Below are 57,671 nucleotides of genomic sequence, written 5' to 3' on the forward strand. Positions count from 1 at the left end.
GATTTTCGCCATTGATCAGATCGTAAAAATCGGACTGAGTTCCCTCAAGTGATCTACTATTTTGAATTCTTATTTAGGGTGGCGGCAACCATCACCCGGTTTAATGTCTAATCTACCTATTTTAGTCTTACCATATTTCCATAGCTCACGGGCAGATTGCTCATAAATATCTGGCCTATCCTTCTGTAAGCAATAAAAAAATGCCGCTGGGCCACATAAACTAGCCCATCCTTGCCTTGGATAAGTTTTTCTTGCAATTCTACCCTGAATTTCCGATTCAAATTTATTTTTTTCAAACGGATCTTTTTCATGACCAATTGGATATTCTTTAGCAATAAAGGGTCTTTCAGGAATAGTGATCTTTAATTCAATAGTATTATCCCCGTCGCTGACTGGCTTTGTTTCAGCCGTACTTTCAAAATAACACGCATTTTCCCGTTTGTTATCGGAACAGGCTTTACCTGCGACGAATTCACCAAGGGTATACATTTTTTAGCCTTATTCTGGTCGGCTACCCAGTTAGCTGATTATTTGGTGAGGACAACAGGCTGTCGAGCGCCGTTTTATGCTTCGGAGTAAGCTGGGTATTCAGTGCTGTAAATACTTGTTTGTCGCCACTGGCCATCGCTTCTGCACAGGTGCGATCCAACACTTCCATACCGGAAATAATAATGCAGTTTTGCTGAAGATAGTCCAAAAGTTCTTCAGCCAGCAGGATACCTTTATCGGTACGTGTCGCGAGCGGGATAAGATGACCGATACAATCCTGCTGGATCTGTTTTGTAAACGTTCTCAGATTAATATAACGGTATAGTTCCGTTAAATGCTCCCTCCAGGTGGTATCACGCCCCAAAGCATAATCCTGCCAGAATTCATCCGACAAATTGAGCCTGCTGGCGATGCTTTTCAATAATGAAACGGGGTGTGGTGAATTTATATCCGGAATAAAACCGATGCTTCTCAAACAAAAAAGAAGAACAGCAAACCCCATTTTATTTTCAGATTTTCTGTGTGCATTAATCAGAGCAACATCCTGCTCACTGAAATATGTCATACGGGTCAGGGTCAGTTCATCTTCAGGTAAAGCCAGCAATGATTATCTTTCTGTCGGCGAAAGAACCTGTTTCCTTGACATATAGTTTTTTATAGTGATTATTAGTTAATTTACTAGAGCACGAAATGTATGCCGCTTAAGGGTACACTCAGGCACCATAGATAGAATGTGACGGCATCGTATTAATGAAATAACATCATTGACTTCGATGTGTCAGGGGGTAAGCTCTTGGTGTTGGTAGAACCCGTAGATGAAATCGGATAGAAGTCCTCTTGCTGAGTATTCTCAAAGATCATTGTTTATCTCTACTGCAGAAAAGAAACATTCTGGTTTGCTTGGCCATGAATCTTGTTTTTCATGGGCAGAAATATACCAGCATTTTTAGCTGCGAGCTATCTGGGACAGGCATTGGTAGGGTTGGTTATGTGTGATAACACTGGTGAGATGATTCGACTGATGCGCCTCATCTATATTATAGAGCGCTTTTGTAAGAGGCGATGATTGAGCGTTACGCTCATCTACATGCAAGTGGGGTTATTACAAATGCTGTAACTACCTCATTTGCTTGCTCGATTAAATGCACCCTTCAATCGCCGGTAAACCATCCTAAAAGTTTGCATCCCGTTCAGCGGGATACTCATCAGCGTCGAATTATAAACTGGAGAAACCATGGCTAATCCCTACCGCGAACTTCTCACAACCCCCGGCGCCATGGGGTTAGTGATCGCGAGTTCCATTGTCCGTCTGCCACAGGCAATGATCGGCATCGGCATCATTACCATGTTGGTGCAGCAGACGGGTCTTTATTGGCTGGCTGGCTCAATCGCCGGCACATTTGCTCTGACGAATGCGCTTATCGGCCCGCAGATATCGAAACTCGTTGATCAGCGGGGCCAGAGTCGAGTTCTGCCCTTTATGACCGCCTTCAGCATTGGTATGCTGCTGGCGCTGATAATTGCTGTCTATATGAGTGCTCCGACTCTACTGCTTTTTATTCTTGCGGCATTGGTGGGCACGATGCCAAGCATGCCCGCTATGATAAGAGCACGCTGGACGCAGCTTTTCCGTGGCAAGCCGCAATTACACACGGCCTTTTCCCTGGACACTGTTCTAACTGAACTCGCTTTTATAATCGGCCCACCACTCACTATTGGCCTGAGCACCAGTTTTTTCGCCGAAGCCGGACCTCTTGTTGCCGTGTTGCTTCTGATCATCGGCGTGACAGTATTTCTTCTGCAGCGGGAGACCGAACCGAAGGTCGTCGTAGGCATCAGGAGGAACGCAAGCTCGACCTTACTTATCCCCGGCGTTCGTACCATCGTTCTGGCGCTCCTGGCGATGGGTGTGATTGGCGGATCAATTGATGTGGCTGTGGTTGCCTTCGCCAACGCACAAGGCTGGCTAGCGTCTGCTAGTTTCATCCTGGCAGCCTATGCGCTCGGCTCAATGATCGCGGGCCTGACGTTCGGCGCATTAAGGATTTCCTTACCGATTGAAAAGCAGTTCTTCATTGGGGTACTGGTAACTTCAGTCACAGCTGTATTACCTATTTTCTCACCGGATGTCTACATCCTTTCTGGGATGCTCTTTATGGCAGGAGTGTCATTTGCACCAACGATGATCATCGTCATGAATCTTGGTACGATCATTGTTCCACCGTCCAGGATCACCGAAGGACTCACGTGGATGACGACTGGCATCAGCATCGGCGTAGCGCTTGGTAGCGTACTTGCGGGCATGGTGATCGACATCTATGGCGCGCGGGCAGGGTTCGGTGTAACCATTGTCGCGGGGTTGGTCATGGTGGTTATCGTGCTTTTGGGGCTGCGTACACTTCGTGCCACGTCAGCGGTTTGCGCCGAGCCGACCTTCCTGTAATCACCCCGAACCAAGCCGCCCGCGCTGGTAGCGGGCAGCGCTTTTCGATCGTAAGCGTCCGGCAAACCCGATATTTACGCTGAATTAAAGGATTACCCTCATCATCAGTACAACGATAGCGAGCATGTGCCGTGAATCCTTCACCGGAGCTTCTTCAACCTATTGGAGAAACCTCCACACGCAAACCTGCTGCTCGCCATCCTGGGAATCCATCCCCAAGGCGTAGGGCTTTGAATCCTTTAGATCGCAGTAATGAGACCGCCTGAATAGAGAGCACGCAATATCGCCCACCACAATAAGCGAGGATATCCTGATTGCGAGGCAGTTCTCCAAGATGGTGTACGAGCGCTTCTGTTGGAATGTTGATGGCTCCCGGAATGTGTCCTACGGCGTAATCCTCTTCCGAGCGCACGTCCAGTAGTAGTACCCCTTCCTCCTGTCTGCGGAGCAGCTCTTCAACAGAGACACCTTCTAAGTGCTCCGGATGATGGACGCTGTCGGAGACAACACGCTGCATCTCGGTTTGCTGATAAGCAAGATAGTCTCGTAACGCGGCCAGTATATTCGCAACTGGGCCGTCACCAATCCGATACAGGACATGCTTGCCTTCGCGACGGGTTTGGACGAATCCTGCACGTCGCAATTGCTGCAAATGTTGTGAAGTATTGGTGATGGAGAGGCCGGATATCTCCGCCAAATGCTCTACCGAGCTTTCGTGCCGAAAGATTGCCTCAACCAAGGTCAATCGATGTGAGTGTCCAAGTGTCTTGGCGAAATCCGCCATTTCGTTAAGAGCATGAGAGGTACGATTAATCGTCTTCATAAAGTAAAAGCTTCAAATATCAACATTTGCGACATAGATAACATAATTAGTCTACTTATGCCATTGATCCATTTATTGCTGGAATGATAGATTCATGAACTAACCACAGGCTGAGCAAGAGAAGCGGGATTCGGATCAGGCATGTGCGACAAACCGGAGTGTCCCTCAATAGTACGAATCATCGCTATCGGCGCACGAAGATCGGCAAACACCATCACACCATAAACCTCTGCGAGGAACTCCAATGATCACCCATCATGCACCGATCAGCGGGATTGCCGCCTACCGCGATAAGTACGTCTTAACAGCTGGCTACGATAACCAGGTCATCCTGTGGGATGCTAACACCCAACGTCCGCTCGCCCGTGCGATGCACGATCACCTTGCGAATCAGGGCGTATTCTCACCCGATGGTGCTTACGCCGTTACCTCATCATCAGATTATAGTGCCCGGCTCTGGACTGTACCCGACCTACGGTTGGTCGCCGTGTTCGCCGATCATGAGGACGATGTAGAAATGAGCGTATTTCATCCGGATAAGCCTCTGGTCGCAACCGCTTCACGCGATCATCACGTCCGGGTGTACGATTTCAGTGGCAAGCTGCTGCACACGTTCAAAGGCCATTCAGCTGACGTCATCTCGGTTGAATGGATGCATAATGCCGACGAACTTGTCTCGTCAAGCGACGATGGTACGATCAAGCGTTGGTCACTTGAGAAAAACTGCCTCGTCGCTGACATCGATCTCGGTGGCATCGAGACCGACACTATCGCTATCGCAGCAGACGGACGCATCTTCGCTGGCAACGACGAAGGAGAGATAATTTCAATCGGTACTGACGGCTTGCAGGTGACGTTCAGGGCGCATGATGCGGGTGTGAAGCGTCTCGTGCTCGACCACAACCGGGGACTTCTAGTGTCACTGTCATACGACCGCACAATGCGGCTATGGCAAGTGAGTTCATTCGGACAGTTGGAAGAGCTCGTTAGCGCGTCGCTGCCGCCTGAAGTATGGCCGCGTTCATGCTCCTTCAAAGGTGACGATCACATTGTGTTCGCCACTTTCCAATCAGGCTATCGTCTGTACAACTGGAAAACCGATGACTGGGATTTGACTGAGCTAGCGCCGACACACGTCGTCAATGCAGCCGCGTCAGTCGACGGCCAACAATGGGCGATTGGTGATGCAGGCATTGTGTGGATCGACCAGCGTGAGCACGCACGCATGGGCAGTCTGTGCAACTTTCTCACGCCCGTAGGTGACGTGATCCTGACAGGTGGGCAACTCGGCAAAGTGTTTGATGCGCGTACGGGTCGTGAGTTGTACCAGCATCGCTCTCCACTAAACTGTGGCGTATCGTTCAAGCGCAATGGCATCGACCATGCGGTGATCGGTGCGTACACGGGCGAAGGTATTGTGCTGCGTATCGAGGGCTCGCAGGTAACGCACGTCGCTGACCTGCCATTACATGGTAACGCCGTTAAAAGTGTCGCCATCTCTGGTGATCGGCTTTTCTCCATTGCGGCTGATGCGTCAGCGGCTTGGTATCGCGTGTCGACACTTGAGCAGGTGTGCACGCTTAAGCGTGCACACGAGAAGATCGCGAATGGCTGTACAGGCCTTAATGACGGCTATTTTGCTTCGGTGAGCCGTGATCTGAAATTGCGGATATGGTCACCAAATCACCAGGCGGATATCATCGCGACTCCCCACACGCACTCGATCAAATGTGTTGCCGCAGGAGTTGACGGTCGCTATGTCGCGACTGGCAGCTATAACGGCCGGGTTGCTATTTACGACCGTATCAATAACCTCTGGGTGATCAATGTGCAGGTGACGACTGCGGGCGTGTCGTCCCTCAGCTACGATCCGATCACACATGTGTTTCTTGCGAGCTCATATGACGGCAATGTCTATCACATCCCGCTGGAGCACATATGAGCAGTAACACCGAACCACATTACATTGATACTCAGCGGACAATCATCCCCGTTGACGTTCCAAGCACGTCACCACGCGATTATGAAGAGGTGTTACGCTCGGATTTTGTGTCGAGTTATAACGAAGGGCGCGACGTCTGGACCGAAGAGACCGCAATGCAGCAGACAAGTGCGATCTTGCATGCTCACCTCGGTCGCTCTTCCGATATCCTAGACGTTGGTGCAGGTCGCGGACGTGATACTGAGTTCTTACTCGCACAAGGTCATCGGGTCACTGCAGTTGACCTCGTCGAACTTCCCGAGTGGGCACAACTGATGCAGAACTGGGGCAACCAAGTGCGATTCCGCATAACGCCAGTGACTGAGCTCGAAGATGAGAACCTTTTTGATGGTGTGCTCGACAATGGCTGCCTACATCACCAACATCCAGATGCATACATTGAGTATCTCAGGCGCATCCACGACCTTTTACGCCCAGCCGGGCTCTTCACAATATCAGTGTTTGAGTCGAAAGAACCGGGTCGGCTGTACGCAAATAAAATGCGGCGGCTTTATCGCGAGTTCACAGATTCTGAGCTTACCGAGTTGCTGCGCGTCGCGCATTTTACTCTTGTCAGTGTGCACCGTGTACCGCGCCCAACAGCCGGACTGAACTATTTGGTTCTGACAGTTAGAAAATCTGGTTCCTACTAAGGCGAGGCTATACCCATGAAACCTATGCTCGCCGGCAACCCTAACCATCTCAGTGACCGTGCAGCGATGGCGCTGCCCGAAAATCTCTTCGTTGCGCGCATGCCCACGACGGTGTTTTCAATGCATCTCGATCTATTGCAACTTGAGCCGGCAGAGTGGATCGCAATCGCACAGAATCCGTCCACATCATTTGAACGCCGTTATGCAGCGGGTACATTGCTCAGCTTTTCGGGCGATCCACGTATCCGTCCGCTTGATCCAGAAATGTGTGACGTACCCGGCGCAAGCGTTTGGCTCGGCACTGCACCGGAGCAGGTTCCACAGGTCGTTGCCGAATGGCAGCGTGTCGGCGTAATCGAGGAATGGATAGCTAAGGAATGCCCATGCTACAACGTGGAAATCAAGGCATTCCGGATTATGCGTTATCCAGTCACCAATCTCGAATATCGGCTCTTTCTTGAGCAGACGAGAGCGCCATGGTTTCCGACGTCTTGGTTCTTAGGTGTCTATCCGGGCGAACGGGCAAATCATCCCGTCTGGTCTGTCCCTCCGGAAGCAGCAGAAGCGTATGCAGATTGGCTGAGCGAAGCTACAGGTCGGCGTTTTCGGTTGCCTAGAGAAGCCGAATGGGAGTACGCAGCTTCTGGAGGCACTGGTTCCGAATATCCGTGGGGTAACGAGTTCGATCCTTACGCAGCCAATACGGTCGAAGCCGGGCCTTTGTCGACAACGCCTGTCGGTATCTTTCCTCTTGGTCGTAGCACATTTGGCATCGACGATCTCGCCGGCAATGTCGAGGAATATGTCGCCGATGATTACTCCCCCTACCCTGGTGGCGATGTGATTAACGATGACCTCGCAAGCACTCAGGGTAGCTATCGGATCGCACGTGGTGGCAGCTTCACGCGCTTTGGTGATCTGGCACGCTGTGCACGTCGTCACGGCCGCTACCAGCGTGACATCTACGCGATGGGTTTTCGGCTGGTAGAGTCGCTTTGAGCCGGGTCAGGATTGTGATTCGACCGCGTTCTGGCTGTAGTGTGAGGTGTGCCGGTTTCCCAAAAACCATATTACTTAACGAGGGACTTCAATGAGCGAGCTAGCCACTGAGACAATCTATGAGTCGACAAACGATAAAGTTGCACTGACTTCAGTCATCGACTTGGTGAAATTGTCCGATCAATACCGGCAATCGGCAGTCCTGCACTATGCCGTTGCCGAAAAGCTATTTGATTTAACGCAGGAAAGCTGCACATCGGCCAAGGTTGCCAGAAATTTCGGCATGGTCGAGGGTAAGGTGTCAATCCTGTTAAACGCGCTTGTTGCTCTCGGACTTCTAAGGAAGGACGGCAACGAGTTTTTGAACACTGAGTTGACTACGCGATACTTGACAAGTACGAGTTCCGACTACATAGGCGCGATTGTTGAGCATCAGCATCTGCAATGGGAGAACTGGCCCCGGCTTGGAGAAATTCTGCGCAGCGAAAAGCCACTCAATTTCCAACAGGAAAGTCGTTTCATGCGCGATGAGCGTGCTCGCGACGCGTTTAATGACGCGATGGTACGTCTGAGCCAGCCCATGCGTGATGTCGTGAGCGGCCTCAGTGTCTTTGCGAACGCGAATACGTCGATCGACCTTGCAGGTGGACACGGTACCTACATCGCGGAGGCGTTACACCGTCATCCACAGCTAACAGGCCAGATATGGGATCTACCAACGACCCGCGACTCTGCGCAGAAAACGATTGAAGCATACGGCCTCAATGGGCGGCTCGAGTTTTGTGAGAAAAACCTGCTTGACGCTCTCAACTTTGAGAAAGCAGCCGCCGACGTCGTTATGTTGAACGATTGCCTTCACTACTTTGATGAAACAGAGGCGCTTGCAGTGATCCGTTACGCATCCTGTCTTGTGAAGCCAGGGGGTGCACTCTTGATCCTCACAATGACAATGGATGAAAATCTTGTCACGCCCCCGCTATCTGCTGACTTCTCGCTCCACATGATGGTTAACACCAATCACGGCGAGCTACATCCGACGCAGTGGATAGCTCGTGCTGTACATGGAAATGGCTTGTCTATCAGCGAACACGCAATTGGCCGCTACACACTTCTCATCGGTCAACGCCCTGCTAGTGAGGTATAACTATGCTGACCTTCGAACTGATTAATCTTGATATTAATCCCACAGACGCGGAACAGGTCACTCGTACGTTATCCGAACAATGCACAGCGGCCGGCTACCGATTGAATATGGCAGAAGCAGACAATACAACGCCGGATGGGATATTTGTGCTTTCGCGTGGTGCGCCGATTGCGATAAACAGCAAGCGACTGGCTGAAGTTGGGCGGATTGCTGTCGCGCAGATCGGTATCGATCCGGAAAATACCGGCGATGAAGCATCTGCGGTATGGCACGAATATCCTCAGAGCATGTTCTGCTATCCTCTCTCGCTTGAGATGAAATCTGTGGACGCGTCAGCCGATGTCGCACGCGACTGGCTCGCAGGCTTCGCTACGTTTACTGCCTGCATCAAGATGTGGCGACGCTTACGCGACAAACCTGAAGATGGCCGGCCGCGCGAGCTACGTGTGAACCATATCAACATCCTCGCACAGGATCTCGACAAATCTGTCGATTTCTACCATCGGATCTTAGGCGCTTCCTATTGCTACAACCTAGGTCCAAAGAAGGTTGTGATGGAGCTAAACGGCTTCGATTTCTTTATCGAACAAACAGATACTGTTACCTACCCACCCGGCTACCATTTTGGCGTGCGCACAAACCCCGAAGGGGTCAAGTCAATCGCAGCAATAGTAGGGGCGGACGGCGATATCAAGATCGTAAAGGGCAACGGCCCAACTCTTGGCTATCATTCGGGGCCGGATCGTGTGCGTACCGCTTTCTACTTTGAAGATCCGGACGGTCTTGTAATCGAGATCTATTCTCCGGAAATTGAAATGCTTGAGAGCAACCCGCATCTCATCTCACAGCATTTTTCGCAGGCCTGATGACCATTATTCAACCTATCAACAGACGAGGTAGTCCATGAGTTCTAACAATGCCCCCTCTTGGGGGGAACTGCTTTCCGGACGCAACGGCTTGCTTTCAATCGCGCTTGCAGGGGGAGTCGCGCTACATGCGATCAATATCTATATCGCGACGACAATCCTACCGTCCGTCGTACGAGACATTGGTGGGCTTGAGTACTATGCATGGAACACCACACTGTTCATGGTCGCGTCGATTATTGGCGCGCCATTGTCCAAAAACGTGCTAAGCCGTTTCGGACCGCGTGCTGCTTATCTTGTCGCTCTCATTGTGTTCTGTGGGGGGACACTCGTGTGCGCAAGTGCAAAGGACATGTTGTGGATGCTTGTTGGACGATTTGTGCAGGGCTTCGGCGGTGGCATCCTGTTTGCACTCAGCTACGCACTCATCCGTATCGTATTCGATGGGCGGTTGTGGCCCCGCGCGATGGCGATGGTGTCCGGTATGTGGGGTATCGCAACGCTCTGCGGCCCTGCAATCGGCGGTATCTTTGCACACTCAGACACTTGGCGTCTTGCATTTATCGCTCTTTTGCCTGTTGCCGCCGTGCTTGCTGTGATCGTACTCGTCCAGCTGCCAGCCTATGAGAAATCTAGTGCACAGACGGAACGGGCCGCAATTGGCAAGATTCTGCTGCTCGGTGTATCGGTACTTATCATATCGATCGCCAGCCTGTCGAAGGAGATCTTTGCAAACATCTCCGGTGTCGCAGCTGGCCTCGTGATCGTCGTGTTGATTGCGCGCGTTGATCGTAAGTCGAAAATTAAACTGCTGCCGACCGGCGCTTACGATATACGCGCGTCTCTTGGTGCAATTTATGCGTGCATGAGCCTGCTTGTAATCGGTATGACGAGCGAGATATTCGTACCGTATTTTCTGCAAACCATCCACGGTTATCAGCCGTTAATCGCGGGCTATGCGACTGCACTGATGGCGGCAGGTTGGACGGTTGGCTCACTATTCAGTTCCGGGCGCAGCGCACAGACTGCGCAGGCGCTTGTGCGGCGTGGCCCAATTCTTGTTGTGCTTGCGCTCATCGTGCTCGCCATCATCATGCCATCGCAGCACCTGCTCGGCCCGGTTTCTAGCCTTACGTTGATGTGCGTGGCGCTCGCAGCGGTTGGGGCCGGTATTGGTGCCGCCTGGCCGCATCTGCTCACACAGGTGTTTACAAACGCGCCTGCTGGCCAGGAAGATCTTGCGTCGACGTCGATCACGACCGTGCAACTGTATGCGACAGCCATTGGTTCTGCATTTGCAGGCATCGTAGCGAATCTTGCCGGATTCTCTGACCCAGGCGGTTTGGCTGGCGCTCAAAGTTCCGCTATGTGGCTGTTCGCAGTCTTTGCAGTTGCTCCGGTGCTCGCTACGTTTGTCGTACGCCGTGTACGCCTCACATAAACGCGCCGAACGTCTGCCCACAAGAACCAATTAATGAGGACTCATCATGGACCCGGTAACCGGAATCGCTCTATTTAAGGCTCTGCATGCGTTCGGGATCGCCGGATGGGCGACAATAGGCATGATCAATAATGTGCAGTCATTCACAGTGACGACGGGTACAGTAGGTCGCATGATGAGCATGACGCTGCTCAAACAGGAACCACCCGTGAATACTCCGTTGCTGCGTCGTGCAACAACATCACGGGCGATACATAGCGCTGCGCTTGCTGTCATTGTGGTATTGCAGGCACTTACCGCTATTGTCATGTGGAGCGGCGGCTATTTGCTACTGACAACGGCTGCATCACACCCGGACACGCTATTATGGCTCAACGTGGGTATTACCTGCTTTGCTACGTGCGCATTCGTACTGTTACTGGGTGGATTGTGGTATGGCTACTGGATACGCCAAGAAGGCCTGCAACTTACACACATCGCTATCGTCATCTGGTCGATAGCCGCATTTTTGCTGTTCCATCTCAGTATGACATCCGAGTTGATAGGAGACATTCGATGATAAATTCCCTTCCTCTTCACGACGGTGATTGCTTCGTGCAGGTTAATGATGACGTTGCCGCTAAGCTCGATGGGTTTGAACTGCGACTTCTCGCAAGCCGCGTTGTCGCGATCCGTGACAATCAATTCTTCGATCTACAAAACCTGATTGCGGGGGGAGGAGCCATTACACGAAACGGCAATCCATACGACCTACGACGCCAAAATCTCGCGGTGCTGTATTACGATCTCAGCCGTCATGGCGAACTTGAATTGCGTGAGTCTGATGCTGACGGTGCTCGCCTTGCCGTGCTCACGCCGAAAATTACCGTTGCGGCCTCGTCATCACCTATCCAAGCAGTACGGTTATCGCCCAGCGATCGCCTCGCGTTCCTGCCGTTCGAAGAGACGCGCAACGTGCCGAATATAGCAGCCGACGCGATCCATAATATATCTACACAACTTACACTGTCGCACTGGCCAGCGAACCGGACTCCCGCACGCTACAAAGCGAATCTGTCGACTGAGAGCGTACTGCGCTTTGTGCCTGACATGTCAGAGTATCCTGATGTGCGGCATGTGACGACCGACCACTTTGATCTAGACGGGCTCGCATCTGTCTACGCACTGATCGCGCCTGAGCACGCGCAGAGTCATGGACAACTTCTCGTCGACGTCGCACGGTTCGGTGATTTCTCGTGTGGCCATAGCACGAAGGCGCGCCGACTCGCATTCGCGCTGAACACAATCACTGAGCAAGCATTGCACGCCGCGGGAACGGTACCAAACGAAAGTGTGCGCATTACGGCACTTTTCCGCACGCTGCTACCGGCATTGCGTGACTTGCTGGATGCTTCTGTGATCCGCGATGCGCTTTGGCGTGACGCCGAGCAGCATCACATGGAAACGGAAGCGCTACTCGACAGTCCGAACGTGACGGTTGAGCAGTATCCTGAGATTGATCTTGCGGTATTCCGTCTGCCTACTTCTAGTGTGCCATATGTGCGCGTACCGCAACGTTACTTCGGGCTTTCGTCTATTTCCTTCCACAATCGCACGCCATTATCGACGATCGCGCTCGTCACGCAGGACGATGTGGTCGTCCATCAGCGCTATGAAGGATGGGTGGAGTTACATTCCGCTGCGCCACAGCCACGCCGTGATCTATCGATTTTAGCGCGGGCGTTACAGTCAGCCGAAACGGAAGATTGCCGCTGGCACTACGACGGTGTGCAACACATTATGCCACGGCTTGGACGCGACGGCGCACCGCTGAGTAGCTTGTCGGTAGAGACGATCGTATGCGAACTGAAACGCTTCCTCGCGATTGCACCGGCCGCTTGGTCGCCCAGTGTAGGCTGCGCCAAAGTAGTGGGGGGTTGACCTCGCTAAAAACGTTTTTCAGGTTTGTGTCTGGCTGGACGATGGTTCTTTGCCTGGAACAAAAAAATATGTTCCAGTCAAAACCATTGAACAGCAAGATATCAATGCGCTGGAAAAACGCCATGTTGAGGGACGATTTATCCAGTGCGCCTTATATCTCCGTCCTTCAGAGGCTGTCAAGTTCGTCAATATTTACCTTAATCTACAAACCGAATCATTAATTCACTTAAAGACAACAATCATAAAAAATATAAATATATAAACACCAATAAATTCGTAATATTTATAATAATAAGAGAGGTGAATGAAAAAACATTTCATTAACACTTAGATAATAAAATTGTAAAATAAATTTTACCCTACCAATTTTTAAAATCACATAAAAATATCTACCAATTAGCACTACCAATCGAACATTTATCATTAATATTGCATAAATCATGAAAGTAAAATCGAGCCGAATACCGAGTTAAACATAATCATTTTTATGAAAAAAACAGTAGGTGTGGCAGTATGGTAATAATTTATTTAATATAGGCTGCGCGAAACGCATACATTAACAAGTTTTATGCACTTATCTAACCAGAGAAAATCCATGAAAATGACATCTAAGCTATTAATCAGTTTGGCCTGTGTCGCCATGCTTGCCGGCTGTGCTCGTACTGCCCCGATATTAACGCCACAAACAACAATCATGACAAAAAATTCACTGCCAACAGTGAAGAAAGCCATTTTGGAAGCGGGGCAAAAACGTAAATGGGTAATGAATGACGTTTCTCCGGGCATTATCGATGGTCTTCTCAAAAACCGCAGCCACGATGTTAAAATACGCATTACCTATACTGATAAAAACTATACTATCCACTATGTCAGTAGCCAGAATTTGAAAGCACATGACGGAAACATTCACCGTAATTACAATCGCTGGATCAATAGCCTAGATAACGATATTCAATTACGTCTGGCAGCTATGGCTAATCAATAAACACTTATTTTACAGCCTATCCCCTGAATTTAACCCTCATGATCGATAGGCTTTAACTCTATTTCATTAGAGTTTCACTGACGTATCGGATATCTGGAATATGACCCAACCCCATAACTATGACAAAGATGAATGCAGTGCACTTGAAGCGATTACTGAAGCTCAACGTATTGCTTTTGCTCCTATGCTGTTTCAGACAGCCGTCAACCTACGCGATTTCGGTATTTTATCTTTTTTGGATAAAAATCATAAACAAGGGGCAACTAAAGACGAGATCTGTAACGATTCAGAATTAGATAGCTATGGTGTGGGTATTTTGCTGGATATGGGATTAAGTGGCAGAATTATTCTTAAGCGCGATGAGCGCTATTTCCTAAGCAAAATTGGTCACTATTTATTGCATGACAAAATGACTCGCGTCAATATGGACTTCACCCAAGACGTCTGTTACCAAGGCCTGTTTCACCTGAAAGAATCACTGCAAAAAAATAAGCCGGCTGGTTTGAAAGTATTTGGTGAGTGGCCAACGATTTACCCTGCACTCAGTCAATTACCAGAGCCTGCCAAAACAAGCTGGTTCTCATTTGATCATTTTTATTCTGATTCCGCTTTCAATGCGGCTTTAAAAACTATTTTCGCTCTGAATCCCAAATTGATTTATGACGTTGGGGGAAATACAGGAAAATGGGCATTGCGTTGTTGCCAATATGACAGTAGAGTCAGCATCACTATTCTGGATTTACCCCAGCAAATTGAATTGGCTGAAAAAAATATACTCAGCCAAGGTATGGCCGACCGTATTTCCGGCTATCCTGTCGATATGTTATCAGATTGCGAACTCCCCAAAGAGGCGGATATCTGGTGGATGAGCCAGTTCCTTGACTGCTTTTCTGAAACTCAGATTATTGGCATTCTACGCAAAATTTCAGCGGCAATGAAACCAGATGCCCGGGTTTGCATCATGGAATTATTCTGGGATTGTCAGCCTTTTGAAGCGGCAGCGTATAGCCTTAATGCCACTTCACTTTATTTTACCTGTCTGGCAAACGGCAATAGTCGTTTTTACAGCATTGAGGATTTTACTCAATTCCTCCATAAAGCTGGATTTATAGTAGAAAGTCAGATTGATCAGTTAGGGCTTGGGCATACATTACTGATCTGCAAAAAGCAGTAACGAATGGTATTTCATGAAGTTGACATTGGATATTACAGATTGGCAAGCTATTGCGCCGGGGCTTTCTACTCCAGAGGAGTGGAAAGATTGGTCTATTGGCTCACCCGCAACGATTGATGGCTCACGTTCATTGGCAAAATGTACACAATTACCCATGATGACAGCCCGCCGCCTGAGTTCTGGCAGCCGTCTTGCCGTGGATTGTGGTCTCAGTATTCTGCGCCGAAATGAAATAGACGCGGTCGTCTATACCAGCCGTCATGGTGAATTGGAGCGTAATTATCAGATCTTGGTGAATCTGGCACAGGAAGAATGTGTTTCTCCAACCAATTTTGCCATGTCAGTTCATAATTCTTCGGTTGGCAATTTAACCATTGTCGCCAAAGCACCTTTGGTCTCTTCTTCTATTTCAGCAGGCGTCGATAGCTTTCAACAAGGACTGCTAGAAGTACTGACGTTGTTCCATGCGGGTTATGGCAAAGTGCTGCTCGTCGATTTTGATGGCTATCTCCCCAGTTTTTATCACGATGTGATAGGTGCGAAGACACCCACTTATCCGTTTGCGGTTGCTTTGCTTCTGCAACAGGGGAAAAGTCTGCATTGCGAAAAACAGCCTTCATCGAATACTGAACCCGAGCTTCCCCAGAGCCTCCAGTTTCTCCACGGTTGGTTGAGTCACACACAGGGATTTACCGTTACCGGGGATCACTGCCAATGGCAATGGAATCGCTGACATGGAGCAGAAAACGGCAATTAACATGATTGAACGCATTAATTGGGTTTGGCGCCTGACTATGACAGGGGTTTGTTTTGCCTTGTTTGGTATCGGCGGCTTATTACTTTCGCTCATCTGGTTTAATTTGTTACTGGTTTTTCAACGCAATGCCGATAAACGCTGCCGCCTGGCGCGGCACAGCATTTCTGCCTGTTTTCGGCTGTTTTTTTTTCTGACAAGAAAAGTAGGCGTGCTCGATTATCATTTCGATGGCATTGAAAAAATTCGCACGGATAAAGGCTGCCTGATTGTCGCTAATCACCCAACATTGCTGGATTATGTCCTTCTGGCATCAACCTTACCGGATGTGGATTGCATCGTGAAATCTGCGCTGTTGCGCAATCCTTTTGTCAGTGGTGTGATCCGGTCTGCAAATTACCTCATTAATAGCGAAGCAGAGAGTTTACTGCCCATATGCCGTGAACGTTTAACTGCGGGTCATAATATTTTGATTTTTCCGGAAGGAACCCGCACAATTCCTGACCATCCCATCACACTCCAACGTGGCGCTGCTAATATTGCCGTACGGTGTGGATGTGATTTACGGATCGTTCATATCATATGCAGCCAGAAAATGCTGGATAAAAAGAGTAAGTGGTATCAAATTCCACCGAAAAAACCCATTTACACCATCACCGTCGGTGAACAGCTCACCCATGAAAATTTTGCTGTCGATGCTGAGAGCGGGCAAGCCGTCGCCGCCCGTCAACTCAATCGTCAGTTGACCCATTTATTAACACCCTCAAATCACTAGCTGCTGGATACGATAATGCAAGAATTACAAACTGAAATAAAAGAAATCATTATAGATACCTTGAATCTGGAAGATATCACTCCAGCCGATATTGAAACCGAAGCACCCCTGTTTGGGGAGGGTCTGGGGTTGGATTCCATTGATGCGCTGGAACTGGGTTTAGCCATCAAAAATCGCTATGGCATCGTCTTATCCGCTGAAAGCGAAGAAGTACGCCAGCACTTTCATTCAGTAGCTACACTGGCAGCCTATATTCAGTTACAGCAAGCATAAGAGCCGAATTATCCATGGAAAAACAACAAATTTTTCAAGAAGTCTCACAACTTCTGGTCAAACTGTTTGAACTATCCCCTGAGCAGATCACACCTGATGCCCGTCTCTATGAGGATCTGGAACTCGATAGCATTGATGCCGTTGATATGGTCGTTCACTTGCAAAAGAAAACAGGTAAAAAAATCAAACCTGAATCGTTCAAATCCGTACGCACTGTACAAGATGTTGTTGAGGCCGTTGAGCAATTACTGAACGAACAATAATCATCATAGTCAAAACAAACAGCAAGCCCTGAGGTAGTTCATTGAATCGTTTGATTTTATTGTTTCGCATCGCCAATACCGTGCTATTAATCGTCTGGCCTTTTCTGGTATGGGCGATGATCAGCTACGGGCAGTTTCATGCCATGCTGGTGGTCATCATTCTATTTTTTGTCCTGCGCTTGCTGTTGATCCGGGCATCTTCCCACAATCAATCGCCAACCGGATGGGATACTGGCTGGATCTTATCCATTGCCGGAATTATCTTGGGATTAGCCAGTTTCTTTCTACGCAGCCACCAACTGTTGATGTATTACCCTGTGGTGGTAAATAGTGTTTTGCTCACCTTATTCGGCAGTTCACTGCGTTATGGCCCTCCGGTTGTGGAAAGGATGGCGCGTCTGAAAGAAGCGGATTTACCGCCTGAAGGGGTTGCCTACACACGTAAAGTAACCCAAATCTGGTGTCTGTTTTTCATTTTCAACGGCACGGTCGCGCTGGGTACGTGCTTGTACAACGATATGAAGCTGTGGGCATTGTGGAACGGCATGGTGAGTTATCTATTAATTGGCCTGCTTATCGCCATTGAATGGCTGGTACGCCAACAGGTGAAAAAACGATGAAAACACACGCCATATCGCAATGGCTATCGAGGGATGATTGCCCTGATAGCCCTATCAGCTGGCAAGGCAACGACAGCATTACTCTGCGCACTCTCCGTCATGATGTCATGGCACTCTACCTGCGTATGGCAGAAAGCACAGCGACCCGCTGGGCACTGTGTTTTGAAGACAGCTACCATTTTTGTGTCGGCCTGCTGGCAACACTGCATGCTGGCAAGATCCCCGTGATCCCGGGGCATTGCCGTGAGGCACAGCTACAAGAGCAACAATCGCTGTTTGATGGTGTATTGACTGATTTGCCCCTGACCTTATCATGCCCTTGCTGGCAGCTATTCCCGAATGAAGGGAAGATTGATTTACCTGAAACCGTACTGCCCGGAATCGCGCCCGATGCGGTTTTAGTACTGTTTACTTCTGGCTCAACAGGTGTTCCCAAACAGGTAATCAAATCCGTGTCAGTCATGGATCAAGAAACTCAATGGCTGGCTTCCCTGTGGGGAAAAATACTGCAATCCTGTCTCATCAGAGCCTCGGTCAGCCACCAGCATTTATATGGGCTGACTTTCCGCATCTGGCTCCCCATGTCACTTGGCCTGCCATTTGAGCGCACGATGGTGGAATTTCCTGAACAACTGACCAACAATCCACGCTGTGCCTTGATCAGTAGCCCGGCATTTCTTCAGCAATTGGATCAAAATCTCCCTGCCCCAGATTGCTCTTTTGTCGTTTCAGCAGGAGGCCCTTTGCATTTTTCGGATGCAGAGCAGGTCATGCAGTGGTTGAACATTACTCCCCATGAAATTTACGGCTGTACCGAAACGGGGATTATGGCTTGGCGCGCACGCAAAACGGATGATGCCGTTTGGACGACATTTTCTGGCGTTTCCTTTGAAAAAGAGGATGAAATGGGGATGCGTGTCTATTCTCCCCTGCTCTCTGATCCTGATGGCATGGCGTTGGATGATCGGCTCTCCTTTGATGCTCAAGGTAACTTCACCTTAATGGGGCGTCGGGACCGAACAGTAAAAATCGGTGAAAAACGCATTTCCCTATCCGACATTGAGCGTCGATTACGTGAAGTGGATGGGATCGCGGATACCGCCGTATTGACCGTCAAACGCGGTAAACGTTGTCACATTGGGGCAGTTGTAGTTTTGGATGATGAAACCTATGCCCATTACCAGCAACAGGGGATCACACGGTTTTCCCGATATTGGCGCAGACAATTAAAACTTTGGCTGGAGCCGGTTGCATTACCCCGTTACTGGCGGGTGGTTAAAACCATTCCCCTGAATGCCCAAAGCAAGCGCTCATGGCCTGCATTACAGGAGCTATTTAATGAAGCCCGTTGAAATTTACCGTGAGCAACCCGCTCCGAATGAGGCCATTGTACACCTCTATTTAGATCCGGCCCTGGATTGGTTCCGTGGGCATTTTCCTATTCAGCCGATCTTGCCGGGCGTCGCTCAAATCGATTGGGTTATGCATTATGCCCAAACCCTGCTGGCTCCGGGTTGGTCTTTTTCTTCGATTGAGATGGTGAAATTCCAACTGCCCCTGCAACCGGGGAATCGACTGCAATTGAACATGATATGGACTGAAGAAAAAAACCTTCTGATCTTCCATTATGGCGTGGAAAATCCGAACAGCGGTGAACTTCATCCAGCCAGCCAAGGGAAAATCAAGCTATGTCGTTAAATGCACACGCCATTACGCCATGCGTGATCATTCCCTGTTATAACCACGGCAGCACAATGCCCACCGTGCTGGCAAGGCTTGCCCCTTTCAAGCTCCACTGTTTTATTGTGGATGATGGCAGTGCCGCCGACACCCGGCACAGTCTTGAAGCATTAGTAAAAACAACGCCAGATGTGACCCTAATCCGCCTTGAGCGCAATCAGGGCAAGGGCGGCGCGGTGATGGCAGGTCTAAAGGCCGCAGCAAATGCAGGATATAGCCATGCCTTACAGCTTGATGCCGATGGGCAACATTGCATCGAAGATATTCCCAAGTTTCTGGATAAAGCCCAACAGCATCCAGCCAGCCTAATTTCCGGCAGCCCGATGTATGATGCCTCTGTGCCAAAATCCCGGCTTTACGGGCGCTACATGACCCATTTCTGGGTCTGGGTAGAAACCCTTTCTTTCTCAATAAAAGACAGCATGTGTGGCTTTCGTGTTTATCCCTTAGCCCCCACGCTGCAATTATTGTCCCAAAAAGAGATTGGCCGCCGGATGGATTTTGATATCGAAATCATGGTTCGGCTTTACTGGCAAGGGACGGAAAGTGAATTTGTGCCAACCAAGGTCACCTATCCCGAAAATGGTCTGTCCCACTTCGATGCCTTACGCGATAACCTCAGCATTTCTTGGATGCATACCTGGCTATTTTTTGGCATGTTACCGCGCATTCCTTCCTTGTTGTGGCGTAACCGCCGCCATTGGTCGGACATTCAGGAACGTAAGGGGCTGCATGGCATGAAGTTCATGCTGGCCGTGTACCGGCTACTGGGACGACGCCCCTTTGAGTGGCTACTCTATCCCGTCGTCGGTTATTTCTGGGCGACAGGTGGTGCGCAGCGTCAGGCATCGAGACAGTATCTTGAACGGCTGAAACAGACCTTACATCACCAGAAGATCCCCCTTCCCCACGGCCTTAATAGTTATCGCCACTACCTGCGTTTTGGTGGCGCCATGCTGGATAAGATTGCAAGTTGGCGTGGCGATTTGAAATGGGGCAAAGATGTCGAATTTGCCGAAGGTTCAGAAGCGGTACTCCTGAATGGGAACACGGGCGGTAAACTGCTTTTGGTTTCACATCTGGGAGATATTGAAGTCTGCCGCGCCTTAGCACAACATGCTGGCAAGCAAACCATTAATGCGCTGGTGTTTACTGAACATGCCCAGCGTTTTAAGCAGATTATTGAAGAAGTTTCCCCTCAGGCAGGCATTAATTTATTGCCTGTCACCGATGTCGGGGCAGATACCGCTATTATGCTGAAAGAGAAAATTGATGCAGGTGAATGGGTGGCGATTGTCGGTGATCGCGTTGCCATCAATCCCTCCCGTACCCATACACCGCGTGTGGTATGGAGCCAGTTTCTTGGGCATCCGGCCCCTTTTCCACAAGGGCCATTTATCCTCGCATCGGTTTTGCGCTGCCCGGTGCTGCTCATGTTTGCCCTTCGCCAAAGCGATCAGTTCGAAAACAGTCAGCTAAAAATTCATTGCGAACCTTTCGCCGATCCGCTGAAGCTTCCCCGTAACCAAAGAGAGCAGGCATTACAGCAGGCAGTGGATCACTATGCCTCCCGCCTGGAACATTACGCCCTACAATCTCCGCTGGATTGGTTTAATTTTTTTGATTTTTGGCAACTGCCCGCCGATATGAAGGGTAAGGAATAAAAATGCTAACAGATCCCCGTTTTACCGCTGAAGTCGAATTAACCGTGCCATTCCATGATTCTGATCCCATGGGGGTCGTATGGCACGGCAATTATTTCCGCTATTTTGAAATTGCTCGTGAAGCACTACTGAACCAATTCAATTACGGCTATCGCCAGATGCGTGAATCAGGTTATGTCTGGCCAATCGTAGACACCCGCGTTAAATATCGAGATTCTCTGCAATTTGAACAGAAAATTCGGGTCAGAGCGACCATTGAGGAATTTGAGAACCGCCTGAAAATTGCGTATCAAATTTTTGATGCAGTAAGCGGCAGGAAAACCACAACCGGTTACACCATTCAAGTGGCGGTAGAAGAAAATACCCAGAAAATGGGTTTTGTCAGCCCAGATATCTTATTTGAACGCATGGGAGTCAGACCTTGAAAAAACGCGGGTCAATACTGCTATTGCTGGCAGCTAATTTATTCAATTTAGCCCATAACGTGGCACAGGCCACCACCCTTGACGAGTTGCAACAACGTTTTGCAAACCAACCTGTGGTTCGAGCTAAATTCACGCAAGAGCGCCAGATTGACGGCATGCCTCAACCTCTGCACTCCAGTGGTGAAATGCTAGTTTCACCACATAAAGGGCTATGGTGGCACCAGCAAAAACCGTTTCCTCTGACGATGCTGCTGGACGATAGCCGAATGGTGCAGGTTATGCCGAGGCAAGCCCCCCAAGTCATCACCGCTGAATCCAATCCACAGATGTTTCAGTTTAATCACTTGATGCGAGCACTGTTTCAAGCTGACCGTGCTGTGCTTGAAGAAAACTTTAAAACTGACTTCAAAGATCTGGGACAGGAAAAATGGCAATTGATACTGACCCCCAAGACCTCGCCGTTGGACAAACTGTTTACCGCCATTACGCTGCAAGGTCAGGCAAATCTGGATTCCATTCTGCTGACCGATCGCCAAGGCGATCGCACCGAACTGTTTTTTACCCAACACCGACTGACGCCGAAGACACTGAGTCATGACGAAAAACAACACTTCAAATTCTGAACCACGCCTGCTACCGATATTCTGGTTGCTGATATGCGGTATCCTGCTGGTGTCGCTGGTCGTGCTCTTGCCGCAATCAAGACTATCGACCAGTGTACTGGCATTATTACCGGCACAAAGTGCGGGAGATATGCCACCCGCATTGAAAGATGAGTTTATGCAACGCCTCGATCGCCAATTGGTATGGATGGTCAGCCCAGGACAAAAAGAGGATGCAGCTCCGGCTCAATTCTGGCTGGAACAGTTACAAAAAGCGCCTTTTCTGGCGGCGGTCAAAGGACCAATGGCTCAAGACCAACAACAGGCATGGGGGCGTTTTTACTATGAGCATCGCAATGCCATGCTTGATCCTGCTACGCGTGACAGGCTGCAAGAAAACGGCAACCGTCAGGCTGACTGGATATTGTCTCAAGTCTATTCCGCATTTTCAGGCGTCAGTGGGCAAGAGCTAAACAATGATCCCTTGATGCTGGTGAGAGGCTCACAATTGGCACTCCAGCAAACCTCCAGCCGGCTGCGACTCCAAAACGGCTGGCTGGTCGCCAAAGATGAAACGGGAAGAAACTGGTATCTGCTGCATGGAGAACTCAAAAGCTCCTCTTTCGATATGCAGCAGGGGCATGATGCAGTGATTGAACTGGCTGAGTTGCAGCAATCCCTAAAGAACGTTTTCCCTGATGCCGAAGTTATTTCACGGGGAACGCTGTTTTACAGCGATTATGCCAGCCAGCAGGCGAAGCATGACATTTCAACGCTAGGCAGTGCGACTGTACTCGGCGTACTGTTATTGATTTATGGCGTTTTCCGTTCTCTGAAACCATTGCTGCTGTGCGTTCTGTCCGTCAGCATAGGCGCTTTGGCCGGAACCGTGCTGACATTGGCCATATTCGGTGAACTGCATTTTATGACGCTGGTGATGAGTATCAGCATTATCGGCATTTCTGCTGACTATGCGATTTATTACCTGACCGAGCGGATGGTTCATGGACAGGAAACAACGCCGTGGCAAAGTATGCAGAAAGTCTTGCCTGCTTTACTGATGGCACTGGCAACGGCGGTCATTGCTTACCTGATCATGATGTTCGCCCCTTTCCCCGGTTTACGCCAACTGGCCGTGTTCGCTGCCGCGGGTTTAACCGCCTCTTGCCTGACCGTTGTCTGCTGGTATCCCAGACTGGCCAAAAATCTGCCAGTACGCCCGATCCCCGCCATGATCACACTCATGCGCTGGCTGGCATTGTGGCGACGCCAACGCCTGTTTTACATCGGATTACCTGTTTTTCTGGCACTTTTCGCCCTGCTGGGAATTTCCCGCTTACAGGTGAATGATGACATTGCTCAGTTACAGGCGCTACCACAGGATATTCATCAACAGGAAAAACGTATCGCAGAACTGACCAGACAGAGAAGTGATCAAAAATGGTTCGTGATCTACGGCGAGAGTGCAGAACAAACATTACAGCGCCTCGAATCATTCATTCCCAAACTGGATGCCGAAAAACAGCATGGCACGTTCAAGAATTACCAGCGCCTGCCATTGTCTTCCCTTGCACAGCAACAACGGGATCTGGCGCTTATCCAAACAGCCACGCCCAATATCATGGCACGCCTGACAGATACAGGCCTGCCGGCGAAACAACCCGACCTCCATCCGATGACCGTCACCCCTGACGAATGGCAAAACAGTATCATTAGCGAAGGCTGGCGTCTGATGTGGACAACGCTGCCAGACGGCCAAAGTGGGGTATTGCTGCCTGTGAATGGCGTTAAGGACAGTGTGCGGATGCGTCAATTGGCTGAACAACAGAACGGTGTCAGTTGGGTAGACCGTAAACTGGCATTCGATGAGATGTTTCAGTTTTATCGCACCATGCTTGGCTGGCTGCTGGCAGGTTCAGTGATCATTATCACGGTAAGTTATATCATGCGGCTTGGCCTGCGACGTGGCCTGATCAGTGTGTTGCCGTCATTGCTGTCTCTCGGATGTGGGCTGGCTACCCTTGGCTTCAGTGGTCATAGCATTAACCTCTTCTCCATCCTCGCGTTGGTACTAGTACTTGGCATTGGTATCAACTATACGCTGTTTTTCAGCAATCCTCGTGGCACACCACTGACTTCACTATTAGCCATTAGCGTAGCTATGTGCACTTCGCTACTCACACTGGGCATGCTGGTATTCAGCAGCACTCAGGCAATCAGTAGCTTTGGCATTGTGTTATGCAGCGGGATATTCACGGCCTTTCTGCTGTCACCGTTGGCGATGCCTGAACGGCAAAAAAGGAATAAAAAATCATGATTCGGTTATTCATCCTGTCACTGGTTTGTCTGCTGGCAGCCTGCTCTAACTTCCCCCAGAACGGCTCGCCCAGTGCATGGTTGAAACCGGGAGTCCGTGTGTCTCTGCCCGCGCCGGCTATCACGCCTGCCATTCATGAACAACAGTTGCTGACCGCAACAGTGAAAGGGAAAGCGCAGTCGTTGATTGTGCTGCTCAATGCCGATGAACAAAAACTCTCTCTGGCCGGATTATCCTCACTGGGTATCCGCCTGTTTAAGCTGGATTACGACCATAATGGCATTCACGCCGAGCAATCCATCGTTGTACCGGAGATCCCACCCGCGAATCAGGTTTTAGCCGATATCATGCTCAGTTACTGGCCGATTTCGTCTTGGCAACCGAAACTGCCTACTGGCTGGACACTAAGCGATACCGTCAATCGCCGCCAGTTGAAGGATAACCACGGGCAAGTGATCACAGAAATTCATTACGATACTCAAAACGAGCAACGACGCCCGATCCGTGTCCAACAATTTATTTTTGGTTATGAAATCGCCATTCAGCATCTGGAAGAGTAAAACATGATTTATATTGCTGCCGTGGGTATGCTCAATGCCTTGGGTAATAATGCAGACGACATTGCCCAGAATCTGGTGCTCGGAAAATCGCCCGGGATGTATGCGCGGTCGGACTGGTTGCAACCCGATGAAAACTGCTTTCTGGGCGGGATTGAGGAAGTCGAATTGCCGATCATTCCTGAACCGTTGTTCATGCACAATAGCCGCAACAATCAGTTACTGCTGGCGGCCCTGATGCAGATAAAACCTCAGGTAGAGACGGCCATTGCTTTCCACGGGCGGGATCGCATTGCCGTTATCATGGGAACGAGTACGTCTGGCCTTGATGAAGGTGACAAGCACGTCAGCCGTGGAATCAAACAACTGCCTGATGCAAATTATCACTATTACCAGCAGGAACTGGGTGATCCTTCCCGTTTCCTTGCCAGCTACCTTAATATTGAAGGCCCTGCTTTCACCATTTCTACGGCCTGTTCATCCAGCTCTCGCGCCATTATCAGTGGTCAGCGACTGATTGAAATGGGCTTGGTAGATGTTGCCATTGTGGGGGGCGCCGACACACTCAGCCGTATGCCAATCAATGGCTTCAATAGCCTCGAATCACTTTCCCGTACCCAGTGTGCGCCATTTTGTGAAAACCGTCAGGGCATTACCATCGGAGAAGCCTCAACGCTGCTGTTGTTGACCAAAGCGCCTCAGCCCGTTGCCCTGCTCGGTGTGGGAGAATCCAGTGATGCATGGCATATGTCCGCACCACATCCCGAAGGGAAAGGAGCCATTGATGCCATCAACATGGCATTGAATAATGCCAAACTATCCCCGCAGGACATCGGTTACATCAACCTGCATGGCACAGGAACAAAATTGAACGACCAGATGGAATCACTGGTGATTAACCAGCTTTTCGGTGAAAACACGCCATGCAGCTCGACCAAACATCTAACCGGTCATACTTTGGGAGCCGCGGGTGCCTGTGAAGCGGCGCTTTGCTGGATCTTGCTGACTCGTGAGTTACCTCTGCCAGCACAGGATTTTTCCCGCTCAGAGAGAGATAAATCACTGCCAGCCTGCGGCCTGTTGAGTCAGCCACAAGCATTGGCAAAACCCATCGTGATGTCCAATTCCTTCGCCTTTGGCGGAAACAATACCAGCCTGATACTGGGAGCCGCATAATGTCTGACTATTTATCGGTCGATCGTTACATTCCTCACGAAGCGCCCATGATATTGCTGGAAAATGTTATCAGCGTTTCCAGCGACAGTGTTCATTGTCAGGTCACCGTCAGCAAAAACGGCGTCCTGTCACCCTTTCTCAATGCAGAAGGTCATCTGCCGGGATGGTTTGCCATTGAAATCATGGCACAAACTATCGGCGTCTGGTCTGGCTGGCATCGCCATGCAAGGAAAGAAGAAGACTCAGCTTTGGGCATGTTGCTGGGTGGCCGTGCTATACGTTGCCAGACGCCCTTTTTCGCGAATGGTCAAGTGTTGGACATTCACATGAATTTATTACTGCAAGATGAAAAATTCGGCAGTTTTGAAGGTGACATCAGTGGTAATGGTGAAATTCTGGCGACAGGACGCCTGAACACCTACCAACCTGACCAAACAGAACTTAAAAAATTATTTCAACAGGATGGAGTAGCATAATGCGTTCAGTTCTAGTGACCGGTGCCAGCAAAGGGATCGGCAGGGCCATTGCTTGTAAGCTGGCATCAAACGGGTTTACTGTCGTCGTTCATTATCACCGTGATGCCGCAGGTGCAGCAAAAACACTGGAACAGATTCAGGCAAATGGGGGCAATGGCCGCACCTTGGGTTTTGATATTTCAGATCGCACCACCAGCCGCGAATTGCTGGAGCAAGATATCGAAATGCACGGTGCTTACTACGGCATCATCTGTAATGCGGGGATTGCTAAAGATGGCGCGTTCCCTGCCTTGGAAGGCAGTGATTGGGATAGCGTTATCCATACCAATCTGGATGGTTTCTACAATGTCATTCATCCCTGCGTGATGCCAATGATTGGTCTGCGTCAAGGGGGGCGTATCATCACGTTATCTTCCGTTTCCGGCTTGATGGGGAACCGTGGACAGGTCAATTACAGTGCAGCCAAGGCGGGGATTATCGGTGCCACCAAAGCGCTTGCCATTGAACTGGCAAAACGAAAAATCACCGTAAACTGCATTGCTCCGGGTCTGATTGACACGGACATGATCCAAATGGAAGAACCTGCGTTGAAAGAAGCCATGAGCCTGATCCCGATGAAACGCATGGGACACGTTGACGAAGTTGCCGGCCTTGCCAGCTATCTGATGTCAGACATCGCAGGCTATGTCACCCGTCAGGTCATCTCAGTCAACGGAGGTATGCTATGACACGCAGGGTAGTTATTACAGGTATGGGCGGCATTACGGCTCTGGGGCACAACTGGCAATCTGTATCTTCCGGTCTGAAAGCGGGGAAAAACGCGGTTCAGCACATGTCAGCCTGGTCTGAGTATGATGGCCTGAATACGCTGCTCGGCGCGCCTGTCACCGATTTTTCATTGCCAGATCACTATACCCGCAAGCGCATCCGCTCTATGGGGCGAGTGTCACTTATGTCAACACGTGCCACTGAATTGGCTATTGAGAGGGCTGGCCTGTTGGATAATCCGATATTGACCCATGGTGAAACCGGCATTGCCTATGGTTCCTCCACGGGCAGTACCAAGCCCGTCAGCGAATTTGCCACTATGCTGACTGAAAAGCATACGCACAACATCACGGGCACAACCTATGTCCAAATGATGCCGCACACGACAGCCGTCAATACAGGGCTGTTCTTCGGGCTGCGCGGCAGGGTGATCCCAACCTCAAGTGCCTGTACGTCTGGTAGTCAGGCCATTGGTTATGCATGGGAAGCCATCCGTCATGGCTACCAGACCGTGATGGTGGCCGGAGGAGCAGAAGAGTTGTGTCCATCTGAAGCGGCTGTATTTGATACGCTGTTTGCCACCAGCCAGAAAAATGATGCCCCCAAAACAACCCCATCGCCGTTTGATACTCACCGTGATGGTTTGGTGATTGGTGAAGGCGCAGGAACATTGATCCTGGAAGAACTGGAACATGCCAAAGCGCGCGGGGCAAAAATTTACGGTGAAATTATCGGTTTTGCTACCAACTGCGATGCTTCCCACATTACTCAACCGAAATCGGAAACCATGCAGCTATGTATGGAAATGGCCCTGAAATCGGCTGGGCGGCAGTCGTCAGATATCGGCTACATCAGCGCACATGGTACAGCAACCGATCGGGGTGATGTTGCGGAAAGTCAGGCGGCTGCCAATGTTTTCGGCCGCAATACGCCTATCTCTTCACTGAAAAGCTATTTCGGCCATACATTGGGCGCTTGTGGGGCACTGGAAGCCTGGTTGAGCCTTGAGATGATGAATGAAGGCTGGTTCGCGCCAACCATCAATCTCAATGAAATCGATCCCGCCTGTGGCGAATTGGATTACATCATGCACCAATCCCGTGAGATCCAGACAGAATTTATCCAAAGCAATAACTTTGCCTTCGGTGGGATTAATACCTCGATTGTGTTCCGACGCTGGCCTTAATGTTTATTAATGGCTTTAGTTGTAGGCTAAAGCCATTAAATATACGTTTGTATTCCCGCTTAAAAAATTCGTATTCGCTTAGCCCAACATTGATTGGGGATTTCCCCCACTCTTTCATGAATCTTTTCATTCATGAGTATCAGTTTTTCTCATTGTATCTCTCAGGAGTAAAGGGCTATAGTCCGCAGCGCTCAAGGTCCTTGAACGACTTACCTACTGCTTAAATCACCAAGATATATCCCAATCCCTGGCATATATCGTTACCGCCATTCGGCAAAATCTTGATGAGAAGCAGCGCATATCCAGCTGATTTTTTTATGTGGAGACGACAGTAGTGAAACTGCTGCGCAACAATGACAGTGCATTTGTACCTGTCGCAGGCTTGACGGTATTTGCGATTGCTTCTGGTTACTTAATGAGTTTAATTCCTTTATCGATGGCAAGTTTCAGCATCGATACGAGTTATGCCAGCTGGTTGGCCAGTGCTTATTACGTGGGTTTATTAATAGGCTCAATTATGATTGAACCTGTTATTGCCAAAATAGGCCACCGCTTTTCATTTATTAGTTTTTTGCTGCTTTTAGCCGCGACGGTTGTAGTCTTGCCTTTTTTTCCGAATAAAGAGAGCTGGTTGGTTATTCGCTGCGTGGCGGGGATCGCCGTTGCAGGGATTTTTGTCGTGGTAGAATCTTGGTTGTTGATGGGTGACAGTCCCAAAGAGAGAGCCAAACGGCTGAGTTTTTACATGACTTCACTCTATGGTGGTACAACACTGGGTCAGCTAGCTATTGGCTTCATAGGGACTCAGGGTATAGTGCCTTTCATGGTGGTGCTGGCTCTGCTATTGTTGGCCACCCTGCCGCCATTACTTATAAGTCAAGGGCAACCTCCCGCTCTTCATCATCAGAGCTTATCGCTAAAAAAAATTGTCCAATTCAGCAAGCCAGCGATAGTCGGTTGTATCACGTCAGGGGTTGTCATGGGTACGATTTACGGCCTGATGCCTTTATCATTAAGCCAAAGCCACTTCGATGGTGAACAAGTCGGCGTATTAATGGCCGCGACTATTTTAGGCGGAATGGTGATTCAGCCCATTGTCAGTAAACTGTCTGTCATAATGAGCAAAACGTTGTTACTGGCAATGGTTTCACTACTCGGTGTATTTGCGATGGGAATGACCTACCTTTCTGAAAATTATATTGTGATGATCGTGGCCTTGGGGCTTCTGGGGATGTCCTCTTTTGCACTCTATCCGATCGCCATCACGCTTGCCTGCGATAAACTGGATTCATCTTGTATTGTGGCTGCAACTCAAGTGATGCTGTTAAGTTACAGTATCGGCTCCGCCATTGGCCCCCTGAGCGCAGGGAATTTTATGTTGCAGCACAATGGATTAATGAATTTCTTTTTCATTGTCTTACTGGCCGCTGCTATTTATATGCTACTGGCGAGCCTGCGCCGTAAAGACCATATCTTGGCAAACTAGTGGCTAAACCAAGTCATAATGATAGCGCCGCACTCTGCGGCGTTTTTTTTACACATGAGTTCCTATTACTTTCTGTTAAATCGATTGTACTGAATCATTTTTAATTCTAGGATAGCCGTGAAAACACACAATCTGACATCGAATAACTGTGAAATATGCGGAGATAATTGATGTATATAAAGCAAGCCACCGAAACGGATTTCGCGATTCTTATCCAGATTTGGGAAGCCTCTGTGCGTGCTACCCATGATTTTCTGCCTGAAACTATAATTGAAGAGCTACGTCCCCTTATCTTGAATGATTACTTACCCAATTTAATCATCTATAAGGCTGTAAATGACCAACATATCATCGAAGGATTTGTGGCAGTCGATCAACAGCGAGTAGAAATGCTATTTATTTCACCACAGGCACGAGGTAAAGGGATCGGCAAGATGCTGCTGGCGTTTGCAATGACTGAATTGCAGATCAACGAACTGGATGTGAACGAACAGAATGAACAAGGTGTTGGCTTCTATAAGCATATGGGGTTTCAGGTTTTTGCTCGCTCAGAAGTCGATGGGCAAGGGAATCCATTTCCACTATTGCACATGAAACTCGCGTAAATTCAGCCGATATTCATTTCCATTTTAGACAAACAAGAATAAGCCATTCATTGATAGCCCAGAATGTTAAACAGCAAACTGGGCTATTCAGGATAACAAATTACAATTTTACTTAAATATATTAACAATTACATCTTATTTATAAAAAATATAAAATAAATAATTCATAATTACTATGAATATATTAATGCAATCTTATTTAGATTAACCATTAATACTAATAAATTTCTCTTTAATAACACTAAATAATAAGACTAATCAACGAATACCTGCATAAAAAACATTAAATAAAGAAATTTAAAGAAATTAAATGATTTATAAACGTTTTAATACCATTGAATGAATCAATGATATACTCGGTAAAGTTTTTAGTTATTGAGTTTAATCCTAATGAATTATCTACAACAACCACAACCTGCTTCTTCAGGTATGAAGCTGTTTACTGATCTTGTCGGAAAGCGTGTTACCCCCGGTGAATACTGGCATTCTTCCAGTTATCGAACTAAATTCGCTCTGCGTAGCATTTTTACGCCTATTTCTACACTTAAGCTTTTGAATAAAATTGCTAATACCCCGCTTTATAAGGATATTTTAAAAAAGCAACCCAGTTTGCCCTGCAAATTGCATCGCCCATATTTGAGCATCAATTTCAAGCGTAAACAGATTGTTTGTGCACTTAATGAACATTACCAGATATTATTTGAACAATTAGAGCCGGCTATTATCAACAAAATATTTGATACTCATGCTTATTTGCTGGCAACAGTTCAGGGTAAAAATGAATCATTCATGATATATATTGATTCATTGGATAATCTGAATAAAGAAGGTGAGCTTTCGTTATATATTACCACAGCAGAAAATGTCGTTCTGGCGAAATGCGCATTCACTTTATTGACGATTAAGGGTAAGCAAACATTATTCATTGGTGTATTGCAAGGCCCGGCTAAAATGGATAATTCTCTGGATATTATCCGCCATGCCACCAAAGAATGTTATGGATTATTTCCTAAGCGTTTATTGATTGAAGCTATCTGCCGTTTTGCCTCTCATGCGAATTGTGAGCAGATCTTGGCGGTCAGCAATGAGACACATATTTATCGCAGTATCCGCTATTGGCATAAAAAGAAAGATAAGATGGTGGCCGATTATAACGCCTTCTGGGAATCCCTGAATGGTATCAGGAAGGAAAATAATGATTTCCATCTGCCATCAGCCATAGAAAGGAAATCCCTGGAAGAGATCGCCAGCAAGAAACGCGCTGAATATCGCCGCCGTTACCAACTACTGGACGAGCTGGATAACCATATCAAAGTAGCCCTTACTGATTAATTATCATCAAGAAGGGATACTTGATCGCGTGTTTAGCGTGGCTTTGCCATTAGCCATAAAAGATGAGTTTTAATGGCAGGCCACTCGCTGGCAAACATGCTGTATACACAAGTGTCTCTTATTGAGCCATCCCTTGCACGCAAGTGACTGCGCAGAATACCATCCCGTTTTGCCCCCAGACGCTCGATAGCTCCGCGGCTCTGGTGATTCAGAAAATGGGTACGAAATTCCACGGCAACACCGCCAAGTTGTTCAAACGCATATTCCATGAAAGATTCAAATATCATCGGCATAAAAGAAACGCTGAACTATTCTCAAATACACTCACGTTAAATTCCAGAATTTGAAGAACGGTTTCCACTGGCACATCATTTCTTGATACTTGTCACAATCGCTTAACAAAACGGTTCCAATCAGGCTGGAACCGTCTAAATTTGATCCCAATCTCATCCGACCACTTAGTCATACTGAAAACAATAATACTTTTAAGTCACCAAATATTTGTTGGAGAATGCAATGAGCAATTACCCTCACCTGCTGGCCCCGCTGGATTTGGGCTTTACCACCCTGAAAAACCGTGTTTTGATGGGTTCAATGCATACAGGGCTTGAAGAACATCCCGATGGTGCCCGACGACTGGCGCAGTTCTATGCAGAACGTGCGGCTGGCGGTGTAGCATTGATTGTAACCGGCGGCATCGCCCCAAACGAACAGGGTGTTGTTACAGCCGGTGCAAGTATTCTGAATAATGAAGATACCCTACCTCATCATCAAGTCATCACGGATGCCGTACATCAGGCGGGCGGGAAGATAGCCCTGCAAATCCTGCATACCGGACGTTACAGCTACCAGAAAAATCTTGTCGCTCCTTCTGCCATTCAAGCACCAATTAATCCTTTTAAGCCCCGTGAAATGTCTGAGGAAGATATCCAGCAGACGATCGGGGATTTTGCACGTTGCGCCCAGCTCGCACAACAGGCCGGATATGATGGTGTCGAAATCATGGGTTCAGAGGGCTATCTCATCAATCAGTTTCTGGTCGCCCGTACTAATCACCGACAGGATAAGTGGGGGGGAAACTTCGAAAATCGTATGCGTTTTGCCGTGGAAATTGTTAAAGCTGCCCGTGCCATCACAGGAGAGCACTTTATTATTATCTATCGTCTCTCCATGCTGGATTTAGTGGAAGAAGGCTCTGACTGGCAAGAGATCGAACAACTGGCGAAGGAAATTGAAAAAGCTGGCGCTTCCATCATCAATACGGGCATCGGCTGGCATGAAGCGCGCATTCCAACCATCGCAACAATGGTGCCGAGAGCCGGCTTTAGTTGGGTAACTCAAAAATTGATGGGAAAAGTCAGCATTCCGTTGATTACCACCAATCGTATCAATGATCCCCATGTAGCTGAACAGACACTGAGTGAAGGCTGTGCCGATATGGTTTCCATGGCACGCCCTTTCCTCGCTGACGCCGAATTTGTTTTAAAAGCCGAGCAAGACCGTGCCGATGAAATCAACACGTGTATTGGCTGCAACCAAGCCTGCCTGGACAGAATATTTGTCGGGAAGTTGACGTCGTGCCTGGTCAATCCACGCGCCTGCCATGAAACTGAATTCATTGCAGAGCCAGTAAAAGCGCCTAAAACCATCGCAGTGATTGGCGCCGGCCCAGCGGGGTTGTCCTTTGCTGTCACTGCTGCCAGCCAAGGGCATCATGTCACGCTATTTGAACGTGACAATAAGATTGGTGGGCAATTTAATATCGCCAAACAGATCCCCGGCAAAGAAGAATTCTACGAAACGCTGCGCTATTTTGATCGCCAATTGGCATTGAACGGTGTTGAGGTAAAGCTCAACCATACCGCAACAGCCGATCAGCTTGCGTCGTTTGATGAGATCATCATTGCCACAGGCATCATCCCACGGACGCCAGATATTGATGGCATCAACCATGAAAAAGTGCTGACTTACCTTGATGTACTGAAACATAAACGCAATGTAGGGCCACGTGTCGCCATTATCGGTGCAGGGGGTATTGGCTTCGATACGGCAGAATACCTGAGCCAAAATGGACAAAGCAGCAGCCTGAGTAGCCACGCGTTTAGCCAAGAGTGGGGCATCGATCAAACACTTTCCCATCGTGGTGGATTACAGCCGGAAGGCGCACAAATGGAACGCTCCCCACGAAAAATTTATCTGCTGCAACGTAAGGATTCGAAAGTCGGCGAAGGTTTGGGGAAAACCACCGGGTGGGTTCACCGCGCCAGCCTGTTGATGCGGGGCATCACGATGCTGAACAGCGTACAGTACCTGAAGATTGATGATCAGGGGCTGCATATCAGTCGCAACGGTGAACAACAATGTCTCGAAGTGGACAATGTGATTATCTGCGCAGGGCAGGAGCCATTGAAAGATCTTTATCAACCACTGCAAACGATGGGGAAAAATGTGCATGTGATTGGCGGTGCCGACGTCGCGGTAGAGCTGGATGCCCGCAGAGCAATTGATCAGGGAGCCAGATTGGCGTTTAAGATTTAACTGCGCAAGTTTTAGACCTTAAATGTAGAAACGGTGATAAAAAGCTATCCGCTGATTACCACCGTTTTTATTTCAGACAATCATCAACGCTGAGCTAACTGATCCGCATTAAGACGGGCATCTTCTGCCTGACAAGCCGCAGCGGTAAACAACACGTCAGTGGAAGAATTCAGGCCAGTTTCAGCAGAATCCTGCAACACACCGATAATGAAACCGACCGCAACAACTTGCATGGCGATTTCATTGGAAATACCGAATATGCTGCACGCCAGTGGGATCAACAGCAAAGAGCCACCCGCTACTCCCGATGATCCACACGCACCAATCACAGCAACCACACTCAGCAAAATCGCAGTTGGCAGGCCAACCGTCATGTCCAGTGTATTGACTGCCGCCAGCGTCAGCACCGTAATCGTCACCGCTGCACCCGCCATATTGATGGTTGCCCCCAATGGGATAGAAACTGAATAGGTATCCTCATTCAGTTTCATGCGGCGACACATTGCCATATTAACGGGAATGTTAGCCGCAGAGCTGCGGGTAAAGAATGCTGTCACACCACTTTCACGCAGGCAGGCAAAAACCAACGGATAAGGGTTGCGGCGGATTGTCCAGTAAACAATCAGCGGATTGACCACTAAGGCAACGATAATCATACAGCCAAGCAGAACGGCCAGCAGTCGAGCATAGCCAAGCAGTGCTTCGAAGCCGGTTGTGGCAATAGTTGAAGCCACCAGACCGAAGATCCCGATGGGTGCTAGACGAATAACAACACGCACAACCTGTGTGACGGCTTCAGCCAGATCCTGCACCAAAGATTTGGTCGATTCCTTGGCATGACGTAAAGCAATACCTAAACCAATTGACCATGCCAGAATGCCAACATAATTGCCTTTTAATATTGCATCAATCGGATTAACAGCGACGTTGAGCAAAATCCCCCTCATGACTTCAACGATATTGTCTGGCGGTGAAATTTTGGCATCATTAGTCACCAGTATCAGCGTTGACGGAAACAACGTACTGCCGATAACCGCCACGACCGCTGCACCGAATGTTCCAATCAGGTAAAGGAGCAAGATCGGGCGAATACTGGTTTTTTGTCCTTTTTTATGGTTTGCAATCGAGGACATCACCAATATCCACACCAACACAGGGGCAACAGCCTTCAGAGCACTCACGAAGAGAGAGCCAAGCAAATCAGCCGACTGAGCCGCAGAAGGTAACAGCCATGCCAATAATATCCCTGCAATTAATCCAATAATAATTTGAGTGACAAGACTTCCCTGTACAATATACTGCACAAAGCCTTTTTGTTGTTTTTCCATAGCCCACCCATTTGGTATTTTTTGGCTCAATGAGCCTGTTGTTTTTGTGTTTGCTTCCCCGGTATAGGGAAATGAAAAAAACTAAAACGAATAATTAATTGAAATATACAGACAACACAATGTTTGATAACAAATTGCTTACATTTGTGTGATCGGAATGGCAATATTCTGATTACAACCCTACAACGGTGTGGTGTGAAGCATAATAAAAAAACAGTAATTACTCTTTTTATTCAATAAATTATATTGAATCATCATTTTAACAACAACGATGAGAATCTGTACTGTCTCCAATATTATTAATGGGTTACTTTTCGTCATCAAATGACACGACAAGGTCTGTTTGGCTGATAAAAAACATAAATTCAAGCAGTCCACATGATAAATAGTTAAATCATGCTGTTTTGGGAAAACTTCACCCAATAATTAATCAATTGATATATGTCGAAGAATTTACTTTTACATTTGAATGAATGTTCAATTGGTCACCAAAATTTCCTGTTTCGCTACTGCTGATTTTGTTAGAGTGTCCCTGTTAGTTCTTATGCCATCTTGCAAGAAGCTCAAGGGTATTTTATGACAATCGGTACTTAATATTTTGTATTTTCAAAGTACCCAACAGAAATGCACCAGAAATGCACCATAAAAGTAAGATGTAATCCTTAATCCGCGTTTTAGGAACATTTGATGGAAATTGTAACAGACCTAATTTATGCACTTTGGCACCAAGATTATGAAACACTGGCTAACCCATCATTCGTATGGGCAATCTACATCCTGCTATTTACGATCCTGTTTCTGGAAAATGGGATATTGCCTGCGGCTTTTTTACCGGGCGATAGCCTGTTGATATTAGTTGGCGTTTTGATCGCAAAAGATGCCATGAGCTTCCCCGCGACGATATTCATTCTCACCGCCGGAGCAAGCCTTGGTTGCTGGGTGGGTTATCTTCAGGGACGGTGGCTTGGTAATACCAAATTGGTTCAAGGCTGGCTGTCACATCTTCCCACTCACTATTACCAACGCGCGCACAATCTGTTCCACCGCCACGGTTTATCCGCACTGCTGATCGGTCGTTTCCTTGCCTTTGTCAGAACCCTGCTGCCAACACTGGCAGGGATTGCCGGGCTGAAAAACGGACGTTTCCAGATTTTCAATTGGTTAAGTGGGTTCCTGTGGGTCATCATATTAACTACTTTAGGTTATGCTCTTGGCAAAAGTCCTCTTTTCCGTCAATACGAAGAATATGTGATGAATTTTCTCGTTCTGTTACCACTGGGTTTGCTACTCATTGGCTTAATTGGCAGCCTGACGGTCATCTGGCGTAAGAAACGCGCTAACCATCCCCCTCAGTAATATCCTGTCGTGAAAATTTTTCTCCTGCCAATACAAAGGCTGGCTTTTCCCTGTGGTATCGAGCCAAAACATACCACAGGGTATTGAACCTCCGGCAAATTTCCTTCTCAACTGACCTTCCTATTCCTTTATCCAATAGCTAGCCGTCAAACAGAATTTAAGATTAATCTCAGGAAGAGCAGGATGATTTTTGACATCCGTACTTTAAACTCTTTATAAAAGCGACTATGTTAGAAATTCATCCATCGTACATTTCAGGAGCATAATATGCCGCAGAAGAAAAACTCTGAAGATTTACGTACTGAATTGCAATCCCTTGCGGATACGCTGGAAGAAGTTCTCAATAGTTCCAGTGACAAATCCAAGGCTGAATTGGAAAAACTACGCAGTAAAGCAGAAAAAACGTTGAAAGATGCGCGAGTCACACTCAGTGACGTCAGCGATAAGTTGGTCGATCAAACAAAAGAAATTGCAGGCCGTACAGATAATTACGTCCGTGATAATCCGTGGACAAGTATAGGAATCGGTGCGGCAGTTGGTGCCGTGTTGGGTATTTTACTGGCAAAACGCTGAGATGACCCAACCACCCCGTTCACAAGGCCCTGGCAAAGGGATATTTGATACTTTACAGCGAGTGGCAGCGATTGTTGTTGGCATGGTTGAAACCCGTATCCGACTCATAGCCGTTGAGTTGGAAGAAAATACGGCCACGCTGGTACAGTTGCTGCTGCTGATTGGGTTCACGCTATTATTTGCGACCTTTGGCCTGATGTGCCTGTTAATATTGATATTCTGGGTCATCGATCCTGTTTATCGGGCAACGGCAATGGCCATTACCGCAGGAATTTTGCTGATTCTCGCCGTGTTTAGTGCATTATGGACGATCAGGAAAACCAGAAAGCTGAATTTTTTCAATTCAACCCGTGAACAGCTAAAAATAGATCGCAAAATGCTGGAGGATGACCATCATGAATAAGTCACAGCGACAGCAGCGAGAATGGCGAAAACAACAGTTATTACTGGAAATACAGCAGCAACGGCAATCACTTTCAGAGTGTACCCAACACTGGCTTGATATCATTCAGGCTTATGACAGAGGCTGGCAGACCCTGCTTGCCTTCAAGCCTTATGTCGCCATTGGCTCGGGTATCGCACTGATCTATGGCATATGCCATCCCATGAAGTTTTATCGCTGGTCACGCCGTATGGTTAGCCTCTTGGGATTTATTAGGGGGTAATAGACATAGGTGGGAACAACTTACGCATGAGCCAGCAACGACAAGGTTATATGCCGATGTAGTATTTGGATAGTTTCTCTCAAGTAGGGGTTTGAGAACCAACGGGGCTATTAATAGCCATTTACATGGGGTCAGGCCTCATTAATTAAGCCAGAAGATTACGAGTAGCAGACATAAAAGTGTGAGCACATCGGTCATACCGGGTCGCGATGCGCTTCCAGTCTTTGATTTTTGCAAACATGTTCTCTATTTTGTAGCGTTGTTTGTAGAGTATTTTATCATAAGGTATCAATCTCAGAGATCAGAAGAACTGGCTTCAAAGTTTTTCCCATTTCGCTGTCTTTCGCCGCTTCATTGATCTTATCTAGCGGATAAAACTTAATCAGTTCGTCAAATGGAAAACGTCCCTGCTGGTAAAGTTCAATAAGCTGCGGGACAAATATCTGCGGGATGCTATCGCCTTCCACGATGCCGCGAATACTGCGCCCTTTTAAAAGCAGATTATTCACGTCAAATTCAGCCTTTGTGCCAAGTTTAGGTGCGCCAACAACACCAATAATACCAAGGCTGGCAAGCGTTTCAATCGCCTGACCAAGAACATCTGTCCGTCCCGTTGATTCAAGCGCAAAATCTGTCCCGCTACCAGTGATCTCAATAATCGCGGCAACAACATCTTGTTCTTTACTATTGACCGTATGGGTTGCTCCAAGTTTTTTGGCCAGTTCGAGGCGTGAAGTGACAACATCAACCGCGATGATCTTGGTTGCACCAACTACTCGTGCGGCCATAACAGCACTTAACCCTACTGCACCCGCACCAAAGCTGACAAAACTGCTGCCCGGTGTGACTTTCAGCGAATTCATGACCGCACCTGCACCGGTTTGAATACCACAGCCAAGCGGCCCCAGCATTGCAAGTGGTGCTGTCTTAGGCACTTTAATCGCATTATTCTCCTTTGCAATCGTATAAGTAGCGAAGGACGATTGTGCAAAAAAATGATCATGCAAAGGCTGGCCATTCATGTCTTCAATTGCTGTTTGACCAGAAAGATCCGAACCACCAAAGTTCAGCCCAAAAAAATCGTCGCAATAGGCTTCATGCCCCTCAGAACAATGGTGACAATGGCCACAGGCACCATAAGTAAGAACCACATGATCGCCCACTTTTAATGTCTTAACCTGAGGGCCGACTTCTTCAACAATGCCAGCGCCTTCATGACCCAGCACTGCGGGTAGTGGAACAGGGTAATATTGATCGCGCACGATGAGGTCTGTGTGACAGAGTCCTGTAGCGACCATACGGACAAGAATTTCATTATAACGAGGGCCGCGGATACGGGCAGGTTCTATAGTAAAATCTTCGCCTTTTGAGCGTGTAACGGCCACTGTAATATCATGCAATTGATTCGTCACGGTCATAATTTTAGTTCCCTTTCTATAGAAAGATTGAATCGCCCCGTGTTTACCGGAGGGTTATTTGTTTATGAATTATGCGACCATATTAAGTTTGGCGGTTATATCAAGTTTGTCTAGCTTTGCTTAGGTGATTTTTTCTTTTTGGGATTTTCCCCTCAAACCCCAAGTAGAGAAACTATCCAAATTTCACTGGCGAGGTTAAAAGATATTAAAAATAAACGCTTCAATTCGTAGTTATTGATTTTCATCACCTAATGAAGACAGTTAAATCAGGTATAAGGATGTCGTTATCATGGGATGTTTCTGGGTTTACGCTCTATCAGGTGGCCTGTGCTATCGAAATAACGGCTTGGCCAAATTTGGGAAGGGGGCATCTCAAGTTGGTTAGCAATGATCCATTCTCCTTTTGGCCAAGGCCGAATTAGGGTATTGGCTAATGTGGATATTGCGACGTCATTTACGGAGAATATCATTGATGCCTATGGTTTTGGCCGATTGGCGAATGAACTCAGTAGTAATTTTGGTGTGAGAATTACTGAATATGTTGATAGGTTTGGTAATCGAAACATAAAGTTAATAGGTCGAACAGGGGTTAGGAATTTTTTAACAGCTACCAAATACGGTGTGAATCATTGGAAAATGATAGATATGGGTATAGGCTCGCAAGGAATACGAGATGGTATAATAACTGGAGCAAGAAATTGTATTTTTGTTGCTGCTGCTTATAGAACTATTGAGTTAGTGCTCAGGGATGAATCCGATATTTATAGTTTTTTTGGAAATATCACTATGGGTGTAGCAAAAACAGCCGTTGGAGTTTTTGCAGGTATAGCAGCTAGATCTATTGCAATGGGTTTTTTGGCAGGTGGCACCTATGTCCTTGCGGTATCTTTTGGTGTTTTCGTTTTGGGTATTGTTGTAGCTTACGGATTATATTATCTTGATAATAAATATGGGATAAGTAAAAGTTTGATAGAGTAAATGAGAGAGAATGAACTAAGTGTAGCTGAACAAATGGGTTATCAGAAAAAGTCGTTCGGTTATCCTTATCCGTGGATAAAGTAGTATGTTCTTTTTTTCGGTAAATTTTTAATGGAATATTAAAGGAATTAGCATGGATAATAAGAATAGATTTATTATTATAGTAAGTGCGTTTTCTTTTCTTATAATGATGTCTATTGTTACATTTTTTATTTTTGAAGATATCGTGAAAATTTTTAATATGGATGAAATTGTTACATTCTCATGGAGAACATTTACATTTTTTTCTCTTATCCTTTTCTTCTTTATTTTTGCATCATTCCTGTTTATTATGTATTGTCTTTAAGGATGCCAAAAAATAATAACATGTTTATTAAATACCTGTTGTTGATTAGTGTGTTTGGCTTAATTTTGAGCATTCCTATATCTTGGTATTTGGACTATAAATTTAAGAGTTTAGGTTATTCAGTCTGTTATAAATTATCATGGAATGCACCAAGTAAATATGTAAAAGATACAAAATTATGTAACTAAGCATATATAAAATATATGCTTAGCAATATTTTATATAAACTCGGTATTCCCATATACTATATGCGGAAGTTCCTGCTGTTACATGGTTCCATGAAATGGATTTATAATTGAGGACAACTTTTTCATACGGCATCTTATCATGATCATTTATTGAGTGAGAGTAAACACAGGAAAGATCAGTGATCGTTGCTTCTGTGATTTTGACTTCATAAAAAAGTTCTAATTGTCCTGTCTGGCTTGTTCTATAGAAAATAAACGCACCATTTAGTGATTCGTTGGAATCTATAGCCATTGCTAATAATGGGGAGGATTTGTCTATGGGTTTGACAAATTAAGATCCTTTTGGTGAGGTTGTAATCTTTAGTCTTGAAAAAAACCATCCTTATAGGAGTGGTTTTCTCAAGATTGAACAGTCCTAGTAAAACTGCTCAATCGTGGTAACAGGCTTGAACAGAAGCTGTCACCTAAAATGTTCTTCTAATGCATCCTTAAAAATACTAATTATTTCATACTCACGACACGTATCTTGTACAAGCCTGTTACCGAGGCTACTACCATCGTGTCTGTCGGGGTTGGGATCATGCGGCTAGTTACCCGACAAGGCGCAGCAGTAGGACTGAATGGGGGGTTCGTGCATACAGGAGTCACTTGGGAAAACGGATAAAATAGCATGACAATATTTAAATAAATCTATATTTTCAATAAGTTAAATGGACATAAAGAAGGTTCATTTCTTGCATAGAATACGTGTGTAATACATTGAACGAGCGTTAATACTATTTTTCAGCTCTCGACTCTTTCTCATTCTCTTTCAAATCCTTTTACGTATGTTAAGTAATTCCTTCAAAAAAACTGCAATAAATTGTTAATATTCCTTACTATCAACAAATAACATCTCTCCCTAGAATACCTGACATCAACTTATGATTAACAAATTGTGCTTTTTAGCTCATTTATTAGTCATTGAAAATATAAACAGACATTTTATTATCATTGCCTTCTGTATCTTGGAGACGTTCATGAAAAAATTTGAAGATAGTGGCCTGCTGACGGCGCGCATTTTAATATCAGTCCTGTTCATTATCGCAGGATATGGGAAGCTGGGTGATGCTTATGCGGGGACACAGCAGTTCATGGAGGCAATGAAGGTTCCGGGAATTTTACTGCCACTCACTATCTTACTTGAACTGGGTGGTGGCCTTGCCGTACTGTTCGGTCTGCTGACGCGTACCACTGCAATATTTACGTTTATTTTCTGTATTCTGACAGCACTTCTGTTCCATAACGATTTTTCAGATGGTATGAACCAAACGATGTTCCTGAAAAATATGGCTATAGGTGCAGGTTATCTGCTACTGGCGATGATGGGGCCCGGAAAATTCAGTATTGACCGCGTACTGAATAAAAACTGGTAATTACCAGCCATTTCAAAATTATCCTCTATTGCGAAAAGCCCCTGACTGTCGATTCTCAGTAAGGGGCTTAATTTCATTGATATTTTATTGCTTCATAAACAGTTTGGGTATTTCACGCAGGCACCACGACTTGGCCTCGCCCATACTATCGCGCCGCCAGGCCATGATGATGTTGGTTTCATGGCTGTATTCCGAACCAATAACCCGTAGTCGTTTTTCGGCAATGTCCTGCTCTACCATCGGGTATGGCATCGTTGCTACCCCCAAACCCGCCAACAGTGCACGACGTTTGTCCTCCAGCGTACTGACAGTTAATCGCGCTTGTTTATCCAATAATTTCACTGTCAGCACAGGGCGCTCCCTTGCCGTATCAGCAACCGCTATTCCACGGTACTTGACCCGCGTGGCATCAGACAAAGGTTCGGGTTCATGGTGGATAGGATGATCCACACTGGCAACATAGACGTTATTGATGGAATAAAGCGTGCGTGAATTGATTTCCGCAGATGGCCTGAAATGGATATCTGGTGCGATAACAATATCAGCATACCCCGTTTCCAGCCGTTCCCAAGCCCCTGCCAACACTTCCGTCATTAATGAGAACTGTGTATTCGATTTTTTCGCCAGTTTATCCACAAGGGGGAACAGCGATACAACGGGAAACAACGCCTCACAGACGATAGTCAGGTGAGTTTCCCATCCACGGGCAAGGGCTTCTGCATCTGCCGTAAGCTTATCTGCTGCTTCGAGCAGTAACCGCCCCCGCTCCAGCAACATCCGGCCAACATTGGTAAATTTCGTGCGATGGCCCGATCGATCGAACAACACAACATCCAGCTCATCTTCCAATTTCTGCATGGTATAGCTTAATGCAGAAGGCACCCGCCCTAATTCATCCGCCGCTGCCGCAAAACTTCCCCGTCGGTCTATCGCATCCATGACGCGCAGGGATTCCAATGTAAGCGCTCGTTCTTTACCCATCTTTTTCTCAATCAGTAATTTTGAATATAGTAACCAGATTAACTGGCTAACATTTCAACGTCCAGATAATTAAGATCAAGCAAAATTAGGTTTATACCCAATAGATTTCAAGCTGCAACTTGAAAGATGACGGGCATATTGGCAAGGAGATGACGGTCATGATAATAACTAGAACAGCAAACCAATGCGGTAAAGCCGATTATGGCTGGCTAAAATCCCGCTATACTTTTTCATTCGGACACTATTTCGACCCAAAATTTTTGAACTATGGAGCACTACGTGTCCTTAATCAGGAAGTCCTTGCGCCTAAGGCTGAATTTCAGCCAAAAGCGTATCCCCACGTCGATATTCTGAATATTATCCTGCAAGGGGAAGCCCAATACCGTGACAGTGAAGGAACTCATATTCATGCACGCCAAGGAGACTGCCTGCTGTTTTCCGCCCGTCAGGGTATTCGCTACAGTGAGCATAATATCAGCGATGCAATCCCACTGACACGCCTGCAACTCTGGCTCAATGCCTGCCCGGAACAGGAGCCACAACCGTTGCAACGCACAGTACTGCCAAACCGACCATTAACATTACTGGCCTCTCCCTCGTCAGAAAACAAGAGCATGTACCTGCGCCAACAGGTATGGGTAAGCTATCTGGTGATCAAGGCCAGTGATACACAAACTCTACCTTTACGGGGAAAAAATGCTTATCTGCAATCCATCCGTGGCAATGCAAAGATCAGCGGCAGCAATCATGCCAACGTGGAAATCAAATGTGGGGATGGGGTATTTATTCAGGAAGAACTGCTGCTAAAACTGCGGGCAGACACACCATTTCAGGGGCTGCTAATCGATTTGGGTGGCTGATTTTCATACTCTGACAGCACATTTTCATCTGCCCTGAAAATGCCCTGAAAAGAATAAGCCCTATAAAGCCAAAGCTCTATAGGGCTGAATCTGGTGGAGTTGACCGATAAGCCGGGTTCTGTCGTGGACAATCATTCATCTAGGCCAGAACTTGCGCGCTGGCTCAAGCAACCTACCCGGGTTCAGTACGGGCCGTACCATGTGAACCTCTATTTGGTCTTGCTCCGGGTGGAGTTTACCGTGCCACGGACTGTTGCCAGCCGCGCGGTGCGCTCTTACCGCACCCTTTCACCCTTACCTGATCCCACCCTTATTTTTGCAAACAAAAGTGGGCCATCGGCGGTTTGCTCTCTGTTGCACTAGTCGTAGGCTTTCACCTCCCAGACGTTATCTGGCACCCTGCCCTGTGGAGCCCGGACTTTCCTCCCCTTTACATCTCCCGAAGGAGAGCGGTAAAGCAGCGACTGTCTAGTCAACTCCGGCGCGGATTATAAGGGGTTTGATATCCGATGTATAGGCCTTTTCACGCACCTTCTTCGATTTGCTCAAGGGCATGGCGATACAGTGCGTTTTTCTTCACGCCATGAATCTCCGCCGCCAATGCCGCTGCCTTCTTCAAGGGCAGCTCTTTTTGCAGCAGTGCCAGTGTCTGTAGGGCTTCTGGCGGCAGGCAATCTTCCGCCGGTTTACGATAGCCTTCAACAATCAGTACCATTTCTCCCCGGCGACGGGTTTCATCTTCTCTGATCCATGCCAAAAGCTCACCCACAGGCATGCCCTTAATGGATTCCCACGTTTTGGTCAGCTCCCGCGCCAGCACGACATAACGATCAGCGCCCCACACTTCCACCATATCTTCTAAACTGTCCAACAGACGATGTGTCGATTCATAGAAGATCAGCGTTCGCGGCTCCTGCGCCAAATCGCGCAGTGTATCCCGGCGTCCCTTACTTTTTGCCGGCAGAAAACCTTCGTAGCAAAAACGATCGGAAGGCAATCCGGCAGCAGACAGCGCGGTGATCGCCGCACAGGGACCTGGCAGTGGAACCACATTAATGCCCGCTTCACGGCAACGGCGGACAACGTGATAGCCCGGATCGTTGATTAATGGTGTTCCTGCATCAGACACGAGAGCAATGCTCAAACCTTGTTCTAATTTCGCAAGTATTTGATCTGCTTTCTGCTGTTCATTATGATCATGAAGTGCGAACATGCGCGCATTAATGGCAAAATGTTGAAGCAATAGGCCAGTGTGTCGCGTATCTTCGGCTGCAATCAGATCAACATGTTTAAGAACTTCAAGTGCGCGCTGAGTGATATCCCCAAGGTTTCCGATAGGGGTTGGCACAACATATAGCGTGGATGTCGTAACCACTGCTCGATTGGTTTGATTCATTGTTTCATCCGAATGACCGATTTAAAATTGAGCATCTTTGAAAAAAACATCACTGGATACAGTATGCTTCCCTCAATTTTTGTGCGTTTCAAAACTGGTTTAGTCTGCACAGCGCTGCTGTCGACTATGATTATTGCAGGGTGTACCACGCCAGAACAGCAAGGGCAACCACCTTCTAAGCCACAAGACAAGATCAGCGCAGAGATTAACCGCTATCAGTCCATTATTGATGCAGCTCACAATCAACCGTCTTTGGATGTTATCCGCGCTTATATTGCGCTGGAAACACATACCGCAGACGACGCTGCTCACCAGAAAAACATTGATGATACATGGCAGGCACTGACGCATCTTTCCCCGCAACAGTTGGGCGAACTGGTGATTAATGCCAGTGAGTATACGCTTCAGGGTTGGCTCGACCTACTCAATGCCTATCTCGTCAATAAACAAGATCTAGATAAGCTACGTACTGCCATCAATGACTGGCGTACCCGCTATCCAGATAACCCGGCTATGCGGAGCTTGCCCACTTCGCTGCAACAAATGCTGCTCAAGCCAAAGGACAGCCATGCCATTATCGGGCTATTCCTCCCCCTGAGCGGTCAGGCAAAAGTGTTCGGTGAGGCAATCCGCCAAGGCTTCCTTGATGCACAAAAAGGACTGCCACAGCCAACTTTGCCTGTAAATGCTACCGTATCAGCGCCAGAAGCAGGGATAGCAGCAAATACGACTGAAACGGCTGAAGCCGCACTATCATCTTCTCCAGCCTCAGCAACTTCAACCACTATTGCTGCTGCCCCGGTCAACGATCAGCCGGTGAAAGTTTATGACACCAACAGCCAGCCACTTGCCAACCTGCTGGCACAAGCTGAACAAGATGGTGTTACGCTGGTCGTTGGACCATTGCTGAAACCGAATGTGGAGCAATTGGTACAAATTAATACGCCATTGAACATTCTCGCGCTCAACGAACTGGACGTTTCACAATCGCGGTCTAATATCTGCTATTTCTCCCTGTCTCCTGAAGATGAAGCTAAAAATGCGGCTTTGCATCTCTGGCAGCAGCAAAAACGCAATCCATTGGTATTAGTGCCACGTACCGAGCTAGGTAATCGGGTAACCAAAGCCTTTGCAAAAGAATGGCAGAAATTGGGTGGTAATGTGGCTTTGCAACAGACTTTCGGGACACTGAGTGAAATGAAGCAATCCATTAATCGTGGTATGGGCATTCGTCTATCTGGTACGCCCATTCCAGTCAGCGCTTACCTGCCAGATGCGGATGCATCACAGCTCAAAACGAACGGAGCGGTGATCGCCACAAGCTCCCCTACAAATTCTGCCAGTGGTGCCGTCGATGCCGTTTACATTGCAGCGACAACGGATGAACTGACCCTCATCAAGCCAATGATCGATATGGCAATCAGTTCCCGTAAGAAACCCGCACTCTATGCTAATTCACGCAGTAATAAGGCGGGTGTAGGGCCGGATTTCCGTCTGGAAATGGACGGTATGCAGTTTAGTGACATTCCATTGCTGACAGGCGTCAATTTGCCATTAATGCAGCAGGCAGCCAGTAAATTTGCCAATGACTATTCCCTGATGCGTCTCTATGCCATGGGCATAGATGCATGGTCACTGGCTAATCAGTTTACACAGCTACAGCAAGGCACCGGATTCCATATGAAGGGGGCATCGGGAGAGCTTTCCGTCACAAATAATTGTACAATATTACGCCAGCTGGCGTGGATGCAGTTTAATAATGGCCGTATCACTATCGAGAATAATGCGGCCAATAATATTGACGCCACTGTCGACAACACCGTTAATAAAAGCACTGACAGCAGTAATTCAGTACAATTAATGCCGTAAGTAACATAAAAATGGGCGCGATCACTATTGCATTATGACGCGCCCCAACGTCACTGGCTTGTTAGCCAGTCAACATAATATTTTCGTTTTAATGGTCATTTCAGGATGAAAAAACCAAGCATCAATCGCTATGCGCAGGGACGCTATTACGAGCAGCAGGTTAAACAGTTTCTGCAACAACAGGGGCTTGTCTTTGTTGCAGAGAATGTGAAAATTCGGGGTGGGGAAATTGATCTGATTATGCGTGATAAACAGACATGGGTATTTGTCGAGGTTCGTTTCCGCCAAAACGCAACATATGGTGATGCCATTGCTACAATTACCCAGAGCAAGCGCAGAAAAATATTGTATACAGCTTCTGTCTGGCTGTATCAACGCAACGAGTGTCTGGAAACGGCCTCGTGTCGCTTTGATATTTGTGCAATTACAGGTCAGAAATTTGAATGGCTAAAAAATGCCTTCACCTGAATGAAAACCTATTGCTATACCCAATAGATTTCAAGTAGCAGCTTGAAAGATGAAGGGTATATAGGCTATCACTCTCTACATAAAATAGATTATCAATATATAGGTCATAACGTGCTGGATAGAATTAAAGTCTGCTTTACAGAAAGTATTCAAACTCAAATCGCAGCAGCAGAAGCATTGCCCGACGCGATATCACGCGCCGCAATGATGATGGTTCAATCACTGCTGAATGGCAACAAAATCCTTTGCTGTGGCAATGGCGGCTCTGCCGCGACAGCACAGCGTTTTGCCGCCAGTATGATAAACCGATTTGAGACAGAGCGGCCAAGCCTGCCAGCTCTGTCTCTGAATGCTGATAACGTGGTGATCACTTCCATCGCCAACAGTAAACAGCCAGACGAAATCTACGCCAAACAGGTCAGAGCGCTGGGACATGCTGGAGACGTTCTGCTTGCCATCTCTACGCACGGAAACAGCCGGGATATCATCAAGGCGGTGGAAGCGGCTGTCACGCGCGATATGACGATTGTCGCACTGACCGGTTATGATGGTGGTGAACTAGCAGGCTTACTGGGACCACAGGATGTAGAAATCCGCATCCCTTCGCATCACAGTATCAGAATTCAAGAAGTTCACATGCTGACAATTAACTGTCTGTGCGACTTAATCGATAATACGTTATTTCCTCATCAGGATGACTAAGGAGCTAAATAATGCGGCTATTTTCTCTATTAATAGTATTTTGCAGTGCAATGTTATTGCAGGGATGTATTGGTGCCGCCGTCGTGGGTTCTGCCGCGATTGCGACAAAAGCGGGTAGTGATCCCCGGTCAATTGGTCAACAGGTTGACGATGGCACTCTGGAAGCCCGCGTCAGTAATGCCATCAGCAAAGATCCACAAATTAAGGCACAAGCCCGCATAATTGTGACTGTTTATCAGGGTAGAGTGCTGCTAACTGGACAAAGCCCGGATCTGCAACTGGGTGATCGGGCAAAACAGCTCGCCTCAAAGGTCGAAGGCACTGAAGCGGTATATAACGAAGTCCGTCAAGGTAATCCTGTTGACCTGGGTACGGCCTCTGTAGACACTTGGCTGACAACCAAAGTACGTTCCAAGATTTTAGCCAGTGATTCAGTGAAGTCATCGAATATCAAGGTCGTCACTGAAAATGGTGAAGTCTTTTTGTTTGGTATTGTCACCAGACAGGAAGGTACAGATGCTGCGAAGATAGCCAGTGAAACCAGCGGTGTTAAGCGCGTGACAACGGCATTCACTTATCTCAATTGAGATCCCGTTGAACATCAACTGTACGTATAGCGGCACAAGTCAGTGCCGCTTTTATTTGAGCATCTCATTGCTATCTCAATTTATTTTGTTTCAGATAACTTTCTCCCCCCTAGCAGCCGCATTTGCCGCAAAATCCACTGCTGACGCTGCAACAAGTAAGCTGAAGGCGCATCAACTTTATAACGATGAGGATTGGGTAACACCGCTGCCAGTAATGCCGCTTCAGAGGCAGTCAAACGATTGGCCGATTTACCAAAATAATGCCGTGCCGCCTCTTCCACACCAAAAATGCCATGACCAAATTCAGCAATATTGAGATAGACCGTCAAAATACGTTTCTTTGACCATAACAATTCCAAAACAACGGCCATCCCTGCTTCCAATCCCTTTCTCACCCAACTGCGCCCTTCCCACAAGAACAAATTCTTGGCGGTTTGCTGGGTAATAGTGGAAGCGCCACGTATCCGCTTCTGAAATTTTTTATTATGTGCCATCGCCGTTTCGATAGCCTCAAAATCCAATCCCCAATGTTTTGGAAACTTTTGATCTTCGGCCGCAATGACGGCTAATGTCATATAAGGTGAAATTTGATTCTGATCCATCCATGAGGAACGGGAAACATAAGATAAATTAATTGACATTAAGGCGCTAATTTGACGCTCTGCCATTACCATAGAAAACGGCACCGGCAGAAACGAAAACAAAATTACAGCAACGAACCACAGAATTGTGATCGTAAGCACAATTTTTTTCAACCAGGGCCACAATATTGAAAAAGGATTTTTCATCCGATTACTCAATCATTTCCAATATTTTGCGAACCAATTTATCAATTCCTTGTTCAGCCTGAGATAGAGATTCCGCAAGCATATAGGCTGGAGTTGTTACAATTTTGTTTTTAAAATCAATAACAATGTCATCAACTGGGCACTCAATGTGAATTCCTCCCATTGCCTCTATTTGTGCCGCAGTTTCTGGGTCATTACCGATGGTTACTTTTATCGGCCTGCCTAATATTTTAGCTACCATGACGGGAGCAATGCACATGAACCCCATAGGTTTACCCTGCTGATGCATAGAACGCACTATACTTAATAAATCTTTATTTATTTCACATTCTGATCCTTTAAATGCGAAATTACACAAATTCTTAGCGACGCCAAAACCACCAGGAATAATCAGCGCATCCAAGGTATTAATATCAACCTGAGATAAAGGCTGGATATTTCCGCGTGTTATTCGAGCAGACTCCTGCATTATGTGGCGAGTTTCTTTTTCCTCCTTTCCATTAAGGTGATTAATTACATGATGTTGTAATTCATCAGGTGAAAAAAAAGACACTTTAGCACCCAAGCGACTTAAAGAGAGCATAGTCAGGACTGATTCGTGAATTTCACTTCCGTCATAGACTCCGCATCCACTTAATATAACTGCAACGCATTTCATATTTATCTCCATTTGTAGTAGATTAATGCTTAACCCCTTAGAGGGTTAAACACCAATCTTCATCACAGATTTTAATGAATCTTGTAACAAAAAATCTTATCTTTGCTATGTTGGTACCTGTGTTCAGTACGGAAGAATTTTTTAACTACTCGCGCTGAAAATAAATTTTAGATAAGCGGGTAGACAAGTTTCCCTGGTGTTGGCGCAGTATTCGCGCACCCCAACTTCGGTTGGGGTTATTTTTTTGTAGCGTCAGTTAACCAGTTTCTCAATGTTTCCGTATCACTTCTCCATTCCAATTTTAACTCATCCACCCATTCTTGAACGTTATCCCACCATGCAGGTAAATCAGGTGATTGAATCTGCTGTGCCAATTGCTGTAAGTGACGTAATCCAACAGAACCCGCCGCTCCCTTGATTTTATGGGCCTCCTCCGTGATCCCTTTCTGATCCCTCGCGGTCATGTTTGAATCCAACAAGGCAAGATAACTTGGCATCATGGTTTCAAACATTTTCAGGTTATCAGCAATCATTTTTGGCCCGACCAAATCGATATATTGATTGAGCATCTCTGTATCAAGTAAATCTTCGTTCTTCTTCACAACCTTTGTCTCCTGTAATGTCTGTTCAGGCTTAGGCGCCTTACCCCAGAATTTCTCCATCACGGCGGTTAACTCCTTGACAGAGAGCGGCTTACTGAGCACATCATCCATTCCCACATCAAGATATTCTCTTTTATCCTTCAACACATTGGCAGTCAACGCAACCAATGGAGGAAGTGACTGACTTGGATAGCGCTGGTGTAATTGACGGGCAATATCCAGCCCAGTCATATCCGGCAACTGAATATCAAGTAACACTAAGTCATATTCATCAGGATCAAACATCATCAATGCGTCATGACCATTCATGGCAACATCGACGCTATTTCCCAATTTCTCCAGAACGGAGCGGGCAACAATAACGTTCAGTTCAATATCTTCAACCAACAGGATGTTGAGTGCAGGCAATGGCAATTCGCTCTCTTCTTGTCCTTCTGATTTTTCATCAACAGCAGGGGCAACAATAGACAATGTAAAACAGGAGCCTTGATCCACTGTGCTTTCCACGACAATATCTCCCCCCATACTTTGGGCAAGGCGTTTAGAGACGGCAAGCCCGATACCGGTTCCGGTTGCCGGGCGCCCACCCGCACTGTCTGTTACCTGATAATACATGGCGAAAATTTTTTCCAACTCACTAGAAGGAATGCCAATTCCGGAATCGGTGACTTCAAATAACAGCCGCTCGCCTCCTTCACGCCAGATACGAACCCGAATCTCGCCTTTCTGAGTAAATTTCACGGCATTGCCGATCAGGTTCCACAAGATTTGCCGCAAACGGGTGCCATCAGTCAAAATTTTGGCGGGCAATGGTAATTCCGGTTCCAGTACAAACCGAATGCCTTTCGGCTGCGCCAGTAGCCCTGACAGGTTTTCCAAATCAGCCATAAAGCCCGTGAAGTCAATCTGCTGGTTATCAAGCTGGACTTTACGGCGCTCAATTTTATCCAACTCAATAATATCATTGAAAATATTACCAAGAGTGATAGCACTGACATGGATAGTTTTCAGATATTTACACTGTTCTGGCGTCAGATCAGTGTCCATCAGGATGCGACTCAGACCAACAATGCCATTCAAAGGCGTACGAAGCTCATGGCTAATCGTTGAGATAAAGGTCGTCTTATCCCTGCTGGCATTCTCCAACGCGTCCTGGTAGCGTTTACGTTCCGTTATATCGCGCCCAAACCCCATCAGACCGTGCCTTTTCCCAACGCGATCATAAAAAGGAACTTTTCTGAGTTCAAAACAGGCTTTACGTGCATCGGGATAAACCAACCACTGTTCGTAAGTCAACGATACATTGTGACGAAACACTTTTTCATCGGTTTCCATCACCTTACTGGCGACTTCTTTGTCGTAAACCTCCGTCGGTGTCAGGCCGATAAGTTGTTTTTCACTTTTGCCCGTCAGCAGTTCCATCGCACGGTTACAACCGGAAAATTCATTGTCTTCATTACGGTAATAAACCAAGTCGGGAGAAGCATCAAGAAATGAACGCAGCAGAATCGATTGCTGCTCAAGTGCACTCTGGGTTTTTTCACGCTGTTCCATTTCCGACTTTAATTTATCCAACAGTACCAGATGCGTTTTTTCTGCTTTTTCTCTGTCATTGATTTCATGATTTAATTGAGCAATATTTTCTTTAAGTTGCAGGTTCAATTTGGCATCCCGCTGACGCATTTCCTCCAGTTTTGCGACCAGGCTGGATAAACGTTGGCGGGATTCTTCAAGTTGCTCCACCACGATGGAAAGAAAATAAACCGCCCAAGGCGTGATCAATAAACCAAAAAAGATGGAACCAATTAAATCAGTTCGTTGTACTTCTCCACGCCAGTGTAAAGTGATTGCTATCTGTATCACCATCGCAAGGATAATGAGAACAGATGCAAGCAGTAACGAAAAACGCACCAGCCCTAATTTCATCATCAAATCGACATAATACTGGGCAAATCTCCTGATCCGCTTCATAACAACTCCAAGTAAAATCACCAGATTGAATCATAACGTAAAACAAACTCAACTTTGTTGAGGGATATCACCCCAACACCCACAAGAATAAATAGTCATAAAAATAGAATAATTAATCGATATTTATTTTAAAAATTATTTTAGAACAAAAAGCAATCAATTATTTATTCTCAGTCAACATAAAATACACAACTTAATTCCATTAAATAAAATTAATTAAGATTAAAATATCGCAATAATACATTTTAAAAGAATATTTAAAATAAATATTATGCAGTATTTAGTGATATAGCTCACAACATCTCAGATTAATGATCTCAGTCACAAAATACAAAATGACGATTATTTTTATTTTAATTCAAATAGATATAATTATTCCTGTTGTAAAAAACGCGATCTAGCACGATTTGACCTGCTCTATTTTTCTCGCTAAGTTGGGAATCCACTGAAAATCACTTGTCGGATAATTCTCCGACTCATATTTATGCAGTGTCCTTATGCAGTGACATAACATCATTTTGATTTACCGCTTGTTATTGCCAATAAAGCAAGTGGTGTTTAGCTGAGGGCGCAAATCAGACGCCTGTAGCAATAATATATACCTATATCACCTTGCGGGTGATGTGAGAGTCGGACAGACCTTGGGGAGCTCTACCATGTTGTATGATAAATTGCAGGAAAAAGATAACTGTGGCTTTGGATTAATTGCGCACATTGAAGGGGAGCAAAGCCACAAGGTTGTGCGCACAGCCATACATGCGCTGGCTCGGATGCAGCATCGCGGCGCAATTCTGGCAGATGGCAAAACGGGCGATGGCTGCGGCTTATTAATGCAAAAGCCAGATCGGTTTTTCCAGATGATCGCCAGCGATCAGTCATGGCGGCTCGCCAAAAACTACGCTGTCGGCATGCTGTTTTTAAGTCAGGATGCCAAAATTGCCCAATCATGTCGTGACATTGTCGAACAAGAATTACAAAACGAAACCCTGTCCATTGTGGGTTGGCGGGAAGTCCCCATCAACCGCGATATTTTGGGCAAGATTGCCCTGTCAAGCCTCCCTCGTATTGAGCAGATTTTTGTCAATGCCCCGGCCGGATGGCGGGCGCAAGATCTGGAACGCCGTTTGTTCGTTGCCCGACGCCGTATAGAGAAACACATCACTGATGACGATTTTTATGTTTGCAGCCTGTCCAATCTCGTCACGATTTACAAAGGACTGTGCATGGCTGCTGATTTGCCGCGCTTCTACCTCGATTTGGCGGATTTGCGGATGGAATCTTCTATCTGCCTATTTCACCAAAGATTTTCAACCAATACGGTTCCTCGCTGGCCGCTGGCACAACCGTTTCGCTATCTCGCCCACAACGGGGAAATCAATACCATCACCGGCAATCGCGAATGGGCAAGAGCAAGAACCTATAAATTCCGGACACCACTGATCCCCGACTTACAAACCGCTGCGCCTTTCGTCAATGAAACTGGCTCAGATTCCAGTTCACTGGACAATATGCTGGAATTGTTCCTCAATGGCGGCATGGATTTAATTCGGGCAATGCGCCTGCTAGTTCCTCCCGCATGGCAAAATAATCCTGATATGGATGATGACCTGCGTGCATTCTTCGACTTCAACTCCATGCACATGGAGCCGTGGGATGGGCCTGCTGGCATTGTGATTTCCGATGGACGCTATGCAGCCTGTAATTTGGATCGCAACGGCCTGCGCCCCGCCCGTTATGTGATTACCAAAGATAAGCTGATCACTTGTGCTTCCGAAGTGGGCATTTGGGACTACCAACCTGATGAAGTCGTAGAAAAAGGACGCGTTGGCCCAGGTGAGTTAATGGTAATCGACACCTATGAAGGCCGCATTCTCCATTCCGCTGAAACCGATAATGATTTGAAAATCCGCCATCCTTACAAAGAGTGGCTGGAAAAAAACGTCAAACAACTGATCCCATTTGAGAAACTGCCGGAAGATCAAATCGGTCAGCGTGATTTAGATGATCGGATGCTGGCGACTTATCACAAACAATTTGCCTACAGCAATGAAGAGCTGGATCAAATTATCCGTGCACTCGGTGAGAATGGGCAGGAAGCCACGGGCTCAATGGGGGATGATACTCCGTTTGCGGTACTTTCCAGCCGTCCACGCGTCATTTATGACTATTTTCGTCAGCAATTCGCCCAAGTCACCAATCCCCCCATCGATCCACTGCGTGAAGCTCATGTCATGTCGCTGGCGACCCGTATTGGGCGGGAAATGAACGTCTTTTGTGAAGCAGAAGGTCAGGCGCATCGGCTGAGTTTTGAGTCCCCTGTGCTGCTCTATTCTGATTTTGTGCAGCTCACGACACAGCAAGAATCCTACTATCACGCTGAAACACTGGATTTGACGTTTAATCCACAGGAAACCAACCTCAAAAGTGCTGTCGCAACGTTGTGCAGACAAGCTGAAGAACTGATTCGCAACGGGGCGGTATTGCTGGTTCTGTCTGACCGCAATATTTCACCAGAAAAATTGCCTATTCCCGCCCCCATGGCTGTCGGAGCTATCCAGCACTGTCTGGTTGAGAAAAGTCTCCGCTGTGATGCTAACCTGATCGTAGAAACCGCCAGCGCCCGCGATCCACACCATTTTGCCGTGCTATTGGGCTTTGGTGCCACTGCGGTTTACCCCTATCTGGCGTATGAGTCACTGGGAAAAATGGTGGACGATGGCACGATCAACGCGCCATATGTCCGCGTTATGCTGAACTATCGCAACGGCATCAATAAAGGGCTATATAAGATTATGTCCAAAATGGGCATTTCCACTATTTCCTCTTATCGCTGCTCCAAATTATTCGAAGCCGTCGGCCTGCATTCCGATGTGACAGATCTTTGTTTCAATGGCGTTGTCAGCCGTATTGAAGGGGCAGATTTCAACGATTTTGAACAAGATCTGCGTAATCTCTCCAAACGGGCGTGGTTACATCGCCATACCATTGATCAAGGGGGATTGCTAAAATATGTCCATGATGGGGAATATCACGCTTATAACCCCGATGTCGTCAATACATTGCAGGCGGCTGTTCACAGTGGCAAATACAGTGATTACCAGAAATATTCCCAGTTAGTGAACAGCCGCCCCGCCACGACGCTGAGAGATCTGCTCGCCATTTCTTCTAAAGCAGAGCCCATCGCCATTGAGGAAGTCCAACCAGCCGAATCCCTGTTCAAACGTTTTGACACGGCTGCCATGTCAATTGGAGCCCTAAGCCCTGAAGCGCATGAAGCACTGGCTGAGGCGATGAATACGCTGGGCGGTTTTTCCAATTCTGGTGAAGGAGGGGAAGATCCTGCGCGTTATGGCACGAAGAAAGTGTCCCGCATTAAACAAGTCGCTTCCGGACGTTTCGGGGTAACACCCGCGTATCTGAGCAGTGCTGATGTGATCCAGATAAAAGTTGCCCAAGGAGCAAAACCAGGGGAAGGCGGCCAGTTGCCGGGGGATAAGGTAACGCCTTATATCGCCAAACTGCGCTATTCCGTGCCGGGTGTGACGCTGATTTCACCACCGCCGCATCACGATATTTATTCTATCGAAGATTTGGCTCAGTTAATTTTCGACCTTAAGCAAGTCAATCCGAAAGCGCTGATTTCAGTCAAACTGGTTTCAGAACCGGGAGTAGGAACTATCGCTACGGGTGTAGCAAAAGCCTATGCGGATTTGATCACCATTGCCGGTTATGACGGAGGAACCGGCGCAAGCCCGCTGTCATCAGTGAAATATGCCGGCTGTCCATGGGAGCTGGGTCTGGTAGAAACTCAACAGGCGCTAGTCGCCAATGGGCTACGCCATAAAATACGCCTTCAGGTTGATGGCGGATTGAAAACAGGCATGGATATCATTAAGGCCGCCATTTTAGGTGCGGAAAGTTTCGGCTTCGGCACGGGGCCAATGGTTGCCCTCGGGTGTAAATATCTGCGGATCTGCCATCTGAATAACTGTGCCACTGGCGTGGCAACGCAAGATGAAAAATTGCGCAAGTCTCACTATCATGGTC

At 47.2% G+C, this 57,671-nt stretch carries 53 protein-coding genes, 1 other RNA gene and 5 pseudogenes (1 of these 59 running past the window's edge); 44 read left to right on the forward strand and 15 right to left on the reverse strand.

Going from position 1 to position 57,671, the window contains the following annotated elements:
- Nucleotides 1–69 precede the first annotated feature (69 nt).
- Nucleotides 70–489 (reverse strand): hypothetical protein, encoded by a 420-nt coding sequence (locus NXS07_RS02455; RefSeq protein WP_082243290.1) that lies wholly within the window; start codon nucleotides 487–489, stop codon nucleotides 70–72.
- A gap of 34 nt (nucleotides 490–523) precedes the next feature.
- Nucleotides 524–1,093: pseudogene (locus NXS07_RS02460) on the reverse strand (DUF4158 domain-containing protein); the annotation flags it as partial.
- A gap of 630 nt (nucleotides 1,094–1,723) precedes the next feature.
- Here NXS07_RS02460 and NXS07_RS02465 point away from each other — a divergent pair.
- Nucleotides 1,724–2,932 carry an MFS transporter gene (locus NXS07_RS02465; protein WP_258086108.1) on the forward strand — a complete coding sequence of 403 codons (1,209 nt, stop codon included), beginning with the start codon at nucleotides 1,724–1,726 and terminating at the stop codon, nucleotides 2,930–2,932.
- A gap of 154 nt (nucleotides 2,933–3,086) precedes the next feature.
- Here the strand turns inward: NXS07_RS02465 and NXS07_RS02470 are convergent, their stop codons facing one another.
- Nucleotides 3,087–3,755, reverse strand: a complete 669-nt coding sequence (locus tag NXS07_RS02470) for an ArsR/SmtB family transcription factor (RefSeq protein WP_038215194.1) — start codon at nucleotides 3,753–3,755, stop codon at nucleotides 3,087–3,089.
- 244 nt (nucleotides 3,756–3,999) lie between these two features.
- Here NXS07_RS02470 and NXS07_RS02475 point away from each other — a divergent pair, with 244 nt between their 5' ends.
- The 29 genes from NXS07_RS02475 to NXS07_RS02615 all read left to right on the forward strand — a co-directional run bounded on the left by NXS07_RS02475 (nucleotide 4,000) and on the right by NXS07_RS02615 (nucleotide 31,937).
- Nucleotides 4,000–5,697 (forward strand): WD40 repeat domain-containing protein, encoded by a 1,698-nt coding sequence (locus NXS07_RS02475; RefSeq protein ID WP_038215193.1) that lies wholly within the window; start codon nucleotides 4,000–4,002, stop codon nucleotides 5,695–5,697.
- Nucleotides 5,694–6,389, forward strand: a complete 696-nt coding sequence (locus NXS07_RS02480; protein ID WP_038215192.1) for a class I SAM-dependent methyltransferase — start codon at nucleotides 5,694–5,696, stop codon at nucleotides 6,387–6,389. The genes NXS07_RS02475 and NXS07_RS02480 overlap by 4 nt, the downstream gene beginning before the upstream one ends.
- A gap of 15 nt (nucleotides 6,390–6,404) precedes the next feature.
- On the forward strand, nucleotides 6,405–7,388 hold the full coding sequence (locus NXS07_RS02485; RefSeq protein ID WP_038215191.1) for a formylglycine-generating enzyme family protein: 984 nt from the start codon (nucleotides 6,405–6,407) through the stop codon (nucleotides 7,386–7,388).
- A 91-nt stretch (nucleotides 7,389–7,479) separates the two neighbouring features.
- A complete protein-coding gene (locus NXS07_RS02490; protein ID WP_038215190.1) occupies nucleotides 7,480–8,532 on the forward strand; it encodes a methyltransferase in 1,053 nt (350 codons plus the stop codon).
- 2 nt (nucleotides 8,533–8,534) lie between these two features.
- Nucleotides 8,535–9,398 (forward strand): VOC family protein, encoded by an 864-nt coding sequence (locus NXS07_RS02495; RefSeq protein ID WP_038201478.1) that lies wholly within the window; start codon nucleotides 8,535–8,537, stop codon nucleotides 9,396–9,398.
- 37 nt (nucleotides 9,399–9,435) lie between these two features.
- Complete coding sequence (locus tag NXS07_RS02500) at nucleotides 9,436–10,839, forward strand: MFS transporter (RefSeq protein WP_038201474.1); 1,404 nt, start codon at nucleotides 9,436–9,438, stop codon at nucleotides 10,837–10,839.
- Between the two features lie 46 nt (nucleotides 10,840–10,885).
- A complete protein-coding gene (locus NXS07_RS02505) occupies nucleotides 10,886–11,398 on the forward strand; it encodes a DUF2165 family protein (protein WP_038215188.1) in 513 nt (170 codons plus the stop codon).
- Nucleotides 11,395–12,759 carry a DUF6687 family protein gene (locus NXS07_RS02510; RefSeq protein ID WP_258086109.1) on the forward strand — a complete coding sequence of 455 codons (1,365 nt, stop codon included), beginning with the start codon at nucleotides 11,395–11,397 and terminating at the stop codon, nucleotides 12,757–12,759. Before NXS07_RS02505 ends, NXS07_RS02510 begins: the two co-directional genes overlap by 4 nt.
- A gap of 595 nt (nucleotides 12,760–13,354) precedes the next feature.
- Nucleotides 13,355–13,744, forward strand: a complete 390-nt coding sequence (locus NXS07_RS02515; protein ID WP_238125697.1) for a hypothetical protein — start codon at nucleotides 13,355–13,357, stop codon at nucleotides 13,742–13,744.
- Between the two features lie 100 nt (nucleotides 13,745–13,844).
- Nucleotides 13,845–14,918 carry a methyltransferase gene (locus NXS07_RS02520; protein ID WP_258086110.1) on the forward strand — a complete coding sequence of 358 codons (1,074 nt, stop codon included), beginning with the start codon at nucleotides 13,845–13,847 and terminating at the stop codon, nucleotides 14,916–14,918.
- A 13-nt stretch (nucleotides 14,919–14,931) separates the two neighbouring features.
- Nucleotides 14,932–15,651, forward strand: a complete 720-nt coding sequence (locus tag NXS07_RS02525) for a beta-ketoacyl synthase chain length factor (RefSeq protein ID WP_258086111.1) — start codon at nucleotides 14,932–14,934, stop codon at nucleotides 15,649–15,651.
- Nucleotide 15,652: 1 nt separating this feature from the next.
- Nucleotides 15,653–16,447, forward strand: a complete 795-nt coding sequence (locus tag NXS07_RS02530) for a lysophospholipid acyltransferase family protein (RefSeq protein WP_038205760.1) — start codon at nucleotides 15,653–15,655, stop codon at nucleotides 16,445–16,447.
- A 15-nt stretch (nucleotides 16,448–16,462) separates the two neighbouring features.
- Nucleotides 16,463–16,720, forward strand: a complete 258-nt coding sequence (locus NXS07_RS02535; protein ID WP_038186441.1) for a phosphopantetheine-binding protein — start codon at nucleotides 16,463–16,465, stop codon at nucleotides 16,718–16,720.
- 14 nt (nucleotides 16,721–16,734) lie between these two features.
- The gene (locus NXS07_RS02540) at nucleotides 16,735–16,983 is read left to right on the forward strand and encodes an acyl carrier protein (RefSeq protein ID WP_038186444.1); all 249 of its coding nucleotides are present in this window, start codon (nucleotides 16,735–16,737) and stop codon (nucleotides 16,981–16,983) included.
- 41 nt (nucleotides 16,984–17,024) lie between these two features.
- Entirely contained in the window at nucleotides 17,025–17,603 is a 579-nt protein-coding gene (locus NXS07_RS02545) for a COG4648 family protein (protein ID WP_038194481.1), read from the forward strand.
- Nucleotides 17,600–18,955: an AMP-binding protein gene (locus NXS07_RS02550; protein WP_258086112.1), complete on the forward strand. Its 1,356-nt coding sequence runs from the start codon at nucleotides 17,600–17,602 to the stop codon at nucleotides 18,953–18,955. Before NXS07_RS02545 ends, NXS07_RS02550 begins: the two co-directional genes overlap by 4 nt.
- Nucleotides 18,942–19,301 carry an ApeI family dehydratase gene (locus tag NXS07_RS02555; RefSeq protein WP_238098639.1) on the forward strand — a complete coding sequence of 120 codons (360 nt, stop codon included), beginning with the start codon at nucleotides 18,942–18,944 and terminating at the stop codon, nucleotides 19,299–19,301. Before NXS07_RS02550 ends, NXS07_RS02555 begins: the two co-directional genes overlap by 14 nt.
- Entirely contained in the window at nucleotides 19,292–21,007 is a 1,716-nt protein-coding gene (locus NXS07_RS02560; RefSeq protein WP_258086113.1) for a glycosyltransferase family 2 protein, read from the forward strand. The genes NXS07_RS02555 and NXS07_RS02560 overlap by 10 nt, the downstream gene beginning before the upstream one ends.
- Before the next feature lie 2 nt (nucleotides 21,008–21,009).
- Nucleotides 21,010–21,432 carry an acyl-CoA thioesterase gene (locus tag NXS07_RS02565; RefSeq protein WP_038205741.1) on the forward strand — a complete coding sequence of 141 codons (423 nt, stop codon included), beginning with the start codon at nucleotides 21,010–21,012 and terminating at the stop codon, nucleotides 21,430–21,432.
- 23 nt (nucleotides 21,433–21,455) lie between these two features.
- A complete protein-coding gene (locus NXS07_RS02570) occupies nucleotides 21,456–22,055 on the forward strand; it encodes an outer membrane lipoprotein carrier protein LolA (protein ID WP_258086140.1) in 600 nt (199 codons plus the stop codon).
- Nucleotides 22,027–24,351: an MMPL family transporter gene (locus NXS07_RS02575; protein WP_258086114.1), complete on the forward strand. Its 2,325-nt coding sequence runs from the start codon at nucleotides 22,027–22,029 to the stop codon at nucleotides 24,349–24,351. Before NXS07_RS02570 ends, NXS07_RS02575 begins: the two co-directional genes overlap by 29 nt.
- A complete protein-coding gene (locus NXS07_RS02580; protein ID WP_258086115.1) occupies nucleotides 24,348–24,911 on the forward strand; it encodes a DUF3261 domain-containing protein in 564 nt (187 codons plus the stop codon). The genes NXS07_RS02575 and NXS07_RS02580 overlap by 4 nt, the downstream gene beginning before the upstream one ends.
- A gap of 3 nt (nucleotides 24,912–24,914) precedes the next feature.
- Nucleotides 24,915–26,084, forward strand: a complete 1,170-nt coding sequence (locus tag NXS07_RS02585; RefSeq protein WP_258086116.1) for a beta-ketoacyl-[acyl-carrier-protein] synthase family protein — start codon at nucleotides 24,915–24,917, stop codon at nucleotides 26,082–26,084.
- Entirely contained in the window at nucleotides 26,084–26,560 is a 477-nt protein-coding gene (locus NXS07_RS02590; RefSeq protein ID WP_038205730.1) for a hotdog family protein, read from the forward strand. The genes NXS07_RS02585 and NXS07_RS02590 overlap by 1 nt, the downstream gene beginning before the upstream one ends.
- Nucleotides 26,557–27,288, forward strand: coding sequence for a 3-ketoacyl-ACP reductase FabG2 (locus NXS07_RS02595; protein ID WP_258086141.1), 732 nt, complete (start codon nucleotides 26,557–26,559; stop codon nucleotides 27,286–27,288). Before NXS07_RS02590 ends, NXS07_RS02595 begins: the two co-directional genes overlap by 4 nt.
- A complete protein-coding gene (locus NXS07_RS02600; RefSeq protein ID WP_258086117.1) occupies nucleotides 27,285–28,514 on the forward strand; it encodes a beta-ketoacyl-ACP synthase in 1,230 nt (409 codons plus the stop codon). Before NXS07_RS02595 ends, NXS07_RS02600 begins: the two co-directional genes overlap by 4 nt.
- A gap of 334 nt (nucleotides 28,515–28,848) precedes the next feature.
- Nucleotides 28,849–30,000 carry an MFS transporter gene (locus NXS07_RS02605; protein WP_038194467.1) on the forward strand — a complete coding sequence of 384 codons (1,152 nt, stop codon included), beginning with the start codon at nucleotides 28,849–28,851 and terminating at the stop codon, nucleotides 29,998–30,000.
- Between the two features lie 170 nt (nucleotides 30,001–30,170).
- Nucleotides 30,171–30,605, forward strand: a complete 435-nt coding sequence (locus tag NXS07_RS02610; RefSeq protein ID WP_038194466.1) for an acetyltransferase — start codon at nucleotides 30,171–30,173, stop codon at nucleotides 30,603–30,605.
- A gap of 390 nt (nucleotides 30,606–30,995) precedes the next feature.
- Nucleotides 30,996–31,937 (forward strand): VirK/YbjX family protein, encoded by a 942-nt coding sequence (locus tag NXS07_RS02615; protein WP_258086118.1) that lies wholly within the window; start codon nucleotides 30,996–30,998, stop codon nucleotides 31,935–31,937.
- A 32-nt stretch (nucleotides 31,938–31,969) separates the two neighbouring features.
- Here NXS07_RS02615 and NXS07_RS02620 read toward each other — a convergent pair.
- Nucleotides 31,970–32,206, reverse strand: a pseudogene (locus NXS07_RS02620) (GNAT family N-acetyltransferase); the annotation flags it as partial.
- Nucleotides 32,207–32,453: 247 nt separating this feature from the next.
- Here NXS07_RS02620 and NXS07_RS02625 point away from each other — a divergent pair.
- Entirely contained in the window at nucleotides 32,454–34,475 is a 2,022-nt protein-coding gene (locus NXS07_RS02625; RefSeq protein WP_038215155.1) for an oxidoreductase, read from the forward strand.
- Between the two features lie 83 nt (nucleotides 34,476–34,558).
- Here the strand turns inward: NXS07_RS02625 and sstT are convergent, their stop codons facing one another.
- Nucleotides 34,559–35,803 (reverse strand): serine/threonine transporter SstT, encoded by a 1,245-nt coding sequence (gene sstT / locus NXS07_RS02630; protein WP_038215153.1) that lies wholly within the window; start codon nucleotides 35,801–35,803, stop codon nucleotides 34,559–34,561.
- A 687-nt stretch (nucleotides 35,804–36,490) separates the two neighbouring features.
- Here sstT and NXS07_RS02635 point away from each other — a divergent pair.
- The 4 genes from NXS07_RS02635 (at nucleotide 36,491) to NXS07_RS02650 (ending at nucleotide 38,397) form a co-directional block, all read left to right on the forward strand.
- Nucleotides 36,491–37,159: a DedA family protein gene (locus tag NXS07_RS02635; RefSeq protein ID WP_038195531.1), complete on the forward strand. Its 669-nt coding sequence runs from the start codon at nucleotides 36,491–36,493 to the stop codon at nucleotides 37,157–37,159.
- Between the two features lie 267 nt (nucleotides 37,160–37,426).
- Entirely contained in the window at nucleotides 37,427–37,732 is a 306-nt protein-coding gene (locus tag NXS07_RS02640; RefSeq protein ID WP_038195529.1) for an ElaB/YgaM/YqjD family protein, read from the forward strand.
- 1 nt (nucleotide 37,733) lies between these two features.
- Nucleotides 37,734–38,135, forward strand: a complete 402-nt coding sequence (locus tag NXS07_RS02645; protein WP_258086119.1) for a phage holin family protein — start codon at nucleotides 37,734–37,736, stop codon at nucleotides 38,133–38,135.
- Nucleotides 38,128–38,397, forward strand: a complete 270-nt coding sequence (locus NXS07_RS02650) for a YqjK-like family protein (RefSeq protein WP_038205709.1) — start codon at nucleotides 38,128–38,130, stop codon at nucleotides 38,395–38,397. Before NXS07_RS02645 ends, NXS07_RS02650 begins: the two co-directional genes overlap by 8 nt.
- A gap of 145 nt (nucleotides 38,398–38,542) precedes the next feature.
- Here the strand turns inward: NXS07_RS02650 and NXS07_RS02655 are convergent.
- From NXS07_RS02655 to NXS07_RS02665, 3 genes and pseudogenes are all read right to left on the reverse strand, one after another.
- Nucleotides 38,543–38,680 (reverse strand): annotated as a pseudogene (locus NXS07_RS02655) (IS5/IS1182 family transposase); the annotation flags it as partial.
- Nucleotides 38,676–39,815, reverse strand: coding sequence for an NAD(P)-dependent alcohol dehydrogenase (locus NXS07_RS02660; protein ID WP_258086120.1), 1,140 nt, complete (start codon nucleotides 39,813–39,815; stop codon nucleotides 38,676–38,678). The pseudogene NXS07_RS02655 and the gene NXS07_RS02660, both read right to left, overlap by 5 nt.
- Nucleotides 39,816–40,102: 287 nt before the next feature.
- A pseudogene (locus tag NXS07_RS02665) lies at nucleotides 40,103–40,255 on the reverse strand (helix-turn-helix domain-containing protein); the annotation flags it as partial.
- Here NXS07_RS02665 and NXS07_RS02670 point away from each other — a divergent pair.
- Nucleotides 40,251–40,793, forward strand: a complete 543-nt coding sequence (locus NXS07_RS02670) for a hypothetical protein (protein WP_172664646.1) — start codon at nucleotides 40,251–40,253, stop codon at nucleotides 40,791–40,793. The pseudogene NXS07_RS02665 and the gene NXS07_RS02670 sit on opposite strands and share 5 nt — an antisense overlap.
- Before the next feature lie 264 nt (nucleotides 40,794–41,057).
- Nucleotides 41,058–41,327, forward strand: coding sequence for a DUF1240 domain-containing protein (locus tag NXS07_RS21785; RefSeq protein WP_080717448.1), 270 nt, complete (start codon nucleotides 41,058–41,060; stop codon nucleotides 41,325–41,327).
- A 19-nt stretch (nucleotides 41,328–41,346) separates the two neighbouring features.
- Here the strand turns inward: NXS07_RS21785 and tssD are convergent.
- Nucleotides 41,347–41,658 (reverse strand): annotated as a pseudogene (gene tssD, locus NXS07_RS02675) (type VI secretion system tube protein TssD); the annotation flags it as partial.
- A 688-nt stretch (nucleotides 41,659–42,346) separates the two neighbouring features.
- On the opposite strand from tssD, the gene NXS07_RS02680 reads away from it, so the two are divergent.
- Nucleotides 42,347–42,742, forward strand: coding sequence for a DoxX family protein (locus NXS07_RS02680; RefSeq protein ID WP_238098655.1), 396 nt, complete (start codon nucleotides 42,347–42,349; stop codon nucleotides 42,740–42,742).
- 84 nt (nucleotides 42,743–42,826) lie between these two features.
- Here NXS07_RS02680 and NXS07_RS02685 read toward each other — a convergent pair whose 3' ends face one another.
- Nucleotides 42,827–43,723 (reverse strand): LysR family transcriptional regulator, encoded by an 897-nt coding sequence (locus NXS07_RS02685; RefSeq protein ID WP_038192562.1) that lies wholly within the window; start codon nucleotides 43,721–43,723, stop codon nucleotides 42,827–42,829.
- 158 nt (nucleotides 43,724–43,881) lie between these two features.
- Here NXS07_RS02685 and NXS07_RS02690 point away from each other — a divergent pair, with 158 nt between their 5' ends.
- The gene (locus NXS07_RS02690) at nucleotides 43,882–44,583 is read left to right on the forward strand and encodes a pirin family protein (RefSeq protein ID WP_258086121.1); all 702 of its coding nucleotides are present in this window, start codon (nucleotides 43,882–43,884) and stop codon (nucleotides 44,581–44,583) included.
- Between the two features lie 91 nt (nucleotides 44,584–44,674).
- On the opposite strand, the gene rnpB is transcribed toward NXS07_RS02690, so the two are convergent.
- Nucleotides 44,675–45,063, reverse strand: an RNA gene (gene rnpB, locus NXS07_RS02695) — RNase P RNA component class A.
- Between the two features lie 43 nt (nucleotides 45,064–45,106).
- Nucleotides 45,107–45,979, reverse strand: a complete 873-nt coding sequence (rsmI, locus tag NXS07_RS02700; RefSeq protein WP_038223149.1) for a 16S rRNA (cytidine(1402)-2'-O)-methyltransferase — start codon at nucleotides 45,977–45,979, stop codon at nucleotides 45,107–45,109.
- 63 nt (nucleotides 45,980–46,042) lie between these two features.
- On the opposite strand from rsmI, the gene NXS07_RS02705 reads away from it, so the two are divergent.
- From NXS07_RS02705 to dolP, 4 genes are all read left to right on the forward strand, one after another.
- Nucleotides 46,043–47,848 (forward strand): penicillin-binding protein activator, encoded by a 1,806-nt coding sequence (locus NXS07_RS02705; RefSeq protein ID WP_258086122.1) that lies wholly within the window; start codon nucleotides 46,043–46,045, stop codon nucleotides 47,846–47,848.
- A gap of 105 nt (nucleotides 47,849–47,953) precedes the next feature.
- A complete protein-coding gene (locus tag NXS07_RS02710) occupies nucleotides 47,954–48,316 on the forward strand; it encodes a YraN family protein (protein ID WP_038192558.1) in 363 nt (120 codons plus the stop codon).
- A gap of 111 nt (nucleotides 48,317–48,427) precedes the next feature.
- Nucleotides 48,428–49,018 (forward strand): DnaA initiator-associating protein DiaA, encoded by a 591-nt coding sequence (gene diaA / locus NXS07_RS02715; protein ID WP_012990161.1) that lies wholly within the window; start codon nucleotides 48,428–48,430, stop codon nucleotides 49,016–49,018.
- An 11-nt stretch (nucleotides 49,019–49,029) separates the two neighbouring features.
- Complete coding sequence (gene dolP, locus NXS07_RS02720; RefSeq protein ID WP_038201437.1) at nucleotides 49,030–49,605, forward strand: division/outer membrane stress-associated lipid-binding lipoprotein; 576 nt, start codon at nucleotides 49,030–49,032, stop codon at nucleotides 49,603–49,605.
- Between the two features lie 80 nt (nucleotides 49,606–49,685).
- On the opposite strand, the gene mtgA is transcribed toward dolP, so the two are convergent.
- The 3 genes from mtgA to arcB form a co-directional block, all read right to left on the reverse strand.
- On the reverse strand, nucleotides 49,686–50,393 hold the full coding sequence (mtgA, locus tag NXS07_RS02725; RefSeq protein ID WP_038201434.1) for a monofunctional biosynthetic peptidoglycan transglycosylase: 708 nt from the start codon (nucleotides 50,391–50,393) through the stop codon (nucleotides 49,686–49,688).
- 4 nt (nucleotides 50,394–50,397) lie between these two features.
- Nucleotides 50,398–51,051: an isoprenoid biosynthesis glyoxalase ElbB gene (gene elbB, locus NXS07_RS02730; RefSeq protein WP_038201431.1), complete on the reverse strand. Its 654-nt coding sequence runs from the start codon at nucleotides 51,049–51,051 to the stop codon at nucleotides 50,398–50,400.
- 236 nt (nucleotides 51,052–51,287) lie between these two features.
- Entirely contained in the window at nucleotides 51,288–53,624 is a 2,337-nt protein-coding gene (gene arcB, locus NXS07_RS02735) for an aerobic respiration two-component sensor histidine kinase ArcB (protein WP_038215115.1), read from the reverse strand.
- Between the two features lie 656 nt (nucleotides 53,625–54,280).
- On the opposite strand from arcB, the gene gltB reads away from it, so the two are divergent.
- On the forward strand, nucleotides 54,281–57,671 hold the 5' portion of the coding sequence (gene gltB, locus NXS07_RS02740) for a glutamate synthase large subunit (protein WP_258086123.1). 1,067 nt of this gene lie beyond the right edge of the window; only the first 3,391 of its 4,458 coding nucleotides appear in the window; the start codon lies at nucleotides 54,281–54,283; its stop codon lies off the right edge, out of view.

This window comes from Xenorhabdus bovienii, assembly GCF_024721015.1.
Taxonomy (GTDB): domain Bacteria; phylum Pseudomonadota; class Gammaproteobacteria; order Enterobacterales; family Enterobacteriaceae; genus Xenorhabdus; species Xenorhabdus bovienii.

Excerpts from the sequence above, each read along its gene's own strand:
- NXS07_RS02455 (WP_082243290.1), bottom strand. The coding sequence starts at position 489 with ATGTATACCCTTGGTGAATTCGTCGCAGGTAAAGCCTGTTCCGATAAC.
- NXS07_RS02465 (WP_258086108.1), top strand. The coding sequence starts at position 1,724 with ATGGCTAATCCCTACCGCGAACTTCTCACAACCCCCGGCGCCATGGGG.
- NXS07_RS02470 (WP_038215194.1), bottom strand. The coding sequence starts at position 3,755 with ATGAAGACGATTAATCGTACCTCTCATGCTCTTAACGAAATGGCGGAT.
- NXS07_RS02475 (WP_038215193.1), top strand. The coding sequence starts at position 4,000 with ATGATCACCCATCATGCACCGATCAGCGGGATTGCCGCCTACCGCGAT.
- NXS07_RS02480 (WP_038215192.1), top strand. The coding sequence starts at position 5,694 with ATGAGCAGTAACACCGAACCACATTACATTGATACTCAGCGGACAATC.
- NXS07_RS02485 (WP_038215191.1), top strand. The coding sequence starts at position 6,405 with ATGAAACCTATGCTCGCCGGCAACCCTAACCATCTCAGTGACCGTGCA.
- NXS07_RS02490 (WP_038215190.1), top strand. The coding sequence starts at position 7,480 with ATGAGCGAGCTAGCCACTGAGACAATCTATGAGTCGACAAACGATAAA.
- NXS07_RS02495 (WP_038201478.1), top strand. The coding sequence starts at position 8,535 with ATGCTGACCTTCGAACTGATTAATCTTGATATTAATCCCACAGACGCG.
- NXS07_RS02500 (WP_038201474.1), top strand. The coding sequence starts at position 9,436 with ATGAGTTCTAACAATGCCCCCTCTTGGGGGGAACTGCTTTCCGGACGC.
- NXS07_RS02505 (WP_038215188.1), top strand. The coding sequence starts at position 10,886 with ATGGACCCGGTAACCGGAATCGCTCTATTTAAGGCTCTGCATGCGTTC.
- NXS07_RS02510 (WP_258086109.1), top strand. The coding sequence starts at position 11,395 with ATGATAAATTCCCTTCCTCTTCACGACGGTGATTGCTTCGTGCAGGTT.
- NXS07_RS02515 (WP_238125697.1), top strand. The coding sequence starts at position 13,355 with ATGAAAATGACATCTAAGCTATTAATCAGTTTGGCCTGTGTCGCCATG.
- NXS07_RS02520 (WP_258086110.1), top strand. The coding sequence starts at position 13,845 with ATGACCCAACCCCATAACTATGACAAAGATGAATGCAGTGCACTTGAA.
- NXS07_RS02525 (WP_258086111.1), top strand. The coding sequence starts at position 14,932 with ATGAAGTTGACATTGGATATTACAGATTGGCAAGCTATTGCGCCGGGG.
- NXS07_RS02530 (WP_038205760.1), top strand. The coding sequence starts at position 15,653 with ATGGAGCAGAAAACGGCAATTAACATGATTGAACGCATTAATTGGGTT.
- NXS07_RS02535 (WP_038186441.1), top strand. The coding sequence starts at position 16,463 with ATGCAAGAATTACAAACTGAAATAAAAGAAATCATTATAGATACCTTG.
- NXS07_RS02540 (WP_038186444.1), top strand. The coding sequence starts at position 16,735 with ATGGAAAAACAACAAATTTTTCAAGAAGTCTCACAACTTCTGGTCAAA.
- NXS07_RS02550 (WP_258086112.1), top strand. The coding sequence starts at position 17,600 with ATGAAAACACACGCCATATCGCAATGGCTATCGAGGGATGATTGCCCT.
- NXS07_RS02555 (WP_238098639.1), top strand. The coding sequence starts at position 18,942 with ATGAAGCCCGTTGAAATTTACCGTGAGCAACCCGCTCCGAATGAGGCC.
- NXS07_RS02560 (WP_258086113.1), top strand. The coding sequence starts at position 19,292 with ATGTCGTTAAATGCACACGCCATTACGCCATGCGTGATCATTCCCTGT.
- NXS07_RS02565 (WP_038205741.1), top strand. The coding sequence starts at position 21,010 with ATGCTAACAGATCCCCGTTTTACCGCTGAAGTCGAATTAACCGTGCCA.
- NXS07_RS02575 (WP_258086114.1), top strand. The coding sequence starts at position 22,027 with ATGACGAAAAACAACACTTCAAATTCTGAACCACGCCTGCTACCGATA.
- NXS07_RS02580 (WP_258086115.1), top strand. The coding sequence starts at position 24,348 with ATGATTCGGTTATTCATCCTGTCACTGGTTTGTCTGCTGGCAGCCTGC.
- NXS07_RS02585 (WP_258086116.1), top strand. The coding sequence starts at position 24,915 with ATGATTTATATTGCTGCCGTGGGTATGCTCAATGCCTTGGGTAATAAT.
- NXS07_RS02590 (WP_038205730.1), top strand. The coding sequence starts at position 26,084 with ATGTCTGACTATTTATCGGTCGATCGTTACATTCCTCACGAAGCGCCC.
- NXS07_RS02600 (WP_258086117.1), top strand. The coding sequence starts at position 27,285 with ATGACACGCAGGGTAGTTATTACAGGTATGGGCGGCATTACGGCTCTG.
- NXS07_RS02610 (WP_038194466.1), top strand. The coding sequence starts at position 30,171 with ATGTATATAAAGCAAGCCACCGAAACGGATTTCGCGATTCTTATCCAG.
- NXS07_RS02615 (WP_258086118.1), top strand. The coding sequence starts at position 30,996 with ATGAATTATCTACAACAACCACAACCTGCTTCTTCAGGTATGAAGCTG.
- NXS07_RS02625 (WP_038215155.1), top strand. The coding sequence starts at position 32,454 with ATGAGCAATTACCCTCACCTGCTGGCCCCGCTGGATTTGGGCTTTACC.
- sstT (WP_038215153.1), bottom strand. The coding sequence starts at position 35,803 with ATGGAAAAACAACAAAAAGGCTTTGTGCAGTATATTGTACAGGGAAGT.
- NXS07_RS02635 (WP_038195531.1), top strand. The coding sequence starts at position 36,491 with ATGGAAATTGTAACAGACCTAATTTATGCACTTTGGCACCAAGATTAT.
- NXS07_RS02640 (WP_038195529.1), top strand. The coding sequence starts at position 37,427 with ATGCCGCAGAAGAAAAACTCTGAAGATTTACGTACTGAATTGCAATCC.
- NXS07_RS02645 (WP_258086119.1), top strand. The coding sequence starts at position 37,734 with ATGACCCAACCACCCCGTTCACAAGGCCCTGGCAAAGGGATATTTGAT.
- NXS07_RS02650 (WP_038205709.1), top strand. The coding sequence starts at position 38,128 with ATGAATAAGTCACAGCGACAGCAGCGAGAATGGCGAAAACAACAGTTA.
- NXS07_RS02660 (WP_258086120.1), bottom strand. The coding sequence starts at position 39,815 with ATGACCGTGACGAATCAATTGCATGATATTACAGTGGCCGTTACACGC.
- NXS07_RS21785 (WP_080717448.1), top strand. The coding sequence starts at position 41,058 with ATGGAGAACATTTACATTTTTTTCTCTTATCCTTTTCTTCTTTATTTT.
- NXS07_RS02680 (WP_238098655.1), top strand. The coding sequence starts at position 42,347 with ATGAAAAAATTTGAAGATAGTGGCCTGCTGACGGCGCGCATTTTAATA.
- NXS07_RS02685 (WP_038192562.1), bottom strand. The coding sequence starts at position 43,723 with ATGGGTAAAGAACGAGCGCTTACATTGGAATCCCTGCGCGTCATGGAT.
- NXS07_RS02690 (WP_258086121.1), top strand. The coding sequence starts at position 43,882 with ATGATAATAACTAGAACAGCAAACCAATGCGGTAAAGCCGATTATGGC.
- rsmI (WP_038223149.1), bottom strand. The coding sequence starts at position 45,979 with ATGAATCAAACCAATCGAGCAGTGGTTACGACATCCACGCTATATGTT.
- NXS07_RS02705 (WP_258086122.1), top strand. The coding sequence starts at position 46,043 with ATGCTTCCCTCAATTTTTGTGCGTTTCAAAACTGGTTTAGTCTGCACA.
- NXS07_RS02710 (WP_038192558.1), top strand. The coding sequence starts at position 47,954 with ATGAAAAAACCAAGCATCAATCGCTATGCGCAGGGACGCTATTACGAG.
- dolP (WP_038201437.1), top strand. The coding sequence starts at position 49,030 with ATGCGGCTATTTTCTCTATTAATAGTATTTTGCAGTGCAATGTTATTG.
- mtgA (WP_038201434.1), bottom strand. The coding sequence starts at position 50,393 with ATGAAAAATCCTTTTTCAATATTGTGGCCCTGGTTGAAAAAAATTGTG.
- elbB (WP_038201431.1), bottom strand. The coding sequence starts at position 51,051 with ATGAAATGCGTTGCAGTTATATTAAGTGGATGCGGAGTCTATGACGGA.
- arcB (WP_038215115.1), bottom strand. The coding sequence starts at position 53,624 with ATGAAGCGGATCAGGAGATTTGCCCAGTATTATGTCGATTTGATGATG.